This is a genomic window from Streptomyces sp. NPDC001410 (genome assembly GCF_042895235.1).
Lineage (GTDB): Bacteria > Actinomycetota > Actinomycetes > Streptomycetales > Streptomycetaceae > Streptomyces.
In genome coordinates this window covers 1-56261 of sequence record NZ_JBIAWE010000026.1, presented here as the reverse complement: position 1 = coordinate 56261, position 56261 = coordinate 1, and the positions used below count along the sequence as shown (strand labels likewise).

Genomic DNA, 56261 nt, shown 5'->3' with positions numbered 1-56261 from the left:
GAACAGATGGTGCTCGATCTGGTAGTTCAGCCCACCCAGCATCACATCGGTGAGCCAACCGCCGCGCACGTTACGGGACGTCAGCACCTGGCGGCGCAGGAAGTCGAGCCGCTGCGCACCGGTGATCGTGGGCATGCCCTTGTGATTGGGAGCGAAGGTGCAGCCCAGGTAGACGCCGAACAGGCACTGGTTCACGGCGAGGAACGCCACCGCCTTCCCCGGTGAGAGCACCAGGAACAGGACGGTGAGCAGACCCGCGATGTGCAGCAGAAGCAGAGCGGCCTCGACCAGCCGGTTCCTCATGGAGGGCGAGCGCAGCGCCCGCAGGCTCGCGGCGTGCAGATTGAAGCCCTCCAGGGTCAGCAGCGGGAAGAACAGCAGCGCCTGGTGGCCACCGAGGAGACGGGCCAGGCCACTGCTGGCGCGGGCTTGCTCGGTGGACCACACCAGGATGTCCGGGGCGACATCGGGGTCCAGCTCCTCGTGATTGGGATTGGCGTGGTGGCGGGTGTGCTTGTTCATCCACCAGCCGTAGCTCATACCTATGCCGAGGTTGCCGAACAGCCGTCCCCAGATCTCGCTGTGCCGGCGCCGCCGGAAGACCTGCCGGTGGGCCAGGTCGTGCGCCACCAGGGCGACCTGCCCGAACATCACGGCCAGAAAGGCGGCCACGGCCAGTTGCCACCAGGTGTCGCCGAGCGCGAAGAAGGCTCCCCAGCCCGCGGCGAACAGCCCGACCACGAGACCGAGCCGTACCGTGTAGTAACCGGGGCGCCGCTTCAGCAGCCCGGCCTCGCTCACGCGCTGGGACAGTCTCGCGAAGTCGCTGCCGGCGCCGGGGGCGGGCGTGCCCGCACACGCGTCGGAGGCCCGGGTCGCCACGGAGGCATCAGGGGAAATCGTCATGCCGAAAATTCTGGGGACAGCCCACCGCCCCGAAGAAGCCTGCCAGCCACCCGGTGGATACGAGGGCTGCCCCACGTGACCTCCGGGGGTTTTCCCCCGTGCGCGCCGGCAGCCTGGCTCCTGCCGCTGCGATTGGCTCTTGCCGCTTCGAGCGGCTGACCACCGACCGCTGACCGCGGTGTGTACCTCTACATGACGTGCTGTCCGCATCATCCCGTTAAGATGCATTTTGTGATCAGGTCGGGACGGCTCCAGCGTCGCCCTCCACTCGGCGGCCGACGGGATCCCGTGATGCTGTCACCGGTGATCCTGACCCTCCTCATCAGCGGCCTGGCCTTCGCCACACCGAGGGAGATCGCCTTCAGCCGCCTCCTGCCCGCAGCACCCGCCCTCGCGGCCGCGCTGTGGACCGTAGTGCCGACGATCCTGCTGGGGGCGTTCTGCCTGCTGGTCATGATCGGACTCAGCCTCGTCTACTCCGACCTGGGGACGCCGTACACGGGTGCCGCGATCGTCGCGGTCACCTTGGCGGCCGCATACGCCAGCCATCTACGACTCGAGCGCGAGGAGATGCTCTTCCAGGTCCGGCTCGTCGCGGACGCAGCCCAGAAAGTGCTGCTCCGCCCGCTGCCGCGCCGCATCCAGGACGTCGAGATCGAGTCGCTCTATCTGGCCGCCCAGGAGCAGGCCCGGATCGGTGGCGACTTCTACGAGGCGGCCGACACCCCGTACGGGGTCCGGCTCCTCATCGGCGACGTGCGCGGCAAGGGACTCCAAGCGGTGGGAGCGGCCTCGGCAGTGATCAACTGCTTCCGGGAGAACGCGTACGACCAACCCGACCTGAGGAGCATCATCCGTCGCCTGGAAACCAGCATCGCCCGGCACAGCCTTGCCACCCCCGCCCCGGACCAGCCCGAGCACTTCGCCACCGCACTGATCGCCGAGATCCCGAACGGCGGTGGGCAGGTCAGAATTCTCAACTGCGGGCACCCGCCACCCCTGCTCGTGCAGAACGGGAAGATCCGCGTCCTCGAGTCCAGCATGCCCTCGCCGCCCCTCAACCTCGCGACGCTCCTCGGGGACCACTACGTCGTTGACACCGTCAACTTCTGCGACGGCGACCAGTTGCTTCTCTACACGGACGGCGTAACGGAGACCAGGGACCGCGACGGCACGTTCTTCCCCCTGCCGGAGTGGATGCGGCAGCTCGGCCCGGCGCCGCCCCGTGAGCTGCTGGACCGGCTTCACCGGGACCTGCTCCACTACAGCGGCGGACGGCTCGACGACGACATCGCGGCTCTCGCCATACGCTGCCGGACCCCACCGGGTGACGAGCGGCCCGCCTAGAGCCGACGCTGCCCCAGTGTTAGAAAAGGGGCATGAGCGGACGCTCCCGCCGGCCGTGGAGGAGAGCGGCGCCGCCGCCCGCCCCGGGGCGGGCGTCCGATCCGCCCCGCCGCCGTACCCGTCGTGGTCGTACAGGCCCCTGGCCGTCCCAGGGACGCCGCCTCTGGCCGTCCCTGAGTGTCCGCACGCTCGCCGCGCAGGTCTTCCTGCTGCAGGCCCTCATCATGCTGCTGCTGGTCGCGGTGGCAGCGGCCGCACTGGTGGTGCAGGGGCGGTACGACGCCGAGCGCAGTGCCAAGGACCGTTCCCTGGCCGCGGCGGAGGCGTTCGCGCACGCACCCGGCACGGTACTCGCGCTGCAGTCACCGGATCCGACGGCACGGCTGCAGGCGCCGGCGGAGCGGGCGATGCTGGGATCCGGCGTCGACTTCGTCACCGTCCTGGACGCACACGGGGTCCGGCTCACCGACCCCGACCCCGCACTGATCGGCACGAAGGCCCAGGGCGTCGGCCGAGCCGCCGCGGGGGAGACGTTCACGGAGACGTACCACGGCCGGCCGGCCGACGCCGTGCGCGCGGTCGTCCCCGTGACGGATGCGAGCAGACGCGTGATCGGCATGGTCAGCGCCGGCATCCAGTACCAGAACCTGGGCCACGTGCTGAGCCAGCAGCTGCCGATACTGCTCGGCGCGGCGGCGGGGGCACTCGTGCTCGCGACCGGCGGTGCGGCTCTCGTCAGCAGGCGGCTGCTGCGGCAGACCCACGGACTCGGGCCCGCCGAGATGACCCAGATGTACGAGCACCACGACGCCGTGCTGCACGCGGTGCGCGAGGGAGTCCTGATCGTCGGCGGCGACGGGCGACTGCTGCTCGCCAACGACGAGGCACACCGGCTGCTGGACCTGCCCGAGGACGCCGACCAGCGACACGTGACGGAGCTGGGTCTCGGGCCCGGCCTCAGACGGCTGCTGGCGTCGGGCGAGGCCGTCTCCGACGAGGTGATGCCGGCCGGGGACCGACTGCTGGCGGTGAACACGCGGCACATCGCACCGTACGACGGCGCGCAGGGCCTGGTGGCCACCTTCCGGGACACCACGGAGCTGAGAGCCCTGTCCGGCCAGGCCGAGGTGGCGCGGGGCCGGCTGTCGTTCCTGTACGAGGCCGGCACGCGGATCGGCACCACGCTCGACGTACGGCGTACGGCCGAGGAGCTCTCGGAGGTGGCGGTCCCGCGCATGGCCGACTTCGTCACCGTGGAACTCCTCGACTCCGTGCTGCGTGGCGAGGAACCCACCGGCGCCGTACTGAGCATGCGACGCACCGCGCTGAGCGAATCACGGGCCGGACATCCCTTGCAGCCGGTGGGAGACCTGATCCAGTTCGTGGTGGCGGACACACCGATGACGGCGGCCCTGCAACGCGGCAAGGCCGTCCTGGTGCCGGACCTGCACACCGCCCAGGACTGGCGGGCCCAGGACCCGGAAGGAGCACGACAGGCCCTGGACTACGGCATCCACTCACTGGTCACGGTCCCTCTGCGGGCCCGGGGGATCGTCCTCGGCATGGTCAACTTCTGGCGCGGCGCCGACTCCGCCCGGTTCGACGAGGAGGACGTCGCCGTGGCCGAGGAACTGGTCGCCCGGGCGGCCGTCGCGATCGACAACGCGCGCCGGTACTCCCGCGAACACGCCATGGCCGTGACACTGCAGCGCAGCCTGCTGCCCCTGGACCTGCCGGACCAGGACGCACTGGAGATCGCCTCCCGCTACCTGCCGGCGCAGTCAGGCGTGGGCGGCGACTGGTTCGACGTCATCCCCCTGCCCGGCTTCCGGGTGGCCCTGACCGTCGGCGACGTCGTCGGGCACGGGCTGCACGCCGCCGTGACCATGGCACGGCTGCGGACCGCCGTGCTGAACTTCTCCTCCCTGGACCTGGCCCCGGACGAACTGCTGAGCCGTCTCGACGAGATGGTGACCCGCCTGGACACCCAGACGGCGAACGCCGACGACGACCGTGCCCCGCTCACCGGCGCCACCTGCCTCTACGCAATCTACGACCCGGTCGGCGGCCGCTGCACCGTCGCCCGGGCCGGCCACCTCGCACCGGCCGTGGTCGACGAACACGGCACCGTGACCATGCCCGAAATCCCCCTGTCGCCGCCCCTGGGGGTGGGTGGGCACCCCTTCGAGGCCGGCGAGCTGGCCCTGTCGGAGGGCAGCCGACTCGTCCTGTTCACCGACGGCCTGATCGAGAGCCGCGGCCGGGACATCGACGAGGGCCTGGACCTGCTCCGCTCGACCGTCGCCCACGCGGACCAGACACCGGAGGAGACCTGCCGCGCCCTCATGGAGACCCTGCTGCCCGAGACACCCGGTGACGACGTCGCGCTGCTCGTCGCCCGGACCCGGCTGCTCGACCCGTCCCAGGTCGCCACCTGGGACGTGCCCTCCGATGCGCAGGCCGTCTCCCGGGTGCGTGCCGACGTCAGCCGACGCCTGGACGACTGGGGGCTGCAGGAGTCGGCGTTCACCACGGAACTGATCCTCAGCGAGCTGCTCACCAACGCGATCCGGTACGGCGTTCCGCCCGTGCGGGTCAGGATCCTGCTGGGAAACACCCTGGTCTGCGAGGTGTCGGACGGCAGCAACACCTCACCCCGGCTACGACGCGCGGCCACCACCGACGAAGGGGGCCGCGGCCTGTTCCTGGTCTCCCAGTTCGCGGACCGCTGGGGCACCCGCTATGCGGCACAGGGCAAGGTGATCTGGGCCGAACAAACCCTGAACCACGGCCGGGAACCGGACGCGGCGGCTGTGTTCGACGCCGTGGCGTGGTGACGCCGTCCGGTGCGGACCGATTCCTACCGCAGAGGGAAAGTGACACACTGCCGCCACCGTGTCCCGTCGTGGACCAGCAAGTCGACCGACGAGACGCGCGCGACGATGGGGAGACTGCCGAGCAGATCGGACTCGACCTTCTCCAGGACAGTCTCGTCCTGGCCCTGGGCGACGGTCAGGTGCGGGACGACGTCGTCGAACTGCCCGCCGAACGGCGGGTTCTCCGGCCACCGCTCCACGATCGACTCGGTGAGGCGCCTGAAGGGGGTGTCCGGTTCAGGGGCGAGATACAGCACCCCGGGAAACCGTCCGCAGTGCTCGAACCGGACCTCGAAGGACTGATGCCGATCGAGTACCTCCCCGATCGCGGCACAGACCCCTTCGTCGATCCGGCTCGCGTCGAGAAACGGGAAGAGCACCGTGACATGAGCCGGGACACCGGCACCGGCCGAGGGATCAAGCCGCTCGCGCCACATCCGCACAGCAGGCTCCGCCTCCGGGACCTTCACGATCAGCCCCGACTGCATTGCCTGGAACCGATGGGAGTCGTTCTCCGTCATCACGCCTGTCTATCAGCAGGGCTTGACCGTGGGCGATCCGCGTGTCTCATGTGCCACTCTGACCGGGTGACAGAGAACAACGGGGAACGCACGGTACGGGGCTGGATCTGGAGCTTCCGACCCCGAGCTGCTGTTGAGGGCGGACACTCTGATCGCGGCCTTCGCTGCCTGACCCATCCCGTGAGACGGGGCCAGGCTGCTACCGGTCCATCAGCCGCAGCACAGGAATGGAGTGGTCTCGCGAGATGAGGCGGGACGTCTCCTCCGGATACGCGGTGACGGTCGGTCGCGTGTCGAAGAGCTGTGTGAGGCGGCGAGAGAAGTCGTACGGGGGCCCAGCCGGGGTCACCCTGCCCGGCGAAGGCGGTCCACGCGGTGCGCATACGTGCGGACAGCTCTTCCGCAGCGGGGGAGGGGCTCTCCCCGATCAGCGCCGCAGGCTGGCCGCTGCCCAGGTTCCCGAACACGAGCGGTACGTCGAGGCCGTGGCAGGCGCCGAGGACACCCCCCATTCCCGGGGCGGACCAGGCCAGTTCGTACAGGTGGACACGTCCGCCGCCGGTGAACTGCGCCGTGGCGAGGTGGAGGCTCGGCATGCGGAACAGACAGTCCGAGTTGACCAGTTCGTGCAGCTCGTCCGGGCCTGCGCCAGGGAAACCGTCGCGGTACCGGCGTGCGCCGTCCGGGCCGGGGGCGAGGACCTGCAGAGCAGTCTCGGCCCGTTCTACCGTCACCTGCCCCAGCATGCCGTCGAGCGCGGTCAACAGCCGCTGCTCGTCACGCGTGTGCCCGACCAGCAGGTCGATGTCCCGGCCCGCACCGTCGGCCAGGGCCTGCCACGGAGTGACGGGCAGAACATCACCATCGACGACGGGCGAGAACGGGATCGACCTGTGCGCAACGGGACCCCACCGCTCCGCGAACGAGGCGCACTTGACCATGATCGCGTCGCCGGCGGCCGGCAGAGCGGCGAACGCTCACCCTCCACCGTGCCGAAGCTGTCCACGGCCAACGGCCTGCTGTATCTGTACACGAAGGACCCGAACCCGTTGGGCATCGACGCCTGGTACCTGACCGCCGTCGACTTCCGCACGGGCGAAACCCGCTTCAGGCAGCTCGTGGGCACCGGCGTCACCTACGACAACAACTGGGCCCCGATCACTCTCGGCCCCGATGGCACCGCCTACGTCGGAGTGTTCAACGGCCTCACCGCCGTCCACGACCTCAACTGAGTTGCAGCTGCCGGACCGTTGACTCCACGAACGTCTATTGGTTGAGTGGCTCATCCACTGAGCCACTCGGGAGGACGGCGTGGAGGCACTGCCCCGCGAGACCATCGTCGATGTTCTGGAGAGCCGACTGCGTGAGGACATCCTCACCGGACGCCACCCGGCGGGCAGTTACCTGCCGCCCGAGCGGACGCTCGCCGACGGTTACGGCGTCACCCGCACCACCCTCAAGCACGCCTTCGGCCGCCTGATGCAGGCCGGACTGCTGGAGACCCGGCACGGCGTCGGCACCCGCGTGCGGGACTACCTGCGCCTGGGCGGTGCCGACCTGCTGCCCATGCTCGTACGGCACAGCCCCGACTGGATCGGTGAGGTCTTCGAAGTACGGCGCAGCATCGGCGCGTTGATCGCCGAGCGGGCCGCGGCGCGGGCGACCGACCGGCAGCGGGCCGAGCTGCGAGCCCTCCTGGCAGTCGTGGGGGAGGCGGCCGACGCCGATGCCGTACAGCTCGCGGACATCGAGGTCCACCGGGCGCTGGCCCGCGCCACCGGCAACCGCGTCTACGTCCTGCTGACCAACACGCTCTTCAATGCCTATCTGCCGGTGCGTGCCGCACTCAGGGGCCCGTTCACGGACGCCGGGGTGGCTCGCGGGCGCCTGGAGCCGGTGGTCGATGCGGTGGTGTGCGGCGACGAGGCCGCCGCCCGGCAGGCGGCCGAGCACTACCTGACGGCGACCGAGCGGATCATGCTGGAGAGCCTCGCATGAGCGGGCAGACGATCTCACGCGCGACCACGAACACCGGCTCGCCCACTCGTGGCACCGTCTTTCGCGAGACGATGCTCGGCACGTTGCGGCTCGACGACGAGGACCGTACACGCCGGGTCCGCCTCGATCTGACAGTCTCGGCCGACCGCATTCTCCGCCTCCTCGGTACGACCGAGGCCCGCGCCACCGGCCGGATACGGATCGCGGGCTGGGCCGACGACCCGTACGCCGAGGGAGAGTTGGAGATCTCGCCGCTCGCCCGACGCCGTATCCGCTACCGCATCACCTTCACCACCGAAGGCCGCCGACTCACTCTCGACGGCTGGAAGTCCGTCACCCCACGCAGCCCCATGGCCTCGATGACCGTGCTGCCGTGCACCCTCCACGACGACGGCGAGCGGATCGGCACCGGCACCCTGCGCTTTCCCCTCGGCACGCAACTCCTTCCCTTCCTGGCCAGTTTCCGCTTCCCACGGCAGGAGGAACCCGACGCGTTCCTCGCACCCCGCTGGCGCGGCGAACCCGGCCGTACCGAGGTCTGGTACACCACCGTCACCGACCCGGCCACCGGCAGCGGACTGTGGCTGCACCACGAACTGACCGCGCCGGCCGACGGATCCGAGCCCTACGCGCACGGGTGGGCCGCGGTCTTCCCCAAGGACGGACCCGTGCGGCACGCCCGCTTCGGCCCCGCCAAGTGGACTCCCGACGACTCCGGCTTCAGCGTCGACGGAGTCGCGGTCCGACCCGGACGCCTGTCCGGAGCGGCCGAGGGTGGCGCTCTGCGCTGGGACCTGACCGAACGTCCCACGGACGAACCTCTGTTCACCTTCCCCCACTGGTCCTGGCGCCGGCCCCTGCTTCCTGCCGCCCAGATGCTCCCCGCGGCCAGGGCCACCTACGACGGCACCTTCACCCACGACGACACCACGCTGACCCTCACCGCCGCCCCGGGCGCCTCCGCCCGCATCTACGGCCACGGCAACGCCCGCCGCTGGGCCTGGCTGCACGCCGACCTCGGCGGCGGAGACGTCCTGGAGATCGTCGCCGCCGTCTCCATGCACCCGGGCCTGCGCCGGCTTCCCCCCGTGGTCTTCCTCCGACTGCGCCGGCAGGGTCGCACCTGGCCGCGCCGCCCCGAACGGCCGGCCGCCGGCTGGGCCGGAGCAGGGCGTTTCCGCGCCGGCATCGCCCTGCCCACCTGGACGGTCACCGGCCGCACCGGCCTGCGCCGGATCCGGGTCGAGGTCACCCAGCGAGCGGACCGTACCCTCGCCCTCGACTACACCGACCCCGACGGCCAACACGCGACGTGTCACAACAGCGAGCGAGCCGACGCGCACGTCCTGCTGGAGCGGTGGTGGTTCGGCGGCTGGCGCACCGAGGCCGAGTGGACGCTGGAGGGCACGGCCCACGCGGAGGTGGGCACACGATGACTCTCACCGGCCTCGTGTCCGCCCTGCTCGCCGACGACGGCACAGCCAACTGGCCCCGTCGCGTCCCCGCCAGACTGGAGACGGTCCTCACCTCGATGCCTCTCGCCGCGCGGGCCGGCCTCAGGGCAGCAGCGCGCGGCGTGGACGCCTACGCCATGACACGCACCGGACGCACGCTCGGCGCACTCACCACGCCCGAACGGGAATCCGTACTGGCTGAACTGGCCGCACGGCCCGCCCTTCTCCCACTCCTCGACGTGCTGAAGGTGCCCGTCCTCCTGGCCGCCGGAACAGAGCGCATCCTCCAGGACGGTCCCACACCGCGCGGCCTCACCCGCCAGGATCCGCCGCTCGACCTGACGCCCGCGCCCGCCTGGCCCGCGCGCTCCACCGCCGACGCCGTCGTCATCGGCTCGGGCGCGGGCGGGGCGATGGCCGCGCGGACCCTGGCCCGAGCCGGGCTGGACGTCGTCGTCCTCGAGGAGGGGCAGCACCACTCCACCGAGTCGTTCGGCCGGCGCACGCCCCTGGACCGCTTCACCGACCTCTACCGGGACGGCGGAGCGACCGTCGCCGTCGGCAACCCACCGCTGCTGCTGCCTACGGGCCGAGCAGTCGGCGGCACCACGGTCGTCAACTCCGGTACCTGCTACCGCACTCCGGGCCACGTCCTGGCCCGCTGGAGCAAGGACTTCGGATTCACGCCCGCCGACGGCTTCGACCGGCACCTGGACGAGGCCGAGCGCACCCTGCGGGTGGCCACCCAACCGGTCGACGTCCTCGGCAACAACGGCCGCATTGCGCTGGGCGGCGCGCGTGAACTCGGCTGGCAGGCCGCGCCCCTGCGCCGCAACGCGCCCGGCTGCCAGGGCTCCTGCCAGTGCGTGGTGGGCTGTCCGACCGGCGCCAAGCAGAGCGTGCAGCTGTCCGTGCTGCCCGAGGCCTGCGCCGCGGGGGCCCGTGTCGTCACCGGAGCCCGAGTCGAGCGCATCCTCGTCGACACGGACCGGCCCGCAGGCCCGAGCGCGGCAGGTGTACGCGCACGCTGCGAGGCGAACGGCGGGTTCGAGATCCTCGCGCCCCTGGTCGTCGTCGCCGCCGGCGCGCTGCAGTCTCCGCCACTCCTACGCCGCTCCGGCCTGGGCCGGCACCCCCGCCTCGGCCGCAATCTCAGCGTCCACCCGGCCACGAGCGTCGCCGGACGCTTCGCCGAACCGGTCACCGCCTGGGAAGGAGTGCTGCAGAGCGTCGGAGTCGAGGAGCACCACTCGCAAGGCATCCTCATCGAGGCCACCGCCACCCCGCCCGGCATGGGCTCCTTCATCCTCCCCGGACTGGGCGCCGAGCTACGCCGCGAACTGGAGACCGCCGACCGGCTCGCCACGCTCGGCGCGATGATCGCCGACCGCCCCTCCGGTCGCGTCCTCGGCCGCGACCGCACACTGATCCGCTACGACCTGGACCACCGCGACGCAGGCCGCTTGCTACGGGCCGTGCGCGCCATGGGCGAGCTGCTGTTCGCCGCAGGAGCCGAGGAAGTGCTCACCGGCATCCCCCACACACCCCGCGTACACAGCCTCGCGGAACTGGACACCGCCCTGGCGGGCACGAGCGCACGCCACCTCCACCTCTCGGCCTACCACCTCACCGGCACGGTCGCCGCAGGCGCAGACCCGCACCGCTTCCCGGCCGACCCGTGGGGCAGGCTCCGAGGAGTACACGGAGTACTGCTCGCGGACGCCTCCGTGCTCCCCAGCTGCCCGCAGGTGAATCCCCAACTGAGCATCATGGCAGCGGCGTTGGCGATCGCCGAAGCGGCTGTCCGCGCATGAGAACCAGGACCGCGAAATGTCCGTCAGCGCCACTGATCGAACGCGGAAAGCACAACCTTGATCCCGTCTTCCCAAGTCGGGAAATGGCCCCGGATCTGGGAGAGCGATACCGCCGCCGAGGTCTTGCGGCCGTCCATCGCGTAGACGGCGTGTTCGTAGAGCGGGAGTTGGGGACCATCCGCCGGCTGCCGCCGGACGGCGCGTACACGCAGGAAGCCCGCCGGACGTCCCCAGAATCGGGCCAGCCCCCGGCTCGGACACGACATACGATCGGGACGTGACGATCAAGTACGAGTGGCGGGCCGACGTCGACAACGCCTCCCTCAACGCACTGCACGCCGACGGCTTCGGCCACCCGGTTGCTCAGATCGACTGGCGAGCACGACTTGGACGCCACAGCCTCGGCTGGGTCTGTGCGCAGGAAGACGGCATCCTGGTCGGCTTCGTCAACGTTGTCTGGGACGGCGGAGCTCATGCCTTCATCCTGGACACGGTGGTCGCCCAGCATTGCCGGGCAAGAGGAGTTGGCGCCAGGCTCGTCGCGATCGCGGCCGAAGAAGCCCGTGCCGCGAAGTGCGCGTGGCTTCACGTCGACTTCGAGGACCACCTGCGTCCGTTCTATTTCGATGCCTGTGGCTTCAAAGAGACGACGGCCGGGCTGATCGCCCTATAGCCCCATGCCTGGCCCACGGCACCCCGTGAGAGTCTCCGGAGAGCGACTTGACCTTGCCCTTGAGGTCAAGGTCTAGCGTTCGTGGAGATGAGCGGCATGAAGATCGGCGAGCTGGCCAGACGCGCCGGCGTGACAATCAAAGCGGTGCGTTACTACGAATCGCTCGGGTTGATCATGCCGCGCCGGCTCGCCAACGGGTACCGGGACTACGACGAGGACGACGTGCGGATGGTGCGCGAGATCCGGGCGCTTGGCAGCCTCGGCATCCCGGTCGAGCGCACACGGCCGTTCCTGGAGTGCCTGGCGTCCGGACAGCAGCACGCCGACGACTGTCCGGCGTCGCTGGCCGGCTATCGCGAGGCCATCGACGAGGTGACCGAGCGGATCGAGGCCCTGACCAGCCGCCGAGCGACCCTGATACGGCATCTGAGGCAGGCCGCCTATCGCAGCAGCAACAGCAGCCAAGCGCCCGACGACGGAGAGCACATCATGAGCGACTTCCACCGCCTGCCCGCGGACCTGCCCGTCCCGGAAGACGACGGCGCGGCCGACCACCTGCCCGGCCTGAAGGCACCCGACCTCGAACTGGCCGACACCACAGGCGAGATGGTGCGTATCGATGCCCTTGGCTCCGGCCGCACGATCGTCTACATCTACCCGCTCACGGGCCGCCCGGATGCCGACCTCCCCGACGGCTGGGACGCCATCCCCGGAGCACGGGGCTGCACCACCGAAGCCTGCGATTTCCGGGACCACCACCAAGAGCTTCTTACGGCCGGCGCGCGGAGGGTCTTCGGCCTGTCCAGCCAGGACACCGCCTATCAACGCGAGGTCGTCGAGCGGCTCCGCCTGCCGTTCCCGATGCTCTCCGATCCTCGGCTGAACCTGGCCGCGGCCCTCGGCCTGCCCACGTTCGACGTGGACGGGATGACGCTGTTCAAGCGGCTGACCCTCGTCATCCGTGATGGGGTGATCGAGCATGTCTTCTACCCGATCTTCCCGCCCAACGTGCATGCCCAGCAGGTCCTGGCGTGGCTGCGCGACAACCCCGTGGCATGAACTTCCCTGTGTTCAGCGGGTGGTGAAGCCCCCGTTGACGAAGAAGACCTGGCCGTTGGCGATGGCGTTGACGGAGGTGCTCCGGCCGACACGGCCTACGCGCCATCCAGACCCCCCGCCCCGAGGCGCTGCCGCTGCGGAGTCACGACGTACAGCGGGTCCTGAGCGGACGCGAGGCCCGCCGCGAAGATGCCGAACCGGGTGCATAGTCCCGCTGCCAGGTACGCCCCTGCGGCCAGCAGCGGAGCCGCCCGACGCCCCGTGAGAAGCGACAGGCCGGCTCCGGTCACGACGAGCGCCTTGCTCAGGGTCAGCAGTCGCCCGGGCCGGCCCGTGACGTAGGGCTCACCGACCAGTCCGAGCCGTCGCTCGATGCGGCGCATCGCGGCGAGTTCCATGCCCGTGCCGAGCAGGCCCATGCGGATGGGCGGACCGTGGTCCGCGCGGGGCGCGCAGAGCAGTGCCGCACCCGAGGCGCTGGTGAGCGCGCTGCCCGCGAAGACGTACGGGAGTTCCGGGTACGCCTCGTGCCACGCCGGCACCGCGGTGTCGGAGAGCAGTACCGCGGTGTACGTGCACATCGCCGGCCCCAGGACGGCGGATCCGAGTCCGGCGACGCGGCCCAGCCCGGGCAGCCTTCCGGTGGCCTGCGAGGCGGCCGCGGCGGTGGCAAGCGTGGAGAACGGCGCGAGGATCCAGGAGCCCACCGACAACGGCGAGGTGGGCTTGAGGACGCGCAGCATGTGCGTGAAGCGCTCGGGACGGCCGAGGTCGTGGACCAGGGCGGCGACGCTCGCCACAGATGCGGCACCAGCGACCTGCCGGCCCGCCCCGGCCAGCTCCCGACGCCCGGTCAGCTCGGCCACCGCGGCCATGGTAGCCGACGCACCGGCGGTGCCGCCGAGGAAGAGATACCCCGGCACGTCCGGCACCTTCCAGGTGGGACGCTTGAGGATCGGCCGGCCGTAGTACGACCGGAACTCCGCGCGCGGAACCATGGGCCGCTCCCGCTCACCGCGCCCCGTCACGACCGCGTCCTCTCCCACGTCCCCCGCCCCAGAAAGGACAGCGCCACACTCACCGCCACACCGACCGCGGCCGCCGCCGCATGCCGCCACATCGACGGCAGGTCATGCGTGGTGACCACCGGATCCGGCGGCAGTCCGTACACCTCGGGCTCGTCGAGCAGAAGGAAGAACGCGCCGTCACCGCCGACGCCGTCCCCCGGATCCCGCCCGTACAGCCGTGCCTGGTCCACCCCGCGCTCGTGCAGCTCGGCCACCCGCCGGTCGGCCCGCTCGCGCAGTTCCTCCAACGGGCCGAACTGGATGGAGTCGGTCGGGCACGCCTGGGCGCAGGCCGGTTCCCGGCCCGCCCCCAGACGGTCATAGCACAGCGTGCACTTGAAGGCCCGGCCGTCGCCCGGGCGGATGTCGATCACGCCGTACGGGCACGCAGGCACGCAGTATCCGCAGCCGTTGCAGATGTCCTCCTGCACCACCACGGTCCCGAACTCGGTGCGGAACAACGACCCGGTCGGGCAGACGTCCAGGCAGGCGGCGTGGGTGCAGTGCTTGCACACGTCACTGGACATCAGCCAGCGCACCTGGCCGTCCCCGGCGCCCGCGTCGTGCCCGGGCGGTGGCCCGACGGCCGGCATGCCCAGGTCGACCGGCGGCCGGTCCGGTGCCACCGTCTGCTCGACGAACGCCACGTGCCGCCAGTTGTCGGCGCTCAGCGCGCCCGTGTTGTCGAACGACTGCCCCAGCAGGTCGAGTTCCTCGGTCTCGGCCGGCACGAGGTTCCACTCCTTGCAGGCCACCTGGCACGCCTTGCAGCCGATGCAGACGGAGGTGTCCGTGAAGAAGCCCATCCGGGGCGGGTGGGTGTCCGGGTAACCGGCGTCCGCCGCGGGGTCGGCCAGCGGGCCGGACAGCCTGTTGCGGTCGGAAGTCATCGCTTCCCCTCTCCTGCGCCCGGCGGGATGTCCTCGGGGAGGCCGGCGCGCCGCCGGTAGGCCGCCACATGGGCCCGCAGCGCCGGGCCCCGTGGACGTCTGCCGGGCCGGATGTCGCAGGTCGCCGCCTTGGACTCCTGTATGCGTACGTTCGGGTCGAGGACGACGGACAGCAGCTCGTTCGCCGCGTCGCCCGTCGACAGACCGTTCGGACCCCAGTGGTAGGGCAGTCCCACCTGGTGGATGGTGCGGCCCCGGATCCGCAGCGGTTTGATGCGGTCGGTCACCAGCACTCTCGCCTCGACCGCCGTACGGGCCGTGGTGATGGTCGCCCAGCCCAGGTGTTCCAGGCCGCGCTCCGCGGCGAGTTCGGGGGAGACCTCGCAGAAGAACTCCGGTTGCAGCTCGGAGAGATAGGGCAGCGTACGGCTCATGCCGCCGGCCGTGTGGTGCTCGGTGAGCCGGTAGGTGGTGAACGCGTACGGGTACACCTCGCTCCCGGCCCGGTGGTACCGGTTGGCCGGATGGTCGTAGGTCTGCAGCGCCGGGTTCGTCTGCTGTCCGTACAGCGGGTTGTCCACCGGCGACTCGTACGGCTCGTAGTGCGCGGGCAGCGGGCCGTCGGTCAGCCCGGCCGGCGCGAACAGCCAGGCGCGGCCGTCGCTCTGCATGATGAACGGGTCGGTGCCGGCCAGGGCGTCCTGTGCTGTCGCGTCCGGCGGCGGCCGGTAGTCGGGCGGCTTGTCCGCCTCGCAGTCCGGGACGTCGTCCCCGGTCCACCGGCTCTGCTCGGCGTCCCACCACACGTACCGCTTGCGCTCGCTCCACGGCCTTCCCTCGGGGTCGGCCGACGCCCGGTTGTACAGGGTGCGGCGGTTGGTCGGCCACGCCCAGCCCCAGTCGGGGGCGACCCGGCTCTGTTCGTCGCGCGGCCGGCGGTTCGCCGCGTGGTTGTGTCCGTCGGCGTGGACCCCGCAGTAGATCCAGACGCCGCAGGAGGTGGAGCCGTCGTCCCGCAGCTGGGTGTACGACGACAGGGACTGCCCGTCCTGTCCGTACCCGTTGATCTCGGCCAGTACGGCGTCGGCACTCGGTTCGGCCAGCGGGCCCGACGTCGGGTAGTCCCACGTGAGGTCGAGCAGCGGACGGTCGCGCGGCTCGGTGGAGCCGGCGAGCTTCTCCCTGATGATCCGTCCGAGGTGGTGGTAGAACCACAGGTCGCTGCGGGCGTCCCCGGGCGGGTCGACCGCCGTGTGGTGCCACTGCAGCAGCCGCTGGGTGTTGGTGAAGCTGCCGTCCTTCTCCGTGTGCGCCGCGGCCGGCAGGAAGAACACCTCCGTCGGGATCTCCTCGGTGCGCAGCTCACCGGTCTCGATCTCCGGCCCGTCCTGCCAGAAGGTCGCGCTCTCGATGAGGCGCAGGTCGCGCACGATCAGCCAGTCCAGGTTCGCCAGGCCGAGGCGCTGCAGCTTGCTGTTGGCCGAACCGACCGCCGGGTTCTCTCCGACGAGGAAGTACCCCTTGCACTCGCCCGACAGCTGGTTCAGCACCGTCTGATAGGTGCCGTGGTCGCCGGTCAGCCGGGGCAGCCAGTCGAAGCGGTAGTCGTTCTCCTCGGCGGCGGCATCCCCCCACCAAGCCTTGAGCAGACTCACCGCGTACGCGCGCATGTTGCCCCAGAAGCCGGTCGTGCCGGCGTCCGCGGCCACGAACGCGTCCAGGTCCTGGTGCTGGTGGGCGTGCGGCATGGGGATGTAGCCGGGCAGCAGGTCGTACAGAGTGGGGACGTCCGTGGAACCCTGGATGCTGGCGTGTCCGCGCAGCGCCAGGATGCCGCCTCCCGGCCGCCCGATGTTGCCCAGCAGCGACTGCAGGATGGCCGCGGTACGGATGTACTGCACCCCGACCGTGTGCTGGGTCCAGCCGACGGAGTAGCACAGCGCCGTGGTGCGCTCGCGCCCGGAGTTGGCGGTGATCGCGTCGGCCACGCGGGCGAACAGCTCGCGGGGGACACCGCACACGTCCTCGACCAACTCCGGCGTGTAGCGGGCGAAGTGCCGCTTGAGCACCTGGTACACACAGCGCGGGTGTTGCAGCGTCGGGTCCATGGCCGGCGTCCCGCCCAGGGCGGGACCGCCCGAGCCGTACGAGTGCGCGCGGCCGCTCTCGCGCAGCTCCCTGCCTCCGTGCTGCCGGGCAGCCCCGTCCTGTTCGCCCTCGTCGCCCCCGTCGCGCGAAGCCGGCCACCGGTCCCGGTCACCGGCCGCGGCCGCGGCTTGCGCTCCCTCGTACATCCAGCTGGTCGTCTCGTAGTGCCGGCTCTCCGGGTCGAAGCCGGAGAACAGCCCGTCCAGGTCCTCGGTGTCGGCGAAGTCCTCGCGCAGGATCGCCGGTGCGTTGGTGTAGGCGACCACGTACTCGCGGAAGTCCTTGTCGTGGCTGAGCACATGGTTGATCAGGGCGCCGAGGAAGGCGATGTCCGTCCCGGCCCGCAGTGGCACGTGGACGTCGGCCAGCGCGCTGGTGCGGGTGAAGCGGGGGTCGACATGGATGATCGTGGCACCCCGTTCCCTGGCCTCCACCACCCACTGGAAGCCGACCGGATGGCACTCGGCCATGTTCGAGCCCTGGATGAGGATGCAGTCGGCCTCGGCCAGATCCTGCTGGAACGTCGTGGCTCCGCCACGGCCGAACGAGGTCCCCAGACCGGGAACCGTGGCGGAGTGTCAAATCCGCGCCTGGTTCTCGATCTGGATCGCGCCCAGTGCCGTGTACAGCTTCTTCATCAGGTAGTTCTCTTCGTTGTCCAGCGTCGCTCCGCCGAGCGAGGCGATGCCCAGCGTGCGCCGGACCGGAACACCGTGATGCGTGTCCTGCCAGGTCTGCCGCCGGGTTGCGATGACCCGGTCGGCGATCATGTCCATCGCGCGGTCGAGCGGGATCCGCTCCCACCCCGTGCCGTACGGCGCCCGGTGCAGGACGGCGCTGATCCGGCCGGGGCCGGTCACCAACTGCTTGCTGGCCGAGCCCTTCGGGCACAGCCGGCCGCGTGAGACGGGGGAGTCCGGGTCGCCCTCGATCTGGATGACCTGCTCGTCCTTGACGTAGACCTTCTGACCGCAGCCCACGGCGCAGTACGGGCACACGGACCGTACGACCCTGTCGGCCCGCTCGGTACGGGCGGACAGCCGCTCGGTGCCGCGCGAGCGCGCCGCGCTTCCCCGGCCCAGCGCATCGTCACCGGTGAGCTGCCGGTACACCGGCCAGCCGTCGATCCACTGCCACAGGCCCATGGCGATCTCCCGCCTCGTGCCCTTGCGCCGTCGCAGCCAACGTAACGCCGGGACCCGCCAGGGGCATGTCGAACACCGATCAGGCCGACGCACTGCGCACACGATGGGTGTTGTCCGCAAGCCGCTCGGTGACACCCCGCCGGTCCAGCAGCTCCAGCAGGGGCACCGCGACCCGCCGCGTGGTGCGCAACGCCTGCCGCGCCTGACTGAGGGTGAACGGCTGGGGCAGTTCCGCGAGCACTTCGGCGGCCCGCCTGTCGCCGTCGGGAAGCAGGAAGACACCGTCGGCCACCTTCAGCAGACGTCCGGCGCGCACGGCAGCGGCCAACTCCCGTGCCCCGAGCCGCAGTTCCGCCATCCTCGCGGCGTCCGGCGCTGCGAACGGTGCAGCGCGCAACTCGGCGGTCAGCGCGGCCACCGCCGCCTCGACGGGTTCGGGAAGCACCGTGAGGCTGCCCGGCGCGCACACCCGCCCCTCCACCACCGGCAGCGACGCCGCACCGGCAAGCCGTTCCACGACACCGGCGCCGGGCAGCCGCATCCGCCGTCGTACCGCCTCCACAGGCATACCGGACTCCAGAGGGTGCTCGTCGCGCCACTCGTCGACCACGGCACGCAGGGAGACGACCAACTCCCGCCATACGGCCGGATGAACCCTCAGACCGTCACCCACCGGCACGCCGAGCACAGGCAGCCCCATGGCGTGCAGCTCGCTCACGGTCGCGAAGCGGCGGCGTCGCACCATCGCCTCGGCCGCCGCCTGCGGTGGAGCATCGGCGAGCGCGGCCAGCTCCGCAGCGCGCAACCGTGCGGCTCCGCGCCGGCTCAGCTCGGGCGGCGTCACGTCGAGTACGTCGACACCGGCGGCGATGCGGTGCCGACCGGGATCGCGCAGCAACGCGCGGTCGCCGACGCGCAACGGCAGGGGCCGGGCCAGCCGCAGCCGGGCGCTGCCCGCCCCCAGCGGCCGGACCCGGGCGGTGACGGACGCGGATCCCACATGCAGCACGAGTTCACGAGGGAGGTCACAGTGCCCGGTGGCGTCACCCCCGCTGCCGTCGGCGCCGCGCAGCGCGACGTCGACCTCAACGGTCGTCAGCCACCGGCCCGGAGTGAGGAGCGCGTCGCCACGGCCGATCGCCTGGTGCTCGACACCGCGCAGATTGACCGCCACGCGGGCCACGGCGTGGACCTCGGGCGTGTCACGGCCCAGCGTCTGCAGGCCGCGCACCCGTACCACCGCCCCGGTGGACGCCAGCTGAAGCTCCGCATCCCTGCGCAGGGTGCCGGCCGTCAGCGTTCCCGTGACCACCGTGCCGGCGCCGACGACGCTGAACGAGCGGTCCACCCACAACCGCACGTCGGCGTCCGGATCGGCTGGTGGCAGGCGTCCCACCAGCCGCTTCAGTCCGTCGTGCAGCCGGTCCAGGCCCTCGCCGGTGCGCCCGCTCACCGTCACCGAGTCGACCGGTCCCAGGCCGGTCGCCGCCAGGCGGGCCAGCGCCTGGCGCCGCGCCGGCTCCGGGTCGGCCAGGTCGCAGCGGGTGACGGCGAGCAGCGCATGCCGCACGCCCAGCGCGTCCAGTGCCTGCAGATGCTCGGCCGACTGCGGCATCCAGCCCTCGTCGGCGGCCACCACGAACAGCACGGCGGGGACCGGACCGACACCGGCGAGCATGTTGGGCACGAACCGCTCGTGGCCCGGCACGTCGACGAACGCCACCTCCGGTCCACCGGGCAGGGTCGTCCAGGCGAAACCCAGGTCGATGGTCAGCCCGCGTCGGCGCTCCTGCTCCCAGCGGTCCGGCTCCATTCCGGTGAGCAGCTTCACCAGCGTCGACTTGCCGTGATCGACATGGCCGGCGGTCGCGATCACGTGCACGGCCGCGCACTTCCGTGGTCGTCTCCGTCCGGGCGCCCACCGCTCGTGTGCGACCGCCGCGCGGCGCGTACGGCCTCCAGCACCGCCTGCTCCTCCTCCGCGCCGACCGTGCGCAGATCCAGCAGGCACCGTCCACGCTCCACCCGGGCGATCACCGGGACCGCGCCGGTGCGCAGCAACGGGCCGTACGCCGCGGGGAGGCCGACGGCCGCGCTGGGCAGGGTCACCCCGGGCGCACCGCCACCGCCCACGGCCGCCTCCGTACGCAGCACCTCCGCCGGTACTCCCTCGGCGCGCAGCCGTTCGACCAGCCGGGCGGCGCGCTCGTGCAGGGCGGTCGCGTCGGCGGCCAGCGCGGCGCGTACGGGCGGCTCCGGACCGCGCAGGGTCGCTTCCAACGCGGCCAGGGTCAGCTTGTCCACCCGCAGGGCCCGGGCCGCGGGATGCCGGCGCAGTCGCTCGACCAGCCCCGCTTCACCGAGCAGCAGCCCGGCCTGCGGACCGCCGAGCAGCTTGTCGCCACTGGCCGTCACCAGCGCTGCCCCGGCACGCAGCGCGGTGGTGGCGTCCGGCTCCCGGGGGAGCAGCGGGTGCGGGCCGAGCAGACCGGAACCGATGTCCACCACCACCGGCGGTCCCAGCGCCGCCAGCTCGGCCACCTCCGCGGCCGCGGTGAAACCGCTGATGTGGAAGTTGGAGGCGTGCACCTTGAGCAGGAAGCCGGTCTCCGGGCCGATGGCCTCGGCGTAGTCCCGTACATGGGTGCGGTTGGTGGTGCCGACCTCGCGCAGCCGCGCGCCGGTGGAAGCCAGCAGCTCCGGAATGCGGAACCCGTCGCCGATCTCGACCAGCTCGCCCCGGCTGATCACGATCTCCCGTCCTTGAGCCATCACCAGGGCGCACAGGAGCAGCGCGGCCGCGTTGTTGTTCACCACGTGTACCGCTCCGGCATCGGGCACGGCCTCGGCCAGGGCGGCGAGCGCCCCGCGTCCGCGGCGGGCCCGGCGGCCTTCGGCGAGGTCGAACTCGACGTCCGTGCATCCGGACGCGGCCATCACGGCGTCCCGGGCGGCAACCGACAGCGGGGCACGGCCGAGATTGGTGTGCACCAGCACCCCGGTGGCGTTGATCACCGGCCGCAGGCCACAGGCCCGATCGGGCAACTGGCCGACCGCCGCGTCCACCACGTCCTCGGGAGCGATCTCTCCGGCCCGCGCGCGTCGCTGGGCCTCCGCGACAGCCGCCTTCACCAGGGGGCTCCCCAGCGTCCGCACGGCGGTCGCGATGCGCGGTTCGGCCAGCACGGCGTCGGTGCCGGGGATGCGACGGCGCGGATCGCTCATGGCATCCCTTCCGCTCACCGTGAGCCTCCTGCGGGGCATGCGTGGCGGAGGCGGACGGGAATCGAACCCGCCAACGGCAGCTCCTGCCGTTCAACGGTTTTGAAGACCGGGCCGGTCACCAGGCCGGACACGCCTCCCCGCGCCACGCGGCCATCTTCGCAAAAGCCCTATACAGGCGCTAACGGAACGCATCCGGAATCATGATCTGCATGACCTCACTGACGGCGCCCGGCGCATCCGTCCGCCTCACCCAGTACGCGCACGGCGGCGGATGTGCCTGCAAGATCCCGCCGGGCGAGCTGGAGGAGGTGCTGCGGGGCTTGGGGGCCGCCGTCCCGGTCCGTGACCCCGAGGGCGAACTGCTCGTGGGACTGGACGACGGCGACGACGCCTCCGTCGTGCGGCTGCCGGACGGCACGGCGGTGCTGGCGACCACCGACTTCTTCACGCCCGTGGTCGACGACCCCTACGACTGGGGCCGCATCTCCGCGGCGAACGCGCTGTCGGACGTGTACGCCACCGGCGGCCGTCCCCTGCTCGCCGTGAACCTGCTGGCCTGGCCACGAGGAGTCCTCCCGCTCGACCTGGCCCGCGAGGTGCTGCGCGGCGGCCTGGACATGGCCGCGGCCGCCGGCTGTCACGTCGCCGGCGGCCACAGCGTGGACGACCCCGAGCCCAAGTACGGCATGGCGGTCACCGGCCTGGTCGACCCTGACCGCCTGCTGCGCAGCGACGCCGGAAAACCTGGTGTGCCACTGTCGCTGACCAAGCCGCTCGGCATCGGCGTGCTGAACAGCAAGCACAAGGCCACTGGCGAGGTGTTCCCGCACGCGGTCGAGGTCATGACGCGGCTCAACCGGGAGGCGGCCGAAGCGGCGCTGGCCGCCGGGCTCACCTGCGCGACGGACGTCACCGGGTTCGGACTGCTCGGCCACGCCTACAAGCTCGCCCGGGCGAGCGGGGTCACGGCACTGATCGACGCGAACGCCGTGCCCTACCTCGACGGCGCCCGGCAGGCGCTGAGCGAGGGGCACGTCAGCGGCGGCACCCGGCGCAATCTCGCATGGGTACGCCCCCACACCGACCTGTCGGCGGTGAGCGAGGACGAGGCACTGCTCCTGGCCGACGCACAGACCTCCGGCGGCCTGCTGGTGGCCGGCGAAATCCCCGGCGCGCCCGTTGTGGGCGAGCTGCTGCCACGCGGCGAGCACGTCCTGGTGATCCGCTGAACCCGGCCGTGAAGACGACGGCCGTGTTGTCTTCTCGCAGGCGTGGCAGAGAGGCGCCCGCCGACCCGGGCCTTGACCCGGCCGGCGGGCGCCGCCGCGGAAGAGCTACTGCCCTGGGTGCAGAACCACCTTGGTGTAGCCCTCGACGCGCTTGTCGAACTTCTCGTACGCCGTGGGCGCCTCGGCCAGAGGCAGCTCATGGGAGACGACGAAGCTCGGCCGGGCACGCCCCGAGATGATGAGGTCGCGCAGCTGCCGGTTGTAGCGCTTCACGTTGCACTGCCCGGTGCCCAGACGCAGCCCCTTCTCGAAGAGCTTGCCGATCGAGACCATGAGCTTGCCGTGCTTGGCCTGCTCGTCCGGTGCCCCCGGGTCGGCCGGCACATAGAGGCCGGGTATGCCCAGCGCTCCGGTCGGCCGGACGGTCTCGATGATCGAGTTCAGCACGGCCGCGGGCTCCTCGCGGTTCTCGCCCCTGGCCATGGCCTGGTAGCCGACCGCGTCGATGCCCTTGTCCGTGCCTTCGCCGTTCGTCTGCTCCTTGATCTGCTCGACCGGGTTGCCTTCGGCGAAGTTGATCGGGATCGCGCCGATCTCCTCGGCCTTCTGCAGCCGCTCGAGCACTCGGTCGACGACGAACACCTTCGACGCACCGCGGATCATGGCCGAGTAGGCGGCCATGAGTCCGACGGGCCCGCCGCCGTACACCACGACACTTTCACCCGGGGAGACCTGGGCGAGTTCGTTGCCGTGATAGCCGGTCGGGAAGATGTCGGCGAGCAGAATGAAATCGGTCTCGTTCGCGGTGCCTTCCGGCAACTTCAGACAGTTGAAGTCGGCGTACGGTACGCGCAGGTATTCGGCCTGGCCCCCGGTCCACGGCCCCATCGCCACATAGCCGTATGCGCCGCCGGCGAAGCCCGGATTCACGGTGAGGCAGAATCCGGTGTAGTCGGCCACACAGTTCTTGCAGAAACCGCAGGCGACATTGAAGGGCATGACCACGCGGTCGCCCTTCTTGAGAGAGGTGATCCCCTCACCGAGTTCCTCGACGATGCCCATGTTCTCGTGGCCAAAGACGATGCCCGGTTCGGCGGCGGTGCGGCCCTCATACATGTGCAGGTCAGAGCCGCATATGGCGGTGGACGTCACCCGCACGATCACCTCGTTCGGGTGCTGGAGTCGAGGCTTCTGGACCTCTTCCACCGCTACCTCGAACGGTCCTTTGTAGACGACAGCCTTCATATGACACCTCCGATGAGCGGTGCTTGATCGCTGCCGGAGGCCAAACGGCCGTCAACCGAACGTAGCCTGGTGCGAACGGGCAGTAGAAAGGTCGCGGCCGTTCGCCTCACGTGACCCAACTCTCATGGTCCCCCTGTAGAGGAAGATGAAACAGGCCAGCTATTGTCAATTAAATTCCGATTTCAACCTCGCGCCGAATGGGAGGACGAGGAAAGTGACTCAGCGTTTCGGGACCTTGATCGTCCCGGTGCCCGGCATCTCGGGCACCATGTACCCGCCGGGAACGCCGGTGGCCATCAGCGGCCGCGGCTCGTCCGTCGACGCCTTCGTGGACGGCGACTGGCTCCCGCTCGCCTGGTGGGAGTTCGCCGAGGGACTTTCCGAGGGCGTCCCCGACAGCTGACCCTCTAGCGCAGGTGGGGCGGACCCACCTGGATGGTGTCGCTGCACACCTGGGTCGGCAGCCGGTGTCCCTTCGCGTTGGTCACGTGCACGAAGGAACCGTAGTCGTGCTTGGCGGGGTGGGGCACCATCACATCGCTGGAGGCGTTGTAGTCCCCCGCGATCCAGCAGTTCATGCGCGGGACGTCGTGTGGCTGGTAGAAGAGCGGGAAGTCGACCGTCCGGCCCGGGTTCAGTACCAGCCGGACGGGCACGGCCTCCTTCTTCGGCTCCGACTCCACGTCCTGCGCCTTGCCGACCCAGACGTGCATCTGCGGGTAGCCGTCGGAGGCGCAGGGCTTCGCACCTCTGTTCCTGGCGCTGAGCACGGCCGTCGGCGCGCCTGCCGGCTTGTCGGCCAGGCGAGTCCATTTCCAGCGCAGCTGGGGTGATCCGCAGGCGGCTGGGCGGGGGTGAACCCAAAGGTAAGCGGTCAACCCCGCCAACCCCACCAGCACCGCCAGGCCGAGTATCAGGATCGTTGCTTTTCGCTGCGCTATCAAAACATCCCCCGTGGAGAGGCCCTCTGCCTCTGCGGACAGGTAGATGCAGCTACTCCCCGGGAGGTTCCGGCGGACGGGTCGGCGTCAGCCGTGGTAGGAGCTGGTCCGGTAATGGCTGCGGAACTCGGCCAGCAGTTCGTCGGTCGCTTCGGCCCCGGCGCTCACGGCGGCGTGGACGTCACGGAAGTAGTTTTCGTAACCGGCGGGTGTGTAGAGGCACAGGGCGCGAGCGAGGACCGACCCTGCATTGCGGAAGCCGTGCGGGGTGCCGCGGGTCGCGGCGAGCAGATGGCCGGCACCTGCGGTCACCTCGCCGTCCCCGGTGTGGAGCGTCAACTCGCCCTCAAGAACGTAGAAGTACTCGTCATGGCCTTCATGCACATGAGGCCTGGCACCGATGGTGCCAGGGGCGAGGCTGAACTCCTCGAAGGCGAAGTGCCCGCCCGTGTGCTCGCCGGTGAGCCGGAAGAAGTGTGCGACACCGGCGACGTCTATGAGTTCACCGTCCTCGGGGCTACGCAGCAGCGGACGGGCGGGAATCCGGGACTGATCATCGGTCATGGGGGCATTGTGGCCCAGGGATCACTGCTTCCGAATCATGCCCTGGTACGGCAGCAATCCCCTCGAAGTGGTTGGGGGCCGACTACTCCCGGGGGAGATGCCGACCCCCTGCGGGCGGCGACGGCTCAGCCCAGGCCGAGGCTGGAGAGCGCGGTCGTCCAGTCGGTCATGATGGCGTTCTGCGCGTCGTCGAGGCTGACCTCACCGGCGCAGACGGCCTTCTTCAACTTGTTCTCGACGGAGTCCTTCTGGGAAGAGGTGGCGTCGCCGGAGTGCGGCTCGGGCCAGAGGTTCTCCTCGCTCTTGGGCGCACCGCCGAGTTCGAGCGGGACGAAGTGGTCCTCCTCGTAGTCCGAGAGGCTGGTGTCGGAGTAGCCGTACTCGGCGATCTGCTTCTCCTTCAGCGCGTTGGTGTACGAGGTGGAGGGCCGTACGGTCGCGGTCCAGCCGGAGACGCAGATGGTCGAGTCGATGGTGTCCTGGGTGACGTCGGGGTTGAGGTCGCCGGGCGTACAGACCGGGTCAGGCAGGGGGAGGTAGGCCCGGCTGCAGCTCGCGGCGTGGGCGGAGCCGGTGGTGACGGTGAGGCCGGCGGCGGCGAGGGCGAGGCTGGAGAGGGCGGTCACCAGGGGGCGGGGTATTCGGGACATGTGGGGGTCTCCCGGTGCGGTGCCCGGCAGGATTCCGGGCGATCGTGAGCATGACAGCACCGGGATCATCTATGCGAGTAGACCTCTTTGCCCGACCGAGGACTCCCTTGAATGAACGTTTATCCGACTGAGAGCGGTGAGGGGTGAAGTCTTGACGCGGCCTTGACAGCGGGCTCGGGGAGGGGACTTCGGTGCCCGTCCGTGCGGCATGACGGCTCGTCAACTACACGCTGTGACCTGCGTAAACGCCTGCTGAACCTGGAGTGTCCCGATCAGGACAGCTTGGGATGGCAGCGTGCGTCCGACAGTTCGCAGTAGGCACCCGTCGGCTGGGGCCCGAGCAATCGGGTCAGAACCTCGCACGGCCTCGAAGCGATCGCTGCGCTGCCCTGGCCTAGTCCCGCCGGGCGGGCTCAAGGGCGGGTGGCATCCGGCCGTCCCCGGCCGGGCCGATGTCGCCGTCCTCCCATGCGGGGTCGTAGGCGCAGGGCACGGTGGCGCCGCCGGTGAAGTACTCGCGGTCCGGGTACCAGGTGAAGGACATCCGCTCGTCCCCGTCGTTCCGCTGGACGAACAGGAACCAGTCCCTGCCCTTCGTGCCCTCACGGTAGGACGTGACCTTCCAGCCCTGGTCCATCAGATGCCGGTGCAGTCGGCGCAGGCCGGGAACGGCCCGGCTCGCGGGCACATGGTCCAGAGCCCAGTCGTGGCTCATCCGGTAGGCACCGTCGACGGTCTTGTCGTCCATCCCGAGCAGGCCCCCGTCGTAGCAGAAGCCGGAGTCGAACGTGTTCTCCGTGCTGACGCCGACCTTCTCGACTCCTGGCGCCACTGTGCGCTCGAACCCCAGGACGTCGTAGGCCTCCTGGGAACGCTGGAAGGCGCGTCCCGCCATGTCCTCGGGCGCAACACGGGGAAAGTCCGTCGACTCCGATGAGCCCGATGCGAGCACGACCAGAACGACTCCGACGAGCACTACTACGACGACTGCGCCGACGGCGACGGCGGCGGCGCAGCCGCGTCCCAGGGCCCCTGGAACGGAAGAAGGGGCCCCGGAGTTGCTCGGGGTGGCGGTGGGGTCGGTCGGTGCGGTCTCCTCGGTCATACGGGGGACGGTATGTCGGCAGGGGAGCGCGACGGATCGGCGAAGCTACGTGGCAAGGAGTGGGTACGCGTACTCAGTCTCCAAGAACCGCCTTGTGCCTCACGATTCCGATCGGGGCTTTTCCGCCGACAGCTACAGCGTCTGACACGGCGCGGGACCGTACCGAAGTCCGGCCAGTCAGCCAGTCAGCCAGTCAGCCGGTCAGGCGCGGCAGCGCAGCATCTCCAGCGGCGGGTGCGCGAGGAGGTCCGCCCAGAAGTCCTCGCCGAACTCACGGATGCCGGCTTCGGACACCTGCAACGGAACCCACTTCACGTCACTGAACCCGGCCGCCCGCAGACACTGCTCGTAGACCTCGCGGCGCGGGACCGCGGAGACGATGCTGATCGGCTGCGGGTCGAGGAGAGCCGTGACCCGCACCCGCGGACCCGTCTCGATCTCCTCGCCGGTCGGCTCGCAGAGAAACCCGTACTTGTCCAGGGACGGGCAGTCGAACCGGTAGTCGGGCTTCTGGGCGAACACGAAGAACTCACCACCCGGCACCAGACTCCGGTGGATGTTGCGGCACATCCGCTCCATCTCCGCGATGTCCGCAGCGTAGTTGAGGCACTGCACTCCCACCGCGATGTCGAAGCGCCGGTCGAGCGGCCGCAGTTCGGCCACGTCACCGACCTCGTAGCGCAGACCCAGCGGGTCACGCTGCTCGATCGCCCGCGCGGCGGCGATCATCTCGACGGAGATGTCGACACCGAAGACATCCGTGGCGCCGCGCCGCTTCAACTCCCTGCTGTAGAAGCCGGTGCCGCACGCCACGTCGAGAACCGACCTGCCGCTCACGTCCCCGACCATGCCCAGGAAGCTCGGTACCTCCCCGTAACGCATGAGCGGCAGGGACTTGAACCCCTCGAATGCCTCGCCGATCTCGTCGTACTGCTGCACGCTCACGTGCCGCCCCCTCCAGTGACTCGTCCTGTACGCGGCCACGCCGGCCCTCCGGATACAGAGGCTCGCCGGGCCGCGGTCGTGGCAGAGAGTCTGCTCCGCCCTGGTCCGGCCGCCGTACTGGCAGATGACACGAAGAAGTTGGCCGGGTGACCCTCGTATCACCCAACACTTGCACTTGCACTCGCATGAGTGCTCGCCTTGTCAGCTGCCGCCGATCCCCAGGGCGGCGAGCAGGACCAGGACGAGGGTGGTCACGGCGAACAGGCCGTGGGCCATCACGACCGGCAGCGGGAAGTGGCCTTCGGCAGGGACGGCCCCTTCCGCTCCCTGAGTTGCTGCGGTGGCTGGAGTCGGCCCGGCGGCGGCGCGGTCTCGGTAGACGGGGATCCAGCGGGCCAGCATCACGAATCCCAGCAGGGCGACCGGCAGCAGCAGAGCGAACGAAGTCCAGGCCAGGGCGGTCTTGTCGGCCACGACGTAGATGATCCACACCACCAGCCCGATCGCGGCCAGGGCGAAGTGCCCGAAGACGGCCGGTGCGGGCAGGTGGCTGGTACCGGATTGCTGCTGCTGGATTCCGCCCCGTCGGATCCAGGTGCCGAGCATGTAGAACCCGCCGAGGGCGGTGACCACCCAGGCGATCAGTGCGGCGATGTCCATGGGGAACTCCCTGGTGATGACCGTGTCGATGGCAGCCGGACGACGCCGGCGGCCGTGGACGGTGCGTGGGCCGGTCACATGCCGGAGCCTGCGTTTCGCGCGCTGTGGTCAGGCACGAATCCCTCGGCCTGGGTGCTCTCGTCGGCGACCCGTACGCCGTAGCGGTAGGCGAGCTTGCCGCCGAGGAAACCCGAGACGCCCAGGGCCACCATGCTGAGTGCGGACAGGACGAGCTTGCCGATGCCGACACTCCCGCCGTCGGTGTAGGTGCTGTAGCGCCACAGGAAGTTGACGGCGTAGGCGGCGGTCACCGCCAGGTTCAGTGTCATGTGGACCAAGGCGGTGGCATGGGCCGGAGTGCCGGTCGGAATCGCGAACAGGTCGAGGAATCCGACCATGGCCGCCAGCACCGCTCCGATCACGCCTACGGCTATCAACCACTCCGAGCCCTGGGTCAGGAATCCGGGACGGTGCACGACATGGGAAGCGATGTCGAACACCAGGCTGGTCACCCAGGCGCCGATCGGCACCGTGACCAGAATCGGGTGGAACGGGTGGCCGTACGGGCCGGCGAGCGAGGCGCTGACCGGACGCTTCGCCTGAAGCCGCGACTCAGTGACCATCGCAACCTCCCACTAGTTTCACCAATAAGTGTTGGCCTTATTGGGGTGGAACGTCAAGGTGCGCAGTACAAGGCGTCAAAACAGCTCTTGTGTCCACTCGCATGGGAGTTACCGTGGTCTCGTGGCTCCTGACCCGACTCCGCAGGCCGACGCGGCCGAGACTGCCGTCGAGACCACCGCCGGGATCGCGGGCGACACCACTGCCGACACCGCGATCGAATCCGTCGGCGTCCTGAGCGAGGACTCTCGGCGGCGCATGTTCACCTTCATCCGGCGCGCCCGCCGCGCCGTCACCCGCGACGAGGCCGCCGCCAGCGTCGGCATCTCCCGCAAACTCGCCGCCTTCCATCTCGACAAACTCGTCGACGCCGGCCTGCTGCGCGCCCGCTACGAAACGCCTAGCGGGATCCGCAAGGTCGGCCGACAACCGAAGGTGTACGAGCCCACGGATGCGCAGATCACCGTGAGCATCCCCGATCGGCGCCACGAGTTCCTCGCGGAGCTGCTCCTCGATGCCGTCCTGACCGAGGAGGCGGGCGAAAACGCCGCGCAGGCGGCTGTACGGACCGCCGAGCAGCGCGGTCGGCAGATGGGCGAGGCCGCCCGGGACGAGACCCGCCCGGGCCGTCTGGGCCCCGAGCGCGGGCTGACCGCCTGCGAGCGCCTGCTGGACCGGTACGGCTACGAGCCCGTACGGGAAACCCCCACTCAGCTCCGGCTGCGCAACTGCCCCTTCCACCCGCTGGCCGCGAAGGCCCCTGACCTGGTGTGCGGCATGAACCAGGCCTTCCTCAGCGGCTACCTCGACGGCCTGCAGGTCAACGGAGTCCAGGCCATCCTGGCTCCCGAGCCCGGGGAATGCTGCGTACGGCTGGGCCCGAGCGACGCCGATCGCGATGATCGGCAGACTCGGGGCTGATGACGCGGGGCCGGCCGCCCCACCGTTCCGTATCGGCGCTGGGGTCGCGGTCGGTGTCGCCCGCTACTCCCCGGTACAGCAACCGTCCCCGGATGCCGAACCCGCGGCCGTTTCCAGACGGCAGAAGCAGGACGCCTCGATCGGCACGTCCGCCATCGCCGCGGCGATCTTCAGCTGCTGGGCCACGATCAGCGCTTCTCCCTGCTTGCCGAGCCGGACGAGGCATTCGTGGAGGCCGTGCAGGGCCCAGACGTTGCCCGGGTGCTGCAGCGGGCGCGGCAGCGTGTCGTCGAGTCCGAGGTCGGCGCGGTAGACGGCCTCGGCATCCGCGACCAGGCCCTGTTCGAGAAGCAGTGCGCCGTATGCGTGCCGGGTGGGCTGCATCCACCCCCACGGCTCGTCGTACGGAAGCCCGTCGTCCAGTTCGATCGACCGGCGCAGTGCCGCGAACGCCGCTTGGTGCCTCCCCTTGCGGTAGGCCAGCTCTCCGTCCAGCATCTGCGCGGCGATCGCCAGGATGTCCGTACAGGTGTTGTTGAACAGCGTTCGCGTCTGGGGGACCCGGGCGACCGCCTCACGGAAGAGCTGACGTTCCGCGTCGGCCTCGTCGACCCGGCCGGTGGCAGAGAGTGCGACTGCCCGCGCGTACCGCAGCATGGCCGTGGTCACGCAGTACAGCTGCGCGTCGGCGGGCATCGGCAGGCTCAGGATGTCGTCCCAGCGGCCGAAGCGGATGAGCACGTGCACCCGCATCGCGAGGAAACCCTCCAGCCAGTCCGCCATGGGCGGGCTGTCCACACGCAGCAGTTCCTCGGGCACGGCCGCTTCGAGCCGGTCCGCCGTGTCGAGCGCGTCCTGGAAGCGGCCGAGGAACATCGCGCCGTAGATCTTGAAGTGGTAGTTGTGACACCGGTACAGGGTGTAGAAGTTCATCGCTCCGGCGCGGGCGCGGAACTTCTCGTCGGCCGCGATCGCGTCGGCGTTGTCGGAGACCACCCGGCGGTAGTCGCCGCAGAGCACTTCCAGGTGGGACGGCATGTGCTGGAGATGTCCCGCGTCCGGCACCAGGCCGCGCAGCCGGTCGCCCACCGACAGGGCGACCTCGGGGGCCGGGGACATCTCCATCAGATGGATGTACATGTGAAGCAGGCCCGGGTGCCGCGCGGCCGCCTCTGTGGCCATCGCCCGATCCAGTACCGCTTTGGCCTCGGTGGTGCGCGAGCCCGGGGCCGGCCTGCCCGTGCGGGTGTCCCACAGCTGCCAGGGTGTCAGGTTCATCAGGGCGTCGGCGTACAGGGTGGCCACGTCGAGGTCGTCGGGCGCCAGTCGGTGGACGGAGCGCATGCCGTCGGCGTAGGCGGCGCTCCACACGGAACAGTCCTCGGCATCGGGGGACTGGGCCCGTGGACAGCGAGCGTGCAATGCGTCGATGAGCGCCTGCTCGACCGGGGTTGTGCCGGCGGCCTTCGCGTGGGCGCGCTGTACGGCGGCGTGCGCACGTTCCACGCTCCGCCCCAGGTCCTGCTCGTCGAAGGACTCCCAGGGCTTGTTGTAGTTGGGGCCGAGCGCGTAGGCGACGCCCCAGTCCGCCATGGCACAGTCGGGATCCGCCGCAGCGGCGGCCTCGAAGCAGCGGACGGCCTCCTCGTGGTTGAAGGCATACGTCCAGTTCAGCCCGCGGTCGAACCACGTCTGCGCCTCGGAGGACGACGTTGTCACGCGCCGACCGTGGCTGCCGAGGTCGTAGTACTGCATACGAACTCCTCAAGGCTGTCGGCCAGCCGCCCCGGTTTCCGGGATGGCACGACGGTGGCCGGTGCGACGACCCTAGCGACGGACGGTGGCGATATCGCCCATTCAGGCAGAAAAATACCCGGACACGGCGTCCGGGTGGAAGCGCGCACTCTCGTATCCCTGGGCACTGACACCGGGTGGGCGCCGCCGCATGCAGCTGGCCAACGGCTGTCCCGCACATAATTTCTGGCGCGCTGGATGACGACCCCAGCTACCCTCCGCTCATGGAGCAGGACCACCCCCTCGTGCGCGAAGTCTTCCCAGATCTCGTCACAGAGCTGATCACTCTCCTGGAGCACGAAGGAGAACGCGAGCTGGCTGTCTGCGCGTGGGATCTTCGTCTGGTCGAAGAGTGCGGCTGCGGCGACGACTTCTGCCAGAGCTTCCGGACCGCACCTCATCCGCAGGGCCAGCCATATGGCGCCGGCCACCGCTGCGTGCCGCTCCTGCCCTCGCGAGGCATGCTGTGCCTGGACGTCGTGGACGGCCGGATCATGTTCGTCGAAGTCCTCGATCGGCCACCGATGCACCGTCGGAGTTCGCGGCCGTGAGGAGGCTCGGAACGGCCGGTGGCAGCGACGGGCCGCACTCGTCGGCGAACCCGGCCTCCTCCAAGACCGGGCGCACGGCGGCCAGGAAGTGCTGTTCGTCAGCTCAGTTGCCGTACTGACATGAGTAGATGGCGGTGGTCCTCGTACGTCGCGTCATCCTCGCCCGGTTCGCCACTGATCAGTGCCCGCTGGCCAGGGCCCAGAAGTTCAAAGCGCACTCGGGAGGCGCTGAAGGAGTTGAGGGCTTCCAGCAAGTTCGCGGGGTTGAAGGCGACTGCCAGGTCATCGGAGCCGGCCAACGTGGCCGCGAGCTCCTGCGAAGCAATGTCGTCTTCGTACCCCGCTTGCAGGAGGACGGTTCCCTGGGCGGAGAAATCGAGCCGGATCGGGCTGTTCGGCGCCGCGACGACCGCGACACGGCGGACCGCGTCGGCGAGCGCCTCCCGCTGCGTGACCGCGACTGCCGGGCTGTCCAGTGCGAACAACTTGTCGTAGCGCGGCAGCCGTCCTTCAAGCAACCTCAGTGTCGTACGCATCCCGGTTCCCTCGAAGGCCATCAAGCCACCATCCGAGCCGGCTGAACCGGTCAGCCCGATGCGGATCAGCCCCGACTTCGCCAGCGAACGGGAGATCTCGGTCAGTCGGCGGCCGGGAACCACCACCTGCACCGCTTCGGAACCTGCCACCTCCGGCTTCCACGGCATCGTGCGCACGGCATACCGGTACCGGTCCGTAGCGGCCACGGTCATCGACTCGCCGTCCAGCAGGAGCTGGATCCCCGTGAGCACCGGGAGGGAGTCGTCACGGCCGACAGCTATCACGACCTGCGCGACCGCCGCCGCGAACTCTGCCGCATCCACGTTTCCGCGCACGGGGGGAAGCTCGGGAAGGGCCGGATACTCCTGCGTGGGCAAGGTCGACAGCCCAAAGCGCGTCCCGCTCCCTTCCAGCGTGAAGCGCGCGCCTTCCAGTGCGCACACCACCATCGTGTCGGGCAGCACCCGGCAGATATCGAGCAGTCTGCGCCCCGGCACGAGCACCCGACCGGCTGTCAGCGTGTCCGCCGGGACCTCGATGGTCGCGGACGCCTCGTAGTCGAAGCCCGAGATGCGCAGCCGCCCTTCCGCCGCGTCCAGCATCAAGCCGCCCAGCACAGGCACAGGCGAACGTGCGGGCAACGACCTGGCCGCCCAGGCCACGGCCTCGGCGAGAGCGCTTCGCTCGATCCGGAACTCCATCCGTACATCCCCCATCGCGTCGCACCAGTTGGTCCGAGCACGCTATATGCCGCCACTGACAACGCATGGCTCGTGTCGGTGTACCCCGCAGAGGGCGAGGGGGCTCCAGATCCGGGGAACGGGGCGGCACGCGGCGCCGGATGGTCCGGGGTGCGGGACGCGCTGTCCCGAGACGGTCCGGGGCGCCCTGTGGAGGACGAACGGCCCATTACGCTCGCCACCGAAACGATCACCAGTCTCCGGGGGAACCCATGTCAATCAGGCATGCCCGCAGGGCAGTTGTGACCGCAGTCGCGGTTGCGGCGCTCACTGTGGCCGGCGCGGGCACCGCGTCCGCCGACGGCGTTGTGACCTGGCACCATCGGCCGTCGGACAACTGCCTGGCCATCGTCATCAACAAGCAGACCGGTCGCTGGCTCGACAGCAACGGCAGGAGCGTCTGTCTCGGCCCGGGCGGCTGGAACAACGACAACAAGTACCAGCTCTGGTACTGAGCCGCCCATGCGCATCAACACCGCCCGCATAGCCAAGCCGTCCAGACCGATCTCAAGGCGACCGCGAGCGAGCTCGAATGGGTCCTCGCCGGCTACCAGTTGAGCTACGCGGTCTTCATGATCACAGGCGGTCGGCTCGCGGATCTGTACGGGCGCAAGCGCGTCTTCATCATCGGAACGGCGGTCTTCACGCTCTCGTCCATCGCCTGTGCCATGGCCGATGATCCGAGCGTGCTCATCGGTGCCCGGATAGTCCAGGGCCTCGGCGCGGCTCTGATGGTTCCGCAGGTCTTCGCCGTCATCACGCTGACGGTCTCAGCGCGGCACCGGCATCGTGTCTTCGGTGTTTTCGGGGTCGTCATCGGCATGGCGTCGGTCAGCGGTCAGCTGGTCGGCGGCCTCCTGATCGGCGCGAACCTCTTCGGATCCGGCTGGCGCTCGGTGTTCTGGGTGAACATCCCCATCGGCATCGTCACGATCCTGCTGGCCCTCAAGTACGTACCGGAGTCGCGGGCGGAGCAGACCCGCAAGCTCGACGTGCCCGGCGTTGTGGTCCTCAGCGCGGCACTGATGCTGCTCACGTACCCGCTCATCCAGGGGCGGGACGCGGGCTGGCCCTGGTGGACGTGGGCGTGCTTCGTGGGCAGCGCGGCGGCGTTCGCGCTCTTCGTCGCACTGGAGCGAGCAGTCGACCGGCGCGGTGGTGAGCCACTGATCAACCTGTCACTCTTCGCGCAGCGCTCGTTCTCGCTCGGTATCGTCCTCGTCCTGGTCGTGTATGCGCTTCTGTACTCGTACTACCTGTCGCTGTCCGTCTCGATGCAGGACGGGCTGGGCATGTCGGCCCTCGGCTCCGGGCTTGTCCACACGCCGGCGGCGGTGACCTTCTTCGTCTGCGGCCTGATCGCCGGACGGATCGTCCCGAAGTACGGCCGCCGTGTACTGGAGATCGGTGCGGTCATCCTCGCGGTCGGCTATCTGACGACCGCCGTGGTTCTGCTGTCCGGGCCGCGTCTGACGCCCCTGCTCATCATCCCGACCCTGATGCTGCAGAGCGCGGGGGGCGGTTTGCTGATCACTCCGCTGCTCAACACGGTTCTCGCGCGGATCGATCCGCAGTCTGCGGGCATGGCCTCGGGCTCGCTGTCCACCGCCCAGCAGGTCGGCGCTGCGCTGGGCGTGGCGGTCGTCGGAGCAGTGTTCTTCCACTCCTTCCAGGCAGGCGCCGCCTCGGGCGTCAAGGTGCACGCGGCGGGACACGCATTCGCGCTGACGTCCCTGACGACCTTCGCCATCGCGGCGCTCGCGGCCCTGCTGGTGTTCCTCTTGCCGAAGGCGCCGTCGACGAAGGCCTGACGACGCGGAACAGGTGCCGGCGCCTCCGGGGAGCGAGTCCCGGGAGGCGCGGGCACCCGTCGCGCCGCACGGCCCGGTGCGAGGAGTGCTCAGGCCGATTTCAGGAGATTTTCCACTGTGCGACGAACCTTGGCGATGACGTCATCGTCTCCGAGGCGCAGAGCCGTGTTGGCCGCGCAGAGCACGGAATCGATCTGAAAGACCGCGAGGTCGACGTCGAGTTCAGCGATCTCGTGGGATTCGACGGCGTTTCGCAATTCCTTCGCGATGGTGTCGAGCCATTCCTGCTGGTTGTGGACCAGGGCGTCGCGGATCGTTCCCGGCTTGCTGTCGAAACGGGCGATGTTCGCGACGCGGAAGCAGCCGCCTTCGAACAGTGGGGTTTTGGCGTAGTCGAACCAGTGCTCTATCAAAGAGCGCAGCCGGTCGACTCCGGGGGCCGCTTTCCTCGCCGGGCGGACGACCGCGTCGATGAACATTTCGCGCGCATAATCGATGGTCGCGAGCTGGAGCACTTCCTTGGACCTGAAGAGGGTCTGGATACCCGCCTTGCTCATGCCTGTGTCGGTCGCGAGACGGCCGAAGCTCACGTCGTCCAGCCCGTCGAGGGAGGCGATGTCGACGGCGCGCCGCAGTGCGGTCTCACGCGCTCGCGCACCTTTGAGCAGGCGCTTGTCAGTGATCGACACCGCGTCAGTCCGCGCGACGAAGCTTCCCGCCCCAGTATCCATACGGTCGATCGTACATCTTGTGGGGGGTGTGCGAGAGTACCCGGCATTCGCGCACCGGCGTTCAGGGCGTGCGGCGGGCAAGGGTGGCGGCCGGCGCCCTGACCATCTCGCTCGCCATGACGGCCTGGCCCGATGTGGAGAAGTGGATGCGATCCGTACTCAGCAGGTTCTCCCGGGAGTTGACGGGGTGATCCCACATGTCGACGACGACGGCGTCGTACTGGGCGGCAAGGGCGCGGGTGAGGTCGTTCAGGGTGAGTACGCGCTCCGTCCAGTCGGGGAAGACCGGCACGACGTAGGAGCGCCCCAGGGTGAACGTGGTGAGCTGTACACCTGTCTCAGTCGCCAGGTCGTACATCTTGCGCATGCCCTGCTCGATCTTCCCGAAAAGCCGACGCTCTTGTCCCCCGTCCCTGCGGAGAGGCTGTCCCCGATCACGGCGTAGCGCTGCCAGGGGGCATCGAACAGCAGTGCCGCAGCATCGACTGTGGCCAGGCAGTACGGGTCGGTCTCCTCGGTGAAGGATGTCGAAGTCACCACTAAAGCATGCGGTCGACCGTATGTAATGTCAACGTCGAGGCGACGCCTTCCTGGTGCTCCCTGAACCGCAGTCATACGAGGGATGTACTGCCTGGTAACTTCTGCGGGTGATCATTTCCTCCCGCTTAAACCGTCTGGCATGCCTCACGCTGATATCCGCCCTCTCCCTGGCCGCGCTGCCCGCCACCCCCGCCACCGCCGCCGATACGACAACCCCACATCTCGACGCCGTGGAACGCACCTTGCGCGAGATCTCGCCCGGCCTCGAAGGGGACGTGTGGGAGCGGACGAGCGGCAACCAGCTCGACGCCGCGGACGGTGACCCCGCCGGCTGGCTGCTCCAGACGCCCGGGTGCTGGGGCGACGCAGACTGCAAGGACCGCGTAGGCACCAAGCGGCTGTTGGCGAAGATGACCGAGAACATCTCCCGGGCGACGCGGACCGTCGACATCTCAACTCTCGCGCCCTTCCCGGACGGCGCCTTCCAGGACGCCATCGTCGCCGGCCTGAAGTCCTCCGTGGCCTCCGGTCACAAGCTCAAGGTCCGCGTCCTCGTCGGCGCCGCGCCCCTGTACCACATGAACGTGCTGCCCTCGAAGTACCGGGACGACCTACGCAGCAAGCTCGGCCCGGCGGCCGACGCCGTCACGCTCAACGTCGCCTCGATGACCACGTCGAAGACCGCCTTCTCGTGGAACCACTCCAAACTCCTGGTCGTCGACGGGGAGTCCGCGATCACCGGCGGCATCAACGACTGGAAGGGCGACTACCTCGACACCGCCCACCCGGTCACCGACGTCGACCTCGCCCTGACCGGCCCCGCCGCCGGCACGGCCGGCCGGTACCTGGACCAGCTGTGGAGCTGGACCTGCCGCAACCAGAGCAACATCGCCAGCGTCTGGTACGCCGCCTCCGGCGGAGGGGACTGCATGGCGACCATGGAGCGGGACACGAACCCGCGGGCCGTCCCGGCCACCGGCGACGTACCGGTGATCGCCGTCGGCGGGCTCGGCGTGGGCATCCAGGACACCGATCCCACCTCCACCTGGCATCCGACCCTGCCGTCCACGTCCGGCACCCGGTGCGTGGTCGGGCTGCACGACAACACCAACGCCGACCGCGACTACGACACGGTCAACCCCGAGGAGAGCGCGCTGCGTTCACTGATCTCCAGTGCGACCAGCCACATCGAGATCTCGCAGCAGGACCTCAACGCGACCTGCCCGCCGCTGCCCCGCTACGACACCCGCGTCTACGACGCCCTCGCCGCGAAGCTCGCCGCCGGCGTCAAGGTGCGCATCGTCGTCAGCGACCCTGCCAACCGCGGCGCGGTCGGCAGTGGAGGCTACTCGCAGATCAAGTCCCTCTCCGAGATCAGCGACGTACTGCGCAGCCGGCTCACCCAGGTCACCGGCGACGAACACAGCGCCACGGCAGCGCTCTGCTCCAACCTGCAGCTCGCGTCCTTCCGCAGCTCCCCGAACGCGAAGTGGGCCGACGGACACCCCTACGCTCAGCACCACAAGCTGGTCTCGGTCGACGGTTCCGCGTTCTACATCGGCTCGAAGAACCTCTACCCGGCGTGGTTGCAGGACTTCGGGTACATCGTCGAGAGCCCCCACGCCGCCCAGCAGCTCGACACCCAGCTGCTGAGCCCGCAGTGGTCCTACTCCAAGGAGTCCGCCACGGTCGACTACGAGCGGGGGATCTGCCAGATCTGAAGTCCCGCTGTCCGCAAGGAAGTCCGCGGCCAGCCCGGACACCCACCCGCTCAAGGCGATTTCAACTGGCCTGATCACCAAGCCGCGAGCTACTCGGCGATGCCTCGGGTGAGCAGGACCATGGTGACGAAGGTGCGGTACAGGCGGACGGGGTCGTCGTCGCGTAGTTGGACGGTGAGTTCGTCCGCACGGACCACACCGTTGATCCAGGTCACCATCTCGGCCAGGTCTGCGTTGCGGAAGCGGACGGTCAGGGTGGCCGGCAGGGCGATCGCGGGCAGTTGGGCGTCGGCCAGCCGCCGCACCGCGCCACCGGCGGCCTCCGTGATCACCTCACGAGCCTCTTCCGGGTGCAGGCTGTCGGCGGCGAAGCGGGAGACCGAGTTCTTCACCACCGCCGCCTGGACACCGGGGCAGAACGGCTCGATCTGCGCGGCGGTGACGTCGTCGCCCGTGACCAGCACGACCGGTACCCGGTGTCCGAGCGCGACCAGGGCATTGATCCCGGCCTCCCCGGTCGGCACACCGTTCAGCCGGACCTCGGCGATCGCACGCGGGTTGTAGGTGTGCGACAGCGTCGCCGGGGCACCGGACATGGAGCCGTGGTACGAGACGAAGAAGACCGCGTCGAACGACTCGTCGAGCCCCTGCATCATGTACAGCGGCTTGTGCCGGCCTGACAGATATCGTGCCCGGTGCGCCAGCCGGTCCGGGCGCAGGTTGGACATCGCCGAGTGCGAGTCGTTGACCAGGAAGGCCCGTGCGCCGGCCGCCGCCGCGCCTTCGATCGCAGCGTTGACCTCCTGCTCCAGGAGGTCCCGGTAGTAGCCGTACTCGGAGCCCGACGGCCGGCACTGGTCCCAGTCGACGACCCCTGCGGTGCCCTCCATGTCCGACGAGATGAAGACCCTCATCCGTACGCTCCCCTCAACAGCCGCCACATCCTGGGCGTTCACGATCGGATCATCGCCCGTGGCCGGGCAAGACCGGTAGTTGGCACCCACGCGGCCGTGGACCGCGCCGAGCGCCGTGGCGTTGGCCCTGCTTCTCCAGGTTCCCGAGCATGCTGCTGCGCGCCCCGCACATGGCGGCCAGGACGCCCCCGCACCACACCCGTGGACCGGTACAGTGCCCGCCGTGATGGTGGGCACCGAAGAAACCCGGCTGGTCGTGCTGCGCGGTAACAGCGCCTCGGGAAAGTCGTCCGTCGCGGCCGGCCTCCGCGAGAAGTTCGGCCGCGGCCTGGCCTTGGTCGGCCAGGACAACCTGCGCCGCATCGTCCTACGCGAACGGGACCGGCCGGGCGCCGCGAACATCGGCCTGATCGATCTGACCGCGCGCTACGCCCTTGACGCCGGGTTCCACGTCGTGGTCGAGGGCATCCTGTACGCCGACCGCTACGGCGACATGCTCGCCCGGCTGCGCGCCGACCACCGTGGCCCGACCCACGGTTACTACCTGGACGTGCCATTCGAGGAAACCCTCGCCCGGCACGCCACCAAGCAGCTGCCGGGTGAGTACGGCGAGGCGGAGATGCGCGGCTGGTACCGGGAACACGATCTGCTGCCTGGCGGCATCGAGACCGTCATCGGCGCAGACAGCACGCTCGCGGCGACGGTCGACCGCATCATGCTCGACACCGGCCTGGCCTGCCTCCCGGCCTTGGACCGCTGACACACCGGGGCCCCGCACGTCAGTTGTCGTCTGTCGTCAGTAGGGGGGCGTGGGCGCGCTCGTAGTAGATCCGTCCGGAGGAGCCGGCAGCAGGGCGTCGCGGACCATGCCGGGCCTGTCGAACTCTGGGAGGCTGGCCGTCCAGAAGCAGTCGCCGGCGAACAGAGGCGCCTCGGCGTAGGGGCGCGCCGAGCCCGAAGCCCCCGTAGGAGTCGCTTGATCCGCCACGGCGATGCCTCCGCCCTCCTCAGTGGCGGATCAGGCCCGTACGTTTGACGGTCGTCGGCAGCGGTGTGGTGTCGATGGCGGTGACCCCGTCCAGGGGGCCGACCGAGTCCGTGAGGAAGGTGTACAGGGCGTCGAGGTCGGCGGCGGCGAGTGCGACGACCAGGTTGGCGGGGCCGGTGGTGGCGGCGCAGAACCGGACGTGAGGGTGGGCGCTGAGGGTCTGCGCGGTCTCCTGCAGTGCGCCGGGTCGTACGGCGATCCACAGCAGGGCTTCGGCGTGAGCGCCGAGCAGTGAGAGGTCGAGTTCGGTGGCCAGGCGGACGACCTGGCCGCGTACGAGTGCGTCGAGGCGCCGGCGGGCGGTGAGGGCGGTGCCGTGCACGACGCTTCACATCGCCGTGTCGTACACGTCGTAGCTGTCGTTGAAAGCGCGTGATTCATGAGTTCCCCGGAAGTCTCCGGCCCTTTCGTGTGGTCATGCCGTCGGGCCAGCGGTACTGGACCGTGCTGGACGAGGAGCGCCTGGAGCCCGTACGGGCGGCGGACGAGTTCTTGCGGCACGTACGGTTCGGTCGCGATCAGGCGGAGTCGACGACGCGGACGTACGCCGGGGCGGTCGCGCTCTACCTGACCTGGTGCCGGTGCACCGGCCGCGACTGGACGACGGCCGCGAGCCGCCTGGGAAGCTTCCCAGCTCTACGAGATCGCCGACGACCGCGACCTGCCGCCCGAGGCCCGCGGCGAGGGCAGCGGCCTGCGCTACTTCGCCAAGGCCAGGCACCGGGCCGCTGAGCCGGACGGGCCGGTCGGCCGCGCCACGGACGAAGAGGTTCTGGCCCTGCTACGGGCCTGCCGCAACGCCCGGGACCGGTTCATCGTGCTCCTCTTGGCCAGGGCCCGGCCTGCGCCGCAGCGAGGCCGTGGGCCGCCTGCGCCGTGAAGACATCCACTTCATCCTGGACGCCAGCGGCTGGGCTGCCGGATTCCCGGCTCCCACCTGCACGTGGTACGCCGCGACAACGACAACGGCGCCTGGGCGAAGTCGCGGCGCTCGCGCGCGATCCCCGTCGACTTCCTGCTGGTCCAGGCTTACGACCGGTACGCCGTCGAACGGGACGCCTGCCGCGAGGCACGCGACAGCGACTTCGTCCTGGTGAACCTGTTCCGGCAGCCGCTCGGGGGCACCCATGCCACCCGCGGCCCTGAACGATCTGTTCGACCGGCTATCGCGACGGGCGGGACTGTCCGAAGGCGTCCATCCCCACGCTCTGCGGCACGGATTCGCCAGCAACGCCGCCGACGCCGGCGCCGTCCTGGACGAGATCGCCGACCTGCTCGGCCATGCCGGCCCATCCAGTTCGCAGGTCTACCTGCATCCCGACCCGCAGCGACTGCGGGCTGCCGTCGATCGGGTGGGCGCGCTCACTCCGAGGAGGAACGGATGACCTCGCCCCTGCAACTGGTGCCCGCCCCGGCATCGGATCTGCTGCCCGCCCGCGCCGATCGGCTGCGTGAGCTGATCCGCCCGGAGACGCTGGAGGTGCTGAACTGGGACGAGGCGTCCCAGGTCCTGCGGCCGTCACCGGATCACCCCTTCCTCGGCATGAACATCTGTGCCCGCGCGGGCTGTTGGGCCGCCGCCCGCAGGACGGAACTGGGTTTGTGCTCGGCCTGCCGTGGCTCCTGGAAGCGGAGCGGCAAGACGCCGGAGGAGTTCCTGGCCACCGAGCCGAAGCAGATCAGCAACACCTCAGGCGGCTGCGGCGTCCCGCAGTGCCAGCGCCCTTGGCCGTCGTCGAGGACGCAGATGTGCATGCGGCACCGCGAGCTGTTCGTGAAGCTGGGGCGCCCGCCGCTGGAGGAGTTCTTCGCCCATCGGCTCGATCGGCCGTTGCCGGGGTCCGGTTTGTGCTCGGTGGATGCCTGCCACCGGCATCGGGCGAACGGCTCGAACCTGTGTTGCCCGCCGCACTGGGTGAGGTGGAAGGAGGCACAGGGACGCGGCGCCGATTTCGAGCAGTGGTGCCGTACCGAGCCCGGTACTTCCGAAACCACCGCTGTGAGCCTTCGAGGGCTGCCGACCCTGGTGACCGCCGAGGTCCTCTACGCGGTCCAGGCCCGCACGGACGCCGAGATCAAGAGCCCGCCCATCCTGCTGCGGGGCATCGTCCAGCATCTGCGCGAGCAGCGCGTCGAGCAGTTCGACGACGTCCAGGTCCGCCGCAACACGCACCTGAGCGGCATGGCCAACGCCATGCGCCGCGTGATCGCGGCGGCTGTCTCCACTCCGGAACTGGAGCAGATCAAGGACGTCTGGAACATGGCCGCCTTCGGGCTGGGCCAGTGGCGGAGGCTGCACTTCACTCCGCTGCATCAGGAGTGGATGCGGCGGGCCTGCAAGACGTGGGTGCTGGACGAGATTCCCCGCCGCTATGGCAAGAACATCCCCAACAGTCTCTCCGAGATGATCCTCTGCCTCCGCTTCCTCTCGCTGAGCCTGGTCCGCTCCCGAGAGGACCGCGGGGAGAACATGTCCGCGCTCGGCCGCAGCGACATCGAGGCGTTCACCCAGTACGTCGCCCACCTGGAACACACCGGCGAGATCAGCTCCTTCCGCCGCACGACGGTCTCCCGGTTCACCGGCCGGTTGGTGCGCGAGATCCGCGACATGGGCCTGATCCGCCCCGGCGAGATCCTCGCCGACCTGCCCGACGACTTCGCGCTGCGCAGGCACGACATGCCGCCGGTCATCACCGAAGAGGGACCGGGCCGGGCCCTGCCCAGGGAGATCCTCACCCAGCTCTGCGAGCGGCTGCCCACCCTGGACCAGATCCGCGACGGCAGCGAGGACATACGCAACGCGATCGAGATCCTCGTCGACACCGGACGGCGTCCCGACGAGATCGGCTGCCTGGCCTGGGACTGCCTGGAGACGGATGAACTCGGCAAGTCCGTGCTCATCTACACCGACTTCAAGAACAACCGCACCGGCTGCCGCCTGCCGATCCCGGACTCCACCGCTGAGATCATCGTCAGGCAGAAACAGTCCATCCGCGCCCGCTTCCCGGACACCGACCTGTCCAAGCTGGTCCTCTTCCCCCGGCCCCGGCAGAACTCCGAAGGCACCCAGCCGTTCCGCATGCAGCACATCGGCAACGTCCACCGCCGCTGGGTCAACACCATGCCGCCCCTGCTCTCGCCGACGACACCGAGTTCCCCAAGCTGGAAGTCGTTCCCTACTCCTACCGGCACTCCTACGCGCAACGGCACGCGGACGCCGGAACCCTGCCCGACGTGCTCCGTGAACTCATGGGTCACAGATCATTGCAAACTACACAAACCTACTATCGGGTGACCGAGAAGCGGACCCGGTCCGCGGTCGACAAGCTCGTCTCGCACCAGTTCGACCGGCACGGCAACCGGATCTGGACCCAGGCCCGCCAGCTCCTGGAGCACGAGCACGCCCGCCTGCGGATCGGTCAGGTCTCCGTGCCCTACGGCATCTGCGTCGAGCCGAGCAACGTCAAGGCCGGCGGCCATGGCTGCCCGTTCCGGTTCCGCTGCGTTGGCTGCGATCACTTCCGCACCGACCCGTCGTACTTGGCGGAGCTGAGGGCCTGCCTCGACACGCTGCTGCGAGACCGCGAACGCCTCGCCGCGGCGACCGAACTGGACGACTGGGCCCGCATCGAATCGACCCCGTCCGAGGAGGAGATCAAGCGCATCCGGACCCTGATCCGCCGCGTCGAGACCGACCTCGAAAGGCTCACGGACGACGAGCGCGAACAGATCAAAGAGGCCACCCGCACCCTGCGGAAGACCCGAACCGTCTCCCTCGGAATGCCCGGCGTCCGGGCACCCGAGCCGAACCTGCGGCTGGACCGCGACGCATGACCGCGTCACCGGACCACCTGGCCAAGGCACGGGCCGCGGACTCCGAACGCCGTCGGGCCCGAGTCTTCAAGGCCCTCGACCAGCTCGCCGCCAACGGTGAGGAGGTCACCGTCTCGGCGGTCGCCCGCGCGGCCGGCGTCCACCGCAGCCTGATTCACCGCCACGGCGACCTGCACGCGGCCGTCCTGGCCCGCGCAGCCGAACCGCCGCCCGGCGCTGCCGCCGGGTCCCAGGTCAGCCGCCAGTCGCTACTGGCCGACGTCGCGAACCTCACGGCCCGTAACGGCCGTCTCTCCGCGCACATCACCCGGCTCGAACGATGCCTGTCCGAAGCGCTCGGACAGGCCGTCTGGGAAGCCTCCGGGCTCGGTGCCCCCGCCGACGTCGAAACACTCACCCGCCGGATCGGCGAGCTGGAGCAGCGGATCCTCGACCTCCGCTCCGAACTCGCCGAGCGCGACGAGGACCTCGCCGCCGCACGCGCCGCGAACCGGGACTTGATGGCTCAGCTGAACCGCTGACGGGGTGGTTCCGGAATACGCCAGATATGCCTTCTGCCAGCGGCAGAACATCGGCCCGACCGGGCTCGGCGATCACTACAGTCCAGGCTCATGACGACGGTTACAACGCGCACGGTCGAATATGCGGCCGACGGCCTGACGATGATCGGGCACCTCGCGCTCCCGGCCGGTGTCGACCGCCGGCCCGCGGTCCTGGTCGGGCCCGAGGGGGTGGGGCTCAGCGACGTCGAGCGCCGCCGGGCCGATGCGCTCGCCGACCTGGGATACGTGGCGCTGGCCTTCGACCTCCACGGCGGGCGCTATTTGGGCGACCCTGAGGAGATGCTGGCCCGTTGCATGCCGCTGCTCGCCGACCCCGACCGGATGCGAGGCATCGGCCACGCGGCGCTCGACGCGCTCCGCGCCGAGCCGCGGACCGACCCGGACCGGATCGCCGCCGTCGGCTACGGCACTGGGGGCGCAATCGCGCTTGAACTCGGGCGCGACGGCGTGAACCTGCGCGCGATCGGGACAGTCAACGCACTGACCACGGGCCGACCGGGCGAGACGGCGCGCATTCGCTGCCCGGTGTGGGCCGGGGTCGGGTCTGAAGACCCGATCATGCCGCCCGCGCAACGGGACGCGTTCACCGCCGAGATGCAGGCCGCGGGCGTCGACTGGCGCCTCGTGGTCTACGGCGGCGCCTTGCACGCCTTCCATCACCCACCGGTCGGCCACACTGTGCTCCCCGGCGTCGGCTACCACCCGCAGCACGCGCAGCGAGCTTGGCGGGACGTCGTCGACCTGCTCGCCGAGTGCCTGCCCATAACGGAGTGATCTGGTCGGCAACCGCGATTCCGGACCGCAGACCAAGCCGGTCGACCGTCACCACTCACCAAGCTCGGCCACCTACCGCCGGTACTTACCGGTCACCACTGCGGGTTTCTGGCGCATTCCGGTCCTGCCCCCTGACCAAGTCATCGCCATCACCCCCAACACACCAGGGCGGCGGCGTTAATCGCCAGGTGCACAGTGTTGTCAGCAACGATGACCAGGGCGTTCGCCAGGCCGGACGACACGGCCACGGGCGAGCCCTGGTTCTTCTGCACGTCGGCCCAAGTGACCCGACGCGAGGCAGGCGCCAGCAGGTTCCGCGCCCAGACCAGGTACTTCGCGGCCCGATAGCGGTCCAGGACAGCGTGCGTCGCCACGATCACCACAAGTGCGAGCGGGGACTGCGTGATCAGCAGGAACGGCAGCCCATACGTGGTGCCATGCACGATCGCGGGCCACCACCGCTTCACCTTCTCCGTCGCCATCCAGTCCGACTGGATGAGGTAGTCGCCGGCCAGATGCGCGAGCAGGCTCTCGAAGAACAACATCAAGCGGCCACCGCCTCGGTCCGCGACACCTGTCGCTCACCCAACGACCGCGGACACACGCCCCTGAGCTGCACGGTCATCGTGCTTCCCGAGCTCGAACTCGACCAACCCCGAGAGAAGTGACATGCCGGGCGCCACGGTGCTGCCCGCCTTCGACGACACCCACACCCACCTGATCTTCGCCGCGCTCGGCGCGCACGACGTTCCCGTCCACCAGGCCCGCACCATCCCCGAGTTCCTGGACCTGATCCGGCAGCGGGCCACGACCACTCCCGAGGGCGAGTGGATCCGCACCACCACCAACTGGCAGGAACTCAACCTGGCCGAGCGCCGCCTGCCCACCGCGGCCGAGCTGGACCGGGCCACCGACCGGCATCCGGTCCTGGTCAAGCGCGGCGGCCACAACGACGTCGTCAACACCTACGCGCTGCGCCTGGCGGGCATCACGGAGGACACCCCCGTACCACTGGGCGGTGTCATCGGCCGCGACGCCGACGGCCACCTCAACGGACGCCTGATCGACAACGCCCTGCCCCTGGTGGAGCGCCTGCTCCCAGCCCCGGACCGGGCCGGCGCATCGACGGACTGCGCCTGGCCAGCGGTCAGTACGCCGCCACCGGCATCGGCGCCGTGCGCGACTGCGCGGTCACCCCCGACGACTACGCCGTACTGCCGGCCGCTCGCGAGGCGAGGGCACTGAACACCCGGGTGCGGGCCCTGATTTCGGCACTCGGGCTGACCAGCAAGGTACAGGTGGAGGACCTGCTCGACACCATGGAGGACTGGCGCGACGGCTCCGACCCGTGGCTGCAGGTGTGGGGAGTGAAGTTCGGGCTCGACGGCGGTCTGGAGGCCGGGGCCACCGAGGAGCCGTACGCCTGTGACCACGCCTTCTCCGGAACGCTGACCTGGGACCTGGGTGTTCCCGTCACCATCCAGCAGCCGCTGCTGCACGACACCGCCGAGGTGGAGGAGGGCTTCTGGGGCCCGGAACGCGTCGCCCGGCTCTTTCCCGCCCGGGGTTGGCTCGACCTGGGCGCCCAGGTCAGCGCCGGATCCGACTTCCCCGTCGGCCAGTTCGGCGTCATGCGTTCCGTCTGGGGCCTGACCACCCGGCAGACCGTGATCGGCGTCAAGGGCCCGGAACATGCCATCACCTACGACGAAGCCCTCACCCTGCACACCACCCAGGCCGCCCGACTGTGCGGCGAGGAGAACCTGCGCGGCACCCTCACCCCCGGCCGCCTCGCCGACCGCACCATCTGGGACCAGGACCCCGCCCTCTGCCACGGCGACGCCCTGCGCGACCTCAACCCCACCCACACCGTCGTCGGCGGCCTCCTGGTCACACCAGCCGGCATGCGGTAAGGGGGACGGCGGCGTTGAGTCTTCGTTCTCGACGCCATGGTGGCTCAGGGCGATACCGGACGGATCATCGGCGGCTGCCTCGATGAGATCCGGTCCGGTGTGCTCGAAGGCGCAGCGGCCCGTCAGTACTCTCGGGCGGCCGGTAGCGCGACCGGTGTAGGGGCGGGGCCGTCATGTCGTGTCGGGGGAGAGTGTCTTCATGGTGACGTAGCTGGTCACCGTGGCCACGCCGGGAAGGCTGGCCAACTGGTTGGCGTGGAAGTCCTCGTAGGCGGGCAGATCGGCGACCTCGACTCGACTGGTTCCACTGCCCGCAGAGCCCCGCGCACGCGGATGCCGCCGTCGCGGCACCGCGGGACGCGCCGGGGCGGTCGATCTTCTGCTACGGCGCGGGATGGGGCACCGCCGACCCGATCGACGCCGAGATCCGCCGCGTCCGCTCCGACCTTTCCGGCAGCGGACTGGTCACCATGGCGCTGGGGCTGCGCGGCCATGAAGACACCTCCACGGACACCGTTGCCGAGGAGCTGAAGCTGGCGGCCGAGCTGGGGCTGCGGACCAGCGTGCACACCGGATCCGACGGGACCGCCCGCTCTGTCGCCGACCTCCGTGAGCACGGCCTGCTGCGGGACACCACGACGTTCGTGCACGGCAACGGGATCGACGACGACGAGCTGCGGATGCTCGCCGAAGCCGGCAGTTCGGTGTCGATCAGCCCGGACGTCGGGCTGAAGAGGGGGTTCGGCCGGCCGTTGACCGGCCGCGTGCTGGCCGCCGGCCTGCGTCCGACTCTGTCCGTCGACGACGTTCCGGCGGCCGGTGGCGACATGTTCTCCACCATGCGCACCGCCTACGCGGTGCAGCGATGCCTGGACGGCGGCCTGCGCTCCCGGGACCTGCTGGAGTTCGCCACCGTCGACGGCGCCCAGGCGTGCGGGCTCGGCGCCCGGACGGGCAGCATCACGCCCGGCAAGGACGCCGATGTGATCCTGCTGCGCGCCGACGACCTGACCGTGTTCCCGGTCAGCGACCCGGCTGCCACGATCGTCTCCGCCGGCCATCCCGGCCTTGTCGACACGGTTCTCGTCGCCGGCCGCATCCTCAAGCGCGACGGCGTGCTGGTAGGACGTGGATCTCCCGGCGCTGAGGACCCGACTGGTGGAATCACGCAATCGGATCGCGGCGGCCGCCGGCATACCGCTCGACGGTACGTGGCGTCCGCGGCCGGGATCGGAGTAGCAGTGCTGGGCCCCACTGCATCAGTTGCCGACTTGGTGGTCACAACTGACACCACAAAGGACCGGGGCCCTTCATGCGGGAAGCCCCGACTCCGTGTCGGGGCGCCATTACCTGGGTGGTAATCGCGCGGCCGGGCAGGGCGCGGCATGGTGGGGTCATCGGGTTTCGGGCCGGCGCACTCCGGCCCGAAACCCGGACCAACTGACTTGAGTGGCATGCCACTTCACCGGAACGGGAGTCCTGTCATGTCGATCTACGTTGCCGCTGTCACCCGTTACTTCGAGGCGTGGAACGCCACGGACACCGACGCGCTCGCCAAGGCGGTCGCCGTGGCGTGGTCCGAGGACGGCACCTACACCGACCCGCTGGCCGACGTGCGCGGCCACGAGCAGATCGCCGCGGTCGTCCGGGCCGCGCAGGAGCAGTTCCCCGGCTTTGAGTTCAGGCTGGCCGGTGACGTGGACGGCAACCATCACATCGCCCGCTTCGGCTGGGAGCTGGTGTCCACCGCCGACGGCTCTGCGCCGGTCGCCGGCTCGGACGTGGTCACCCTGGCCGAGGACGGCCGGATCACCTCCGTCCTCGGCTTCCTCGACCGGATTCCTGAGGCATGAGAGGAGCAGGGCGACCAACAGCGGGCCGCGGCCGGCCGAGTGATCACCAAGTCAGCGCGGCACGACTGTGATGCCGAGCCCTTGGAGGAATCGGACGACGCTTTCGTAGTAGGTGAGTTCCCCGGCGGAGTCCACGCTGATGGAGGCCAGCGCCTCACGGGCGACGTCCGCGTCGTGCCACACCAGGGTGAAGGGTGCCGGGAGAAGGTTGCCGCCGCATGGGCACCCTCGCAGCACCGCCCAGCACTGGTTGAAGTGGTACCCCGGACCGGCGACAGCCTCGCCCAGGGCGCACTTCAACCCGGGGACGTCGGTCACGTACCGCCCGTCCAGCCGGCACACCGTACCGGCTGCCTCCGGTCCCATGTGCGGCTCGGTGAACCGCAGCCACTCGTGCCGGCCGTCGGCCGGGAACCGCGCCCACGCGTTGCGGTCACGTGGACGGCCCTCGTGCCAGGCGTCCCAGACTGGTCGAGCCCCTGGCGGCCGTCGGTTTTCCGAGCCGTGCCGGAGGGTTATGCCCTGCTCGCCGGGGCGAAGAAAGAGGTCCCGCTGCCCCCGCCGAGGAGCGGCGCGCCCTGCGCGAAGGACTGAGCCTTTCGCGTGCCCAGGTTGCGCAGGCCTTGAACGTCGGTCCGTCCACGGTCGGAGGCTGGGAGGCCGGGCGGGATCCGAGTGGTGAAGTGCGGGAGAAGTACGCGTACTTCCTCGACGGAGCGCGGACCAAGCTGGCTGCCGCTACGGCCGAGGAGGCTCCCGCCGAGGATCCAGCGGACGCCGCCCCGGCGGAGGCTGAGCAGGCGGCCGATCCCGACGACGTCGAGGCCCTGTACACGCCTCAGCCCTGTGTGTGCTGTGCGGGCATCCCGCCTCCCACCCGGTCGCGGGATTTCCGCAGCACCTGGACCCCGCCGACTGCGGCACGGCCGGGCACATGGAGACGGTCGAGCCCGCGCAGCCGGAGAGCCCCGCTCCGCAGAGCGAACCCCGTCGGCCGGCGTCCTCCGGCAGCGCGGGCCAGGCGGCGCGGGGAGTCAAAGTCGTGCCCGTCGGTCGTCGTCTGAAGACCGCCGACACCCCGGACCTGATCGGCTCGGCCGTCGCGGCAGCCCTTGCCCAGCACTCCGGCGACGTCGAAGCGGCAACCGCGGCGCTGGCGAAGCGGGCCATCCCGGACGCGATGGTGCTGCTGGACGAGACCCGCAAGGGCGGCCGGTACGACGTCGTCGCCCACCCGTGGCTGCCCGACATCCTGCGCAAGCAGACCTCCCGGGGCGCCGACCAGATCTGGGAGGCCCGGCCCAAGTGGTCACGGGCCGAACTGCCGCCCGGCAAGCACGAGGTGACCGCCCTCGACGTCAACGGCGCCTATCTGTCCGCGCTCAAGACGCACCTGCCGCTCGGCCAGCTGGAGCACTCCACCGGCAACCATCACGACCGCCGACGCGCCGGCGTCCACCTGATCACCCCGCCCACCTGGGAGCACGACGCCTACTTGCCCAACCCGATCGGCAGCCGGGACGAGCCGGGCCCGCTGTGGGTGACCGAGCCGACCCTGCGCCTGCTGCTCCGTCTCTCGGGCCCGAAGTACGGGCTGTGCGACCCGCCGGAGATCCACGAGTCCTGGACCTCCGGGGCGACGGAGATCCTGCTGGAGAAGTTCCGCGTCGCAGTGAAGGACGCCCGGGAGCGGGCGATCGCCGAGGACGACGCCACGGCGACCGCACCGTCATCCTCAAGGACCCTTCCGGTCACATGTGGGTATTCCTGACTCATGTGGAAGACGTCTCGCAGGAGGAGCTTCGGCGCCGCCTGGCCGCCGCAGGGTGACTGGACCTTGTGCGCGCGGTGATCCGGACCGAATACCGACGGTCCCCGCGGTCGCGGGCTCCGAGGTCGCGGGCTCCGGAAACGCCGCTTAGCGTGGAAGGCAAGCGCGTCCGGGCGGGCACGCACGGCAGGCGCGAGGTTCGGCCATCCCTCGTGAGGTTTCGCAGTGGGTACCGTCTCGTTCCTTCTTATCGTCGTCGTTCTGACAGCTCTGGCCTTCGACTTCACCAATGGGTTCCACGACACCGCCAATTCGATGGCGACGTCGGTGGCCACCGGTGCCCTGAGACCACGCGTCGCGGTCGCGGTCGCGGGTGTGCTCAACCTTGCGGGTGCATTCCTGTCCACGGCCGTCGCGAAGACCATCTCCGGCGGCCTCGTGGACGACTCGAAGGTGTCCCTGGTCATGATCTTCGCGGGTCTCGTCGGCGCACTCCTGTGGAACCCGATGACCTGGTTCGCCGGGGTGCCGTCGAGTTCGTCGCACGCTGTGAGCCTCGGTATCACGCTGCTCACGGTCGTGCTGTTCTCTCTGTGCGACATCCCGTGAGTTCCCCTGAGCCCTGCTGAGTCCCCAGCGTCGTGGCCAGGGGGTTCTTTCTCCTTCGTGTGCTCTGCGGCTCTGTGACGTAACTTCGGGATTCTTGAAGCGTTCTCACTTCGTCCGACCGATCCGCAGTCGGGCCGAAGGTGAGGAGGCTCGGGTTGGCGGCGCTGGCGGTCGTGCGGGATCTGCGTGAGCGCTGGACGCCCGCGTCGGCGGAGGAGCTGGAGCGGCTCGAGACCGACGTGCTGTCCGGGTTCGTCCTCGCGCGGGCCTCGGCGGGCCTGGCGGACGACACGATCCGCGGGGACGTCGGGCACCTGGAGCAGATCCGCACGTGGTTCGGCCGCCCGTTGTGGGACATGGAGCCGGCCGACGCGGACGCGTACTTCGGGAAGGTGTTGCGGAACTCGCCGAGCGGCACCCGGCTGGCCCGGTCGCAGGCGCTGACGACGTACTTCCTGTTCCTGGAGCTTCGGCACAAGGTTGAACTCCACCGGATGACCGGCCGGGTGGTCGAGTGCCCGATCGACGAGATGAACCGGCCGCGCGGGGCCAAGGACGCCCAGCTGCGGATTCCTCCGACCGATCCGGAGGTCGGGATCCTGTTCACCGGTTGGGGCGGTGAGCTGGCGACCTGCCGCAAGTTCGCCCCGACCGCCCGGAACTACACCGCGGCGAAGTTGATGTCGCAGGTCGGTCTGCGGGTCAGCGAGGCATGCAAGTTGGACCTGGCCGACATCAAGTGGAACCTGGGACGCTTCGGCAAGCTCCATGTCTGCCATGGCAAGGGCGCCCGCGGGTCGGGCCCGCGCGAGCGGATGGTGCCGCTGATCAACGGCGCCGACCGCACGCTGCGGTGGTTCATCCAGGACGTCTGGGGCCAGTTCGACGACGACCACACCCGCCCCGGCGCCCCACTGTTCCCCTCCGAGCGCAAGAACGCCGATGGCTCCTCGCGCTGGGTGGGCGACGACGCCCTGCGCGGCGGGCTCAAGGCCGCGGCCAAGGCGCATCTGCCGGGATGGGGCGAGCGGCTGACGCCGCATGTCCTGCGGCATTTCTGCGCGTCCCAACTCTATGAGAACGGGCTGGACTTGCTCGCAATTCAGGAGGTTTTGGGACATTCCTGGATTGCCACGACGATGCGATACGTCCACGTCCAGCAGACCCGGGTCGAGGACGCCTGGGTCGCCGGGACCGAGAGGGCCGCGAAGCGGCTGGAAGGGCTGATCCGATGAGGTGGAACCTGCGGCTGACGGCCGCGAACGAGGGTATCTGGAAGGCGTCCGAGCTCCAAAGAAGCCTGGCCGAGCACGGGTTGGTGATCTCGGCGGGGAAGATGTCCGGGTTGTGGTCCGGCCAGCCGGTCTCCCTCAAGCTGGAGGACTTGGACGTCATCTGTGTGGTGCTCGGCTGCGAGATCGGCGACCTGCTGATCCCCGAGCCGGACAAGGTCCGCCGTCCCGGCGAGGAGACCGGCCAGCAGGCCGCCACAGCGTCCGGTCCCGTCCCGGCGGTGGTCCCGCGTCGGCGGGACGGCCGGTCCCTGCCGCCGCTGTGACGCGGTGAGTCCACGCAAGGGCTATCGCAAGCCCGCGACCAGCTGTGCCGGCTGCCTTGCCTGGGGCGTAATCACCGGCAGGCTCTGTCCGGCGTGCTGGCAGTTCACGCGCGAGCACGCCGACGGCGAGTGCGGGGCCTGCCGCCGCCAGCAGCCGCTGAAGTCCGGCTACTGCCGCCTGTGCTGGTGCCAGGCCCGGCGAAACATCCGTCTGGCGACCGGCAAGCCGACCTCGGCCGGGTATGTGATGACGCCCTGGCTGCGTCAAGTCGGTGACCTTCAGCTGTTCCTCGTCGGCATGCACCACCACCGTGGCGCCTCCACCACACCGCGTCCCCGCGGTTCGGGTCGGCGGGGACGGCCGCGCAAACCACCTCCTCCTACTGCTGTCCGGCCGGATAGCCGCTGGTGCCAGCCGATGCTGTTCGACGGCGTCCCCCGCGACTACCGGCGCTTCGCTCACGATGTCCATGCGAATCCAGAAAGCCCCTGGCTGGCCTGGGCTCGCTATCTCGCGCACGGCCTGGCCGAAGCCCGCGGCTGGAGCCGCCGCGTCCGTCTCGACGTCGACAGGGCCCTGGTCGTACTGCTGTCCCTGCACACCGAGGGCGAGGCCATCCGCTACTCGGAGATCATCACGCCGCTGCGGGCCCTGGACAGCAGCATCGAGCGAACCGCCGAGGTCCTGGAGGCGATGGGCGTCCTGGCCGATGACCGTCGGCCGTCCTACGAGGACTGGCTGGAGAAAAGGCTCGACGGCTTCGCTGCCGGGATCCGCCGGGAGACCGAGCGCTGGAACCGCACCCTGCGCGACGGCGGACCCCGCACCCGCCCCCGCGACCAGGCCACCGTCTGGGCCTACCTCAACGCCGTACGCCCCGCCCTGCTGGACTGGTCCACACGCTACGACCACCTGCGCGAAGTCACCCGCGACGACGTCCTCACCCACGTCAAGACCCTCCACGGGCACGAACGACGCCAGACGCTCGTCGCCCTGCGGTCGCTGTTCGGCTGGGCGAAGAAGAACGGCATCGTCTTCCGCAACCCCACCAGCCGGATCAAGGTCGGGCAATACGAGTACGCCGTCCTGCAGCCCCTGCTGCCCCAGCAGGTGGACCGCTCCGTCGAAGCGGTCCACAGCCCAGCGGCCCGCCTCGCCCTCGCACTCGCGGCCGCCCACGCCGCCCGGGCCGGAGCTATCCGCGCCCTCCACTTGGACGACGTGGACCTCGGCAACCGCCGGCTCACCATCGCTGGCCACACCCGCCCCATGGACGACCTCACCCACCAGATGCTGCTGAGCTGGCTGGAGCACCGGCGGCGACGCTGGCCGAACACCGCCAACCCCCACCTGCTCATCAACCAGATGACCGCACTGGAGACCGGCCCGGTCAGCGGCTGGTGGATCAAACACGAACTCCACGGCCAGGACGCCACCCTGGAACGGCTCCGCGTCGACCGCCATCTCGAAGAGGCTCTCGTCCACGGCCCCGACCCGCTCCACCTCGCCGAGGTCTTCGGCCTGGACGAGAAGACCGCGATCCGCTACGCGAACTCCGCCCGCGCCCTCCTGGAACAGCCCCTGGAGACCGCCCCGGTGAGGGGCGTTCGTGTGGTCGGGGGAGCAACGTGCCGTGATGACGAAAGAGGGTGACGGATGACGAGATGCAGGCGTTTCGACATCGTTTCCGAAAGTAGGGGTGAGACATCGCACCCTCTTGCATATCTTGCGCAGCTGCATATGACAGCGGGGATAGCCCTGCGTGTTTCCTGCTCGGCGGTTGGGTCTTTCTGGCATCTGCCTTGCAGTCCATAGCAAGCTGGCAAACAGCCTCGTCAGACGGACCCGTCACCCAGGCGAGGACAGGTACTACGAGAAGGAGGAAAAGGGAAAGAACTCGTAGCAGCCCGGCGCCTTGTTGGGGAAGATTGATCTGGGGACGTCGTTACGGAAAAACTGGTATGAGCGCTGATCCGTACGGAATTTGTCGATAACTTCCTTCGAAATCACAAGACAGAATTTCTTGACTAGTGGATTGCGGCCTGACCGATGCAACTGAAGTGATCCCTCATACCGCCCGGGTTGAAAGTTCCAGCCATCGGCCTCGAACGCGATTGTCGGCTGTTGAGGTTTGTCCTGGCTGACGACGAATGGGGCGGGATCGCCGGCCCATCGATAAGTCAGCCCGCCGGAACTTGGCTCGTAGCCCCACGCGCTGTTCTCGCGCCAATAGAAATCTGGCCGTTTCGAGGAAGTGATCGAGCCGGTGGGATGGAGTTTCAAGCGAACGTCACTGATCACCTCAACCTTCTCGGTCTTGAATCTGGTGGACAACGTCGGCTGAATGTATAAGATGACGAATTTACCTTGTTCGATCCGCACAAGGTGAGGAAGCGCGACATCGATTCTAGGCTTCCGTTGAAGTTGGGTGAAATTGTAGAGCGAAATCGCCAAGGCGAGGACAGCGGTGGCTGTAGCAGCCCACTTGTGCACGGCCTCGAATCGCTTTCTGCGAGACCCACTCACCCTCTTGCCTGTGTCGTTCATGTTCCTATCTCTGTCCTGAGATCGCAGTCGGCCCACTGCGTTGCTCCATATGGCCGATGGAATTAACAGGCCGGGGGCTTCACGCGTCCCGCGACGGCACCCGCGCCCGTGGTGGCGCAACGCCGCAACCCAAGCCCCCGTTCGGCCGCGCGAGCGCTGAGCGGCACCCGTCCATATGTGACCCTCGTGGCGCGTGGGCGGGGCGTTCCTGCGTCCGTGACTTCACCGCGAACCCACGGGTCCATCCCTAATATCAGGGCATCGGACCCGCGGGCTCCCCACGAAGCACCTTCAGTTTTCGCGAACTCGCGGGGGTCTCGGGGTCCCGGTAGTTCTCGCCGAAAAAACAACGCTAACAACGGCTAACACAATGAGGTGGATCGCTCCTGGTTGCCGTGTCCAGGGCGGGAGTTGAGCGTTCGGTCCGGTGTGGGGACGTCACCGTGG

General features: G+C 69.7%; 51 protein-coding genes, 1 tRNA gene and 4 pseudogenes (1 of these 56 running past the window's edge). 30 read left to right on the top strand and 26 right to left on the bottom strand.

The window, feature by feature from the left end:
- Nucleotides 1-906, bottom strand: the 5' portion of a protein-coding gene (locus tag ACFY3C_RS41020; RefSeq protein WP_390774480.1) for a fatty acid desaturase family protein. The gene continues 168 nt to the left of window position 1, outside the view; only the first 906 of its 1074 coding nucleotides appear in the window; the start codon lies at nt 904-906; the stop codon falls past the left edge of the window.
- Nucleotides 907-1209: 303 nt separating this feature from the next.
- Here ACFY3C_RS41020 and ACFY3C_RS41015 point away from each other — a divergent pair, with 303 nt between their 5' ends.
- A complete protein-coding gene (locus ACFY3C_RS41015; RefSeq protein ID WP_390774479.1) occupies nt 1210-2253 on the top strand; it encodes a PP2C family protein-serine/threonine phosphatase in 1044 nt (347 codons plus the stop codon).
- Nucleotides 2254-2285: 32 nt separating this feature from the next.
- On the top strand, nt 2286-5090 hold the full coding sequence (locus ACFY3C_RS41010; RefSeq protein WP_390774478.1) for a SpoIIE family protein phosphatase: 2805 nt from the start codon (nt 2286-2288) through the stop codon (nt 5088-5090).
- 23 nt (nt 5091-5113) lie between these two features.
- Here ACFY3C_RS41010 and ACFY3C_RS41005 read toward each other — a convergent pair whose 3' ends face one another.
- Nucleotides 5114-5650, bottom strand: coding sequence for a 2'-5' RNA ligase family protein (locus tag ACFY3C_RS41005; protein ID WP_390774477.1), 537 nt, complete (start codon nt 5648-5650; stop codon nt 5114-5116).
- A gap of 962 nt (nt 5651-6612) precedes the next feature.
- On the opposite strand from ACFY3C_RS41005, the pseudogene ACFY3C_RS41000 reads away from it, so the two are divergent.
- The 6 genes and pseudogenes from ACFY3C_RS41000 to ACFY3C_RS40975 all read left to right on the top strand — a co-directional run.
- Nucleotides 6613-6882, top strand: a pseudogene (locus ACFY3C_RS41000) (hypothetical protein); the annotation flags it as partial.
- Nucleotides 6883-6961: 79 nt separating this feature from the next.
- Nucleotides 6962-7648, top strand: coding sequence for a FadR/GntR family transcriptional regulator (locus ACFY3C_RS40995; protein ID WP_390774476.1), 687 nt, complete (start codon nt 6962-6964; stop codon nt 7646-7648).
- Entirely contained in the window at nt 7645-9084 is a 1440-nt protein-coding gene (locus ACFY3C_RS40990) for a hypothetical protein (RefSeq protein ID WP_390774475.1), read from the top strand. The genes ACFY3C_RS40995 and ACFY3C_RS40990 overlap by 4 nt, the downstream gene beginning before the upstream one ends.
- Nucleotides 9081-10916, top strand: coding sequence for a GMC family oxidoreductase N-terminal domain-containing protein (locus tag ACFY3C_RS40985; RefSeq protein ID WP_390774474.1), 1836 nt, complete (start codon nt 9081-9083; stop codon nt 10914-10916). The genes ACFY3C_RS40990 and ACFY3C_RS40985 overlap by 4 nt, the downstream gene beginning before the upstream one ends.
- A 277-nt stretch (nt 10917-11193) precedes the next feature.
- Nucleotides 11194-11589 carry a GNAT family N-acetyltransferase gene (locus ACFY3C_RS40980; protein ID WP_390774473.1) on the top strand — a complete coding sequence of 132 codons (396 nt, stop codon included), beginning with the start codon at nt 11194-11196 and terminating at the stop codon, nt 11587-11589.
- A 96-nt stretch (nt 11590-11685) separates the two neighbouring features.
- Nucleotides 11686-12648 (top strand): MerR family transcriptional regulator, encoded by a 963-nt coding sequence (locus tag ACFY3C_RS40975; protein ID WP_390774528.1) that lies wholly within the window; start codon nt 11686-11688, stop codon nt 12646-12648.
- A gap of 95 nt (nt 12649-12743) precedes the next feature.
- Here ACFY3C_RS40975 and nrfD read toward each other — a convergent pair whose 3' ends face one another.
- The 6 genes from nrfD to ACFY3C_RS40945 form a co-directional block, all read right to left on the bottom strand.
- The gene (gene nrfD / locus ACFY3C_RS40970; RefSeq protein ID WP_390774472.1) at nt 12744-13676 is read right to left on the bottom strand and encodes an NrfD/PsrC family molybdoenzyme membrane anchor subunit; all 933 of its coding nucleotides are present in this window, start codon (nt 13674-13676) and stop codon (nt 12744-12746) included.
- Entirely contained in the window at nt 13673-14605 is a 933-nt protein-coding gene (locus tag ACFY3C_RS40965) for a 4Fe-4S dicluster domain-containing protein (protein WP_386579987.1), read from the bottom strand. Before ACFY3C_RS40965 ends, nrfD begins: the two co-directional genes overlap by 4 nt.
- Nucleotides 14602-17898 (bottom strand): formate dehydrogenase, encoded by a 3297-nt coding sequence (gene fdh / locus ACFY3C_RS40960; protein WP_390774471.1) that lies wholly within the window; start codon nt 17896-17898, stop codon nt 14602-14604. Before fdh ends, ACFY3C_RS40965 begins: the two co-directional genes overlap by 4 nt.
- A gap of 79 nt (nt 17899-17977) precedes the next feature.
- Nucleotides 17978-19780: a SelB C-terminal domain-containing protein gene (locus ACFY3C_RS40955; protein WP_390774470.1), complete on the bottom strand. Its 1803-nt coding sequence runs from the start codon at nt 19778-19780 to the stop codon at nt 17978-17980.
- Entirely contained in the window at nt 19771-21123 is a 1353-nt protein-coding gene (gene selA, locus ACFY3C_RS40950; RefSeq protein WP_390774527.1) for an L-seryl-tRNA(Sec) selenium transferase, read from the bottom strand. Before selA ends, ACFY3C_RS40955 begins: the two co-directional genes overlap by 10 nt.
- 42 nt (nt 21124-21165) lie before the next feature.
- Nucleotides 21166-21260, bottom strand: a tRNA-Sec gene (locus ACFY3C_RS40945).
- A gap of 72 nt (nt 21261-21332) precedes the next feature.
- On the opposite strand from ACFY3C_RS40945, the gene selD reads away from it, so the two are divergent.
- Nucleotides 21333-22352 (top strand): selenide, water dikinase SelD, encoded by a 1020-nt coding sequence (gene selD / locus ACFY3C_RS40940; protein WP_390774469.1) that lies wholly within the window; start codon nt 21333-21335, stop codon nt 22350-22352.
- Nucleotides 22353-22457: 105 nt separating this feature from the next.
- On the opposite strand, the gene ACFY3C_RS40935 is transcribed toward selD, so the two are convergent.
- Nucleotides 22458-23597: a glutathione-independent formaldehyde dehydrogenase gene (locus ACFY3C_RS40935; RefSeq protein ID WP_386579993.1), complete on the bottom strand. Its 1140-nt coding sequence runs from the start codon at nt 23595-23597 to the stop codon at nt 22458-22460.
- A 214-nt stretch (nt 23598-23811) separates the two neighbouring features.
- Here ACFY3C_RS40935 and ACFY3C_RS40930 point away from each other — a divergent pair, with 214 nt between their 5' ends.
- Nucleotides 23812-24000, top strand: coding sequence for a hypothetical protein (locus tag ACFY3C_RS40930; RefSeq protein ID WP_386579995.1), 189 nt, complete (start codon nt 23812-23814; stop codon nt 23998-24000).
- A 4-nt stretch (nt 24001-24004) separates the two neighbouring features.
- On the opposite strand, the gene ACFY3C_RS40925 is transcribed toward ACFY3C_RS40930, so the two are convergent.
- From ACFY3C_RS40925 to ACFY3C_RS40895, 7 genes are all read right to left on the bottom strand, one after another.
- Entirely contained in the window at nt 24005-24490 is a 486-nt protein-coding gene (locus ACFY3C_RS40925) for a DUF4232 domain-containing protein (protein ID WP_390774526.1), read from the bottom strand.
- Between the two features lie 135 nt (nt 24491-24625).
- Nucleotides 24626-25102: a cupin domain-containing protein gene (locus tag ACFY3C_RS40920; protein ID WP_390774468.1), complete on the bottom strand. Its 477-nt coding sequence runs from the start codon at nt 25100-25102 to the stop codon at nt 24626-24628.
- A 125-nt stretch (nt 25103-25227) separates the two neighbouring features.
- Nucleotides 25228-25752, bottom strand: coding sequence for a hypothetical protein (locus tag ACFY3C_RS40915; RefSeq protein ID WP_390774467.1), 525 nt, complete (start codon nt 25750-25752; stop codon nt 25228-25230).
- A gap of 394 nt (nt 25753-26146) precedes the next feature.
- Entirely contained in the window at nt 26147-26857 is a 711-nt protein-coding gene (locus tag ACFY3C_RS40910) for a hypothetical protein (protein WP_390774466.1), read from the bottom strand.
- A gap of 201 nt (nt 26858-27058) precedes the next feature.
- Nucleotides 27059-27802: a class I SAM-dependent methyltransferase gene (locus tag ACFY3C_RS40905; RefSeq protein ID WP_390774465.1), complete on the bottom strand. Its 744-nt coding sequence runs from the start codon at nt 27800-27802 to the stop codon at nt 27059-27061.
- A gap of 201 nt (nt 27803-28003) precedes the next feature.
- Complete coding sequence (locus tag ACFY3C_RS40900; RefSeq protein WP_390774464.1) at nt 28004-28540, bottom strand: hypothetical protein; 537 nt, start codon at nt 28538-28540, stop codon at nt 28004-28006.
- Entirely contained in the window at nt 28537-29085 is a 549-nt protein-coding gene (locus tag ACFY3C_RS40895; RefSeq protein ID WP_390774463.1) for a DUF2231 domain-containing protein, read from the bottom strand. Before ACFY3C_RS40895 ends, ACFY3C_RS40900 begins: the two co-directional genes overlap by 4 nt.
- Before the next feature lie 121 nt (nt 29086-29206).
- On the opposite strand from ACFY3C_RS40895, the gene ACFY3C_RS40890 reads away from it, so the two are divergent.
- Nucleotides 29207-30004 (top strand): helix-turn-helix transcriptional regulator, encoded by a 798-nt coding sequence (locus tag ACFY3C_RS40890; protein ID WP_390774462.1) that lies wholly within the window; start codon nt 29207-29209, stop codon nt 30002-30004.
- 63 nt (nt 30005-30067) lie between these two features.
- On the opposite strand, the gene ACFY3C_RS40885 is transcribed toward ACFY3C_RS40890, so the two are convergent.
- Nucleotides 30068-31759 (bottom strand): tetratricopeptide repeat protein, encoded by a 1692-nt coding sequence (locus ACFY3C_RS40885; RefSeq protein WP_390774461.1) that lies wholly within the window; start codon nt 31757-31759, stop codon nt 30068-30070.
- 263 nt (nt 31760-32022) lie between these two features.
- Here ACFY3C_RS40885 and ACFY3C_RS40880 point away from each other — a divergent pair, with 263 nt between their 5' ends.
- Nucleotides 32023-32349 carry a hypothetical protein gene (locus ACFY3C_RS40880; protein ID WP_390774460.1) on the top strand — a complete coding sequence of 109 codons (327 nt, stop codon included), beginning with the start codon at nt 32023-32025 and terminating at the stop codon, nt 32347-32349.
- A gap of 98 nt (nt 32350-32447) precedes the next feature.
- Here the strand turns inward: ACFY3C_RS40880 and dnaN are convergent, their stop codons facing one another.
- The gene (gene dnaN, locus ACFY3C_RS40875; RefSeq protein WP_390774459.1) at nt 32448-33587 is read right to left on the bottom strand and encodes a DNA polymerase III subunit beta; all 1140 of its coding nucleotides are present in this window, start codon (nt 33585-33587) and stop codon (nt 32448-32450) included.
- A 251-nt stretch (nt 33588-33838) separates the two neighbouring features.
- Between dnaN and ACFY3C_RS40870 the strand changes: the two genes are divergently transcribed.
- Together ACFY3C_RS40870 and ACFY3C_RS40865 are read left to right on the top strand one after the other, a co-directional pair.
- Complete coding sequence (locus ACFY3C_RS40870; RefSeq protein WP_390774458.1) at nt 33839-34081, top strand: hypothetical protein; 243 nt, start codon at nt 33839-33841, stop codon at nt 34079-34081.
- 48 nt (nt 34082-34129) lie between these two features.
- Nucleotides 34130-35437: pseudogene (locus ACFY3C_RS40865) on the top strand (MFS transporter); the annotation flags it as partial.
- A gap of 89 nt (nt 35438-35526) precedes the next feature.
- Here ACFY3C_RS40865 and ACFY3C_RS40860 read toward each other — a convergent pair.
- Both ACFY3C_RS40860 and ACFY3C_RS40855 read right to left on the bottom strand, forming a co-directional pair.
- Nucleotides 35527-36168: a TetR/AcrR family transcriptional regulator gene (locus ACFY3C_RS40860; RefSeq protein ID WP_390774457.1), complete on the bottom strand. Its 642-nt coding sequence runs from the start codon at nt 36166-36168 to the stop codon at nt 35527-35529.
- Between the two features lie 61 nt (nt 36169-36229).
- Nucleotides 36230-36535 carry a hypothetical protein gene (locus ACFY3C_RS40855; RefSeq protein WP_390774456.1) on the bottom strand — a complete coding sequence of 102 codons (306 nt, stop codon included), beginning with the start codon at nt 36533-36535 and terminating at the stop codon, nt 36230-36232.
- 280 nt (nt 36536-36815) lie between these two features.
- On the opposite strand from ACFY3C_RS40855, the gene ACFY3C_RS40850 reads away from it, so the two are divergent.
- A complete protein-coding gene (locus ACFY3C_RS40850; protein WP_390774455.1) occupies nt 36816-38429 on the top strand; it encodes a phospholipase D-like domain-containing protein in 1614 nt (537 codons plus the stop codon).
- 89 nt (nt 38430-38518) lie between these two features.
- On the opposite strand, the gene ACFY3C_RS40845 is transcribed toward ACFY3C_RS40850, so the two are convergent.
- Entirely contained in the window at nt 38519-39343 is an 825-nt protein-coding gene (locus tag ACFY3C_RS40845) for a M55 family metallopeptidase (protein WP_390774454.1), read from the bottom strand.
- Between the two features lie 226 nt (nt 39344-39569).
- Here ACFY3C_RS40845 and ACFY3C_RS40840 point away from each other — a divergent pair, with 226 nt between their 5' ends.
- Nucleotides 39570-40103 carry an AAA family ATPase gene (locus ACFY3C_RS40840; protein ID WP_390774525.1) on the top strand — a complete coding sequence of 178 codons (534 nt, stop codon included), beginning with the start codon at nt 39570-39572 and terminating at the stop codon, nt 40101-40103.
- A gap of 247 nt (nt 40104-40350) precedes the next feature.
- On the opposite strand, the gene ACFY3C_RS40835 is transcribed toward ACFY3C_RS40840, so the two are convergent.
- On the bottom strand, nt 40351-40713 hold the full coding sequence (locus ACFY3C_RS40835) for an Lrp/AsnC ligand binding domain-containing protein (RefSeq protein WP_390774453.1): 363 nt from the start codon (nt 40711-40713) through the stop codon (nt 40351-40353).
- Between the two features lie 805 nt (nt 40714-41518).
- On the opposite strand from ACFY3C_RS40835, the gene ACFY3C_RS40830 reads away from it, so the two are divergent.
- The 5 genes from ACFY3C_RS40830 (at nt 41519) to ACFY3C_RS40810 (ending at nt 45562) form a co-directional block, all read left to right on the top strand.
- Nucleotides 41519-41776, top strand: a complete 258-nt coding sequence (locus ACFY3C_RS40830) for a tyrosine-type recombinase/integrase (RefSeq protein WP_390774452.1) — start codon at nt 41519-41521, stop codon at nt 41774-41776.
- Entirely contained in the window at nt 41773-43686 is a 1914-nt protein-coding gene (locus tag ACFY3C_RS40825) for a hypothetical protein (RefSeq protein WP_390774451.1), read from the top strand. The genes ACFY3C_RS40830 and ACFY3C_RS40825 overlap by 4 nt, the downstream gene beginning before the upstream one ends.
- Complete coding sequence (locus ACFY3C_RS40820; RefSeq protein ID WP_390774450.1) at nt 43683-44225, top strand: hypothetical protein; 543 nt, start codon at nt 43683-43685, stop codon at nt 44223-44225. The genes ACFY3C_RS40825 and ACFY3C_RS40820 overlap by 4 nt, the downstream gene beginning before the upstream one ends.
- Nucleotides 44222-44746, top strand: coding sequence for a hypothetical protein (locus ACFY3C_RS40815; protein WP_390774449.1), 525 nt, complete (start codon nt 44222-44224; stop codon nt 44744-44746). Before ACFY3C_RS40820 ends, ACFY3C_RS40815 begins: the two co-directional genes overlap by 4 nt.
- 90 nt (nt 44747-44836) lie before the next feature.
- The gene (locus tag ACFY3C_RS40810; RefSeq protein WP_390774448.1) at nt 44837-45562 is read left to right on the top strand and encodes a dienelactone hydrolase family protein; all 726 of its coding nucleotides are present in this window, start codon (nt 44837-44839) and stop codon (nt 45560-45562) included.
- Nucleotides 45563-45711: 149 nt separating this feature from the next.
- Here the strand turns inward: ACFY3C_RS40810 and ACFY3C_RS40805 are convergent, their stop codons facing one another.
- Entirely contained in the window at nt 45712-46107 is a 396-nt protein-coding gene (locus ACFY3C_RS40805) for a DUF3307 domain-containing protein (RefSeq protein WP_390774447.1), read from the bottom strand.
- Nucleotides 46108-46231: 124 nt separating this feature from the next.
- On the opposite strand from ACFY3C_RS40805, the gene ACFY3C_RS40800 reads away from it, so the two are divergent.
- The gene (locus tag ACFY3C_RS40800) at nt 46232-46807 is read left to right on the top strand and encodes an amidohydrolase family protein (RefSeq protein WP_390774446.1); all 576 of its coding nucleotides are present in this window, start codon (nt 46232-46234) and stop codon (nt 46805-46807) included.
- Nucleotides 46738-47475 carry an amidohydrolase family protein gene (locus ACFY3C_RS40795; RefSeq protein WP_390774445.1) on the top strand — a complete coding sequence of 246 codons (738 nt, stop codon included), beginning with the start codon at nt 46738-46740 and terminating at the stop codon, nt 47473-47475. Before ACFY3C_RS40800 ends, ACFY3C_RS40795 begins: the two co-directional genes overlap by 70 nt.
- Before the next feature lie 171 nt (nt 47476-47646).
- Here ACFY3C_RS40795 and ACFY3C_RS40790 read toward each other — a convergent pair whose 3' ends face one another.
- A complete protein-coding gene (locus ACFY3C_RS40790) occupies nt 47647-47826 on the bottom strand; it encodes an Lrp/AsnC ligand binding domain-containing protein (RefSeq protein ID WP_390774444.1) in 180 nt (59 codons plus the stop codon).
- Nucleotides 47827-47945: 119 nt separating this feature from the next.
- On the opposite strand from ACFY3C_RS40790, the gene ACFY3C_RS40785 reads away from it, so the two are divergent.
- A complete protein-coding gene (locus ACFY3C_RS40785) occupies nt 47946-48836 on the top strand; it encodes an amidohydrolase family protein (RefSeq protein WP_390774443.1) in 891 nt (296 codons plus the stop codon).
- Between the two features lie 123 nt (nt 48837-48959).
- Nucleotides 48960-49328, top strand: a complete 369-nt coding sequence (locus ACFY3C_RS40780; RefSeq protein WP_390774442.1) for a nuclear transport factor 2 family protein — start codon at nt 48960-48962, stop codon at nt 49326-49328.
- Between the two features lie 51 nt (nt 49329-49379).
- Here ACFY3C_RS40780 and ACFY3C_RS40775 read toward each other — a convergent pair whose 3' ends face one another.
- The gene (locus ACFY3C_RS40775; RefSeq protein ID WP_390774441.1) at nt 49380-49694 is read right to left on the bottom strand and encodes a hypothetical protein; all 315 of its coding nucleotides are present in this window, start codon (nt 49692-49694) and stop codon (nt 49380-49382) included.
- Nucleotides 49695-49832: 138 nt separating this feature from the next.
- Here ACFY3C_RS40775 and ACFY3C_RS40770 point away from each other — a divergent pair.
- The 5 genes and pseudogenes from ACFY3C_RS40770 to ACFY3C_RS40750 all read left to right on the top strand — a co-directional run.
- A pseudogene (locus ACFY3C_RS40770) lies at nt 49833-51039 on the top strand (helix-turn-helix domain-containing protein); the annotation flags it as partial.
- 285 nt (nt 51040-51324) lie between these two features.
- Nucleotides 51325-51663 (top strand): annotated as a pseudogene (locus tag ACFY3C_RS40765) (anion permease); the annotation flags it as partial.
- Nucleotides 51664-51863: 200 nt separating this feature from the next.
- On the top strand, nt 51864-52943 hold the full coding sequence (locus ACFY3C_RS40760; protein WP_390774440.1) for a tyrosine-type recombinase/integrase: 1080 nt from the start codon (nt 51864-51866) through the stop codon (nt 52941-52943).
- Complete coding sequence (locus ACFY3C_RS40755) at nt 52940-53266, top strand: helix-turn-helix domain-containing protein (protein ID WP_390774439.1); 327 nt, start codon at nt 52940-52942, stop codon at nt 53264-53266. The genes ACFY3C_RS40760 and ACFY3C_RS40755 overlap by 4 nt, the downstream gene beginning before the upstream one ends.
- Before the next feature lie 418 nt (nt 53267-53684).
- The gene (locus tag ACFY3C_RS40750; RefSeq protein WP_390774438.1) at nt 53685-54920 is read left to right on the top strand and encodes a hypothetical protein; all 1236 of its coding nucleotides are present in this window, start codon (nt 53685-53687) and stop codon (nt 54918-54920) included.
- A 216-nt stretch (nt 54921-55136) separates the two neighbouring features.
- On the opposite strand, the gene ACFY3C_RS40745 is transcribed toward ACFY3C_RS40750, so the two are convergent.
- Entirely contained in the window at nt 55137-55814 is a 678-nt protein-coding gene (locus tag ACFY3C_RS40745) for a hypothetical protein (protein WP_390774437.1), read from the bottom strand.
- Nucleotides 55815-56261: the final 447 nt, after the last annotated feature.

Bases quoted from the DNA above. Each gene is read 5' to 3' on its own strand.
- ACFY3C_RS41010 (WP_390774478.1), top strand. From the start codon at position 2,286: ATGAGCGGACGCTCCCGCCGGCCGTGGAGGAGAGCGGCGCCGCCGCCC.
- ACFY3C_RS41005 (WP_390774477.1), bottom strand. From the start codon at position 5,650: ATGACGGAGAACGACTCCCATCGGTTCCAGGCAATGCAGTCGGGGCTG.
- ACFY3C_RS40990 (WP_390774475.1), top strand. From the start codon at position 7,645: ATGAGCGGGCAGACGATCTCACGCGCGACCACGAACACCGGCTCGCCC.
- ACFY3C_RS40985 (WP_390774474.1), top strand. From the start codon at position 9,081: ATGACTCTCACCGGCCTCGTGTCCGCCCTGCTCGCCGACGACGGCACA.
- ACFY3C_RS40975 (WP_390774528.1), top strand. From the start codon at position 11,686: ATGAAGATCGGCGAGCTGGCCAGACGCGCCGGCGTGACAATCAAAGCG.
- ACFY3C_RS40965 (WP_386579987.1), bottom strand. From the start codon at position 14,605: ATGACTTCCGACCGCAACAGGCTGTCCGGCCCGCTGGCCGACCCCGCG.
- selA (WP_390774527.1), bottom strand. From the start codon at position 21,123: ATGAGCGATCCGCGCCGTCGCATCCCCGGCACCGACGCCGTGCTGGCC.
- selD (WP_390774469.1), top strand. From the start codon at position 21,333: ATGACCTCACTGACGGCGCCCGGCGCATCCGTCCGCCTCACCCAGTAC.
- ACFY3C_RS40935 (WP_386579993.1), bottom strand. From the start codon at position 23,597: ATGAAGGCTGTCGTCTACAAAGGACCGTTCGAGGTAGCGGTGGAAGAG.
- ACFY3C_RS40920 (WP_390774468.1), bottom strand. From the start codon at position 25,102: ATGACCGATGATCAGTCCCGGATTCCCGCCCGTCCGCTGCTGCGTAGC.
- ACFY3C_RS40915 (WP_390774467.1), bottom strand. From the start codon at position 25,752: ATGTCCCGAATACCCCGCCCCCTGGTGACCGCCCTCTCCAGCCTCGCC.
- ACFY3C_RS40910 (WP_390774466.1), bottom strand. From the start codon at position 26,857: ATGACCGAGGAGACCGCACCGACCGACCCCACCGCCACCCCGAGCAAC.
- ACFY3C_RS40895 (WP_390774463.1), bottom strand. From the start codon at position 29,085: ATGGTCACTGAGTCGCGGCTTCAGGCGAAGCGTCCGGTCAGCGCCTCG.
- ACFY3C_RS40885 (WP_390774461.1), bottom strand. From the start codon at position 31,759: ATGCAGTACTACGACCTCGGCAGCCACGGTCGGCGCGTGACAACGTCG.
- ACFY3C_RS40880 (WP_390774460.1), top strand. From the start codon at position 32,023: ATGGAGCAGGACCACCCCCTCGTGCGCGAAGTCTTCCCAGATCTCGTC.
- dnaN (WP_390774459.1), bottom strand. From the start codon at position 33,587: ATGGAGTTCCGGATCGAGCGAAGCGCTCTCGCCGAGGCCGTGGCCTGG.
- ACFY3C_RS40870 (WP_390774458.1), top strand. From the start codon at position 33,839: ATGTCAATCAGGCATGCCCGCAGGGCAGTTGTGACCGCAGTCGCGGTT.
- ACFY3C_RS40860 (WP_390774457.1), bottom strand. From the start codon at position 36,168: ATGGATACTGGGGCGGGAAGCTTCGTCGCGCGGACTGACGCGGTGTCG.
- ACFY3C_RS40855 (WP_390774456.1), bottom strand. From the start codon at position 36,535: ATGCGCAAGATGTACGACCTGGCGACTGAGACAGGTGTACAGCTCACC.
- ACFY3C_RS40845 (WP_390774454.1), bottom strand. From the start codon at position 39,343: ATGAGGGTCTTCATCTCGTCGGACATGGAGGGCACCGCAGGGGTCGTC.
- ACFY3C_RS40840 (WP_390774525.1), top strand. From the start codon at position 39,570: ATGGTGGGCACCGAAGAAACCCGGCTGGTCGTGCTGCGCGGTAACAGC.
- ACFY3C_RS40830 (WP_390774452.1), top strand. From the start codon at position 41,519: ATGCCACCCGCGGCCCTGAACGATCTGTTCGACCGGCTATCGCGACGG.
- ACFY3C_RS40825 (WP_390774451.1), top strand. From the start codon at position 41,773: ATGACCTCGCCCCTGCAACTGGTGCCCGCCCCGGCATCGGATCTGCTG.
- ACFY3C_RS40815 (WP_390774449.1), top strand. From the start codon at position 44,222: ATGACCGCGTCACCGGACCACCTGGCCAAGGCACGGGCCGCGGACTCC.
- ACFY3C_RS40810 (WP_390774448.1), top strand. From the start codon at position 44,837: ATGACGACGGTTACAACGCGCACGGTCGAATATGCGGCCGACGGCCTG.
- ACFY3C_RS40805 (WP_390774447.1), bottom strand. From the start codon at position 46,107: ATGTTGTTCTTCGAGAGCCTGCTCGCGCATCTGGCCGGCGACTACCTC.
- ACFY3C_RS40800 (WP_390774446.1), top strand. From the start codon at position 46,232: ATGCCGGGCGCCACGGTGCTGCCCGCCTTCGACGACACCCACACCCAC.
- ACFY3C_RS40785 (WP_390774443.1), top strand. From the start codon at position 47,946: ATGGCGCTGGGGCTGCGCGGCCATGAAGACACCTCCACGGACACCGTT.
- ACFY3C_RS40780 (WP_390774442.1), top strand. From the start codon at position 48,960: ATGTCGATCTACGTTGCCGCTGTCACCCGTTACTTCGAGGCGTGGAAC.
- ACFY3C_RS40775 (WP_390774441.1), bottom strand. From the start codon at position 49,694: ATGGGACCGGAGGCAGCCGGTACGGTGTGCCGGCTGGACGGGCGGTAC.
- ACFY3C_RS40755 (WP_390774439.1), top strand. From the start codon at position 52,940: ATGAGGTGGAACCTGCGGCTGACGGCCGCGAACGAGGGTATCTGGAAG.
- ACFY3C_RS40750 (WP_390774438.1), top strand. From the start codon at position 53,685: ATGCTGTTCGACGGCGTCCCCCGCGACTACCGGCGCTTCGCTCACGAT.
- ACFY3C_RS40745 (WP_390774437.1), bottom strand. From the start codon at position 55,814: ATGAACGACACAGGCAAGAGGGTGAGTGGGTCTCGCAGAAAGCGATTC.